The sequence below is a fragment of the Allobosea sp. CS1GBMeth4 genome, assembly GCF_900185715.1.
GTDB lineage: Bacteria > Pseudomonadota > Alphaproteobacteria > Rhizobiales > Beijerinckiaceae > Allobosea.
The window spans coordinates 1-54,153 of the sequence record NZ_FYAS01000004.1; the positions used below are offsets into that span (position 1 = coordinate 1).

The 54,153-nt window shown below is 68.2% G+C and carries 54 protein-coding genes (1 of these 54 only partly in view); 29 read left to right on the forward strand and 25 right to left on the reverse strand.

Annotated features, from left to right (window positions below):
* Nucleotides 1-14 precede the first annotated feature (14 nt).
* Complete coding sequence (locus CS1GBM4_RS24495) at nucleotides 15-149, forward strand: DNA translocase FtsK (protein WP_280177669.1); 135 nt, start codon at nucleotides 15-17, stop codon at nucleotides 147-149.
* Between the two features lie 165 nt (nucleotides 150-314).
* Here CS1GBM4_RS24495 and CS1GBM4_RS02155 read toward each other — a convergent pair whose 3' ends face one another.
* Both CS1GBM4_RS02155 and CS1GBM4_RS02160 read right to left on the reverse strand, forming a co-directional pair.
* On the reverse strand, nucleotides 315-941 hold the full coding sequence (locus tag CS1GBM4_RS02155) for a hypothetical protein (protein ID WP_186417043.1): 627 nt from the start codon (nucleotides 939-941) through the stop codon (nucleotides 315-317).
* A 46-nt stretch (nucleotides 942-987) separates the two neighbouring features.
* Complete coding sequence (locus CS1GBM4_RS02160; protein ID WP_186417044.1) at nucleotides 988-1,299, reverse strand: hypothetical protein; 312 nt, start codon at nucleotides 1,297-1,299, stop codon at nucleotides 988-990.
* Between the two features lie 123 nt (nucleotides 1,300-1,422).
* Here CS1GBM4_RS02160 and CS1GBM4_RS02165 point away from each other — a divergent pair, with 123 nt between their 5' ends.
* Nucleotides 1,423-1,686 (forward strand): hypothetical protein, encoded by a 264-nt coding sequence (locus tag CS1GBM4_RS02165; protein ID WP_186417045.1) that lies wholly within the window; start codon nucleotides 1,423-1,425, stop codon nucleotides 1,684-1,686.
* Between the two features lie 11 nt (nucleotides 1,687-1,697).
* Entirely contained in the window at nucleotides 1,698-1,988 is a 291-nt protein-coding gene (locus tag CS1GBM4_RS02170) for a hypothetical protein (RefSeq protein ID WP_186417046.1), read from the forward strand.
* A 94-nt stretch (nucleotides 1,989-2,082) separates the two neighbouring features.
* Here the strand turns inward: CS1GBM4_RS02170 and CS1GBM4_RS02175 are convergent, their stop codons facing one another.
* The 4 genes from CS1GBM4_RS02175 to CS1GBM4_RS02190 form a co-directional block, all read right to left on the reverse strand.
* Nucleotides 2,083-3,474, reverse strand: coding sequence for a M20 family metallopeptidase (locus CS1GBM4_RS02175; protein WP_186417047.1), 1,392 nt, complete (start codon nucleotides 3,472-3,474; stop codon nucleotides 2,083-2,085).
* Between the two features lie 21 nt (nucleotides 3,475-3,495).
* Nucleotides 3,496-4,392: an ABC transporter permease gene (locus tag CS1GBM4_RS02180; protein WP_186417048.1), complete on the reverse strand. Its 897-nt coding sequence runs from the start codon at nucleotides 4,390-4,392 to the stop codon at nucleotides 3,496-3,498.
* A 3-nt stretch (nucleotides 4,393-4,395) separates the two neighbouring features.
* A complete protein-coding gene (locus tag CS1GBM4_RS02185; protein WP_186417049.1) occupies nucleotides 4,396-5,313 on the reverse strand; it encodes an ABC transporter permease in 918 nt (305 codons plus the stop codon).
* A gap of 146 nt (nucleotides 5,314-5,459) precedes the next feature.
* Nucleotides 5,460-6,986 (reverse strand): ABC transporter substrate-binding protein, encoded by a 1,527-nt coding sequence (locus CS1GBM4_RS02190; RefSeq protein ID WP_186417050.1) that lies wholly within the window; start codon nucleotides 6,984-6,986, stop codon nucleotides 5,460-5,462.
* Between the two features lie 147 nt (nucleotides 6,987-7,133).
* Between CS1GBM4_RS02190 and CS1GBM4_RS02195 the strand changes: the two genes are divergently transcribed.
* From CS1GBM4_RS02195 to CS1GBM4_RS02205, 3 genes are all read left to right on the forward strand, one after another.
* Nucleotides 7,134-8,084, forward strand: coding sequence for a LysR family transcriptional regulator (locus CS1GBM4_RS02195; RefSeq protein WP_186417051.1), 951 nt, complete (start codon nucleotides 7,134-7,136; stop codon nucleotides 8,082-8,084).
* On the forward strand, nucleotides 8,081-9,526 hold the full coding sequence (locus tag CS1GBM4_RS02200; RefSeq protein WP_244607002.1) for an SNF2-related protein: 1,446 nt from the start codon (nucleotides 8,081-8,083) through the stop codon (nucleotides 9,524-9,526). The genes CS1GBM4_RS02195 and CS1GBM4_RS02200 overlap by 4 nt, the downstream gene beginning before the upstream one ends.
* A gap of 66 nt (nucleotides 9,527-9,592) precedes the next feature.
* Nucleotides 9,593-10,354 carry an SDR family oxidoreductase gene (locus tag CS1GBM4_RS02205; RefSeq protein ID WP_186417052.1) on the forward strand — a complete coding sequence of 254 codons (762 nt, stop codon included), beginning with the start codon at nucleotides 9,593-9,595 and terminating at the stop codon, nucleotides 10,352-10,354.
* Between the two features lie 120 nt (nucleotides 10,355-10,474).
* On the opposite strand, the gene puuE is transcribed toward CS1GBM4_RS02205, so the two are convergent.
* Together puuE and uraH are read right to left on the reverse strand one after the other, a co-directional pair.
* Entirely contained in the window at nucleotides 10,475-11,899 is a 1,425-nt protein-coding gene (gene puuE / locus CS1GBM4_RS02210; RefSeq protein WP_186417053.1) for an allantoinase PuuE, read from the reverse strand.
* A gap of 71 nt (nucleotides 11,900-11,970) precedes the next feature.
* The gene (gene uraH / locus CS1GBM4_RS02215) at nucleotides 11,971-12,324 is read right to left on the reverse strand and encodes a hydroxyisourate hydrolase (protein WP_186417054.1); all 354 of its coding nucleotides are present in this window, start codon (nucleotides 12,322-12,324) and stop codon (nucleotides 11,971-11,973) included.
* Between the two features lie 331 nt (nucleotides 12,325-12,655).
* On the opposite strand from uraH, the gene CS1GBM4_RS02220 reads away from it, so the two are divergent.
* Nucleotides 12,656-13,888, forward strand: a complete 1,233-nt coding sequence (locus CS1GBM4_RS02220; protein WP_244607005.1) for a urate hydroxylase PuuD — start codon at nucleotides 12,656-12,658, stop codon at nucleotides 13,886-13,888.
* A 257-nt stretch (nucleotides 13,889-14,145) separates the two neighbouring features.
* Nucleotides 14,146-16,617: a hypothetical protein gene (locus CS1GBM4_RS02225; RefSeq protein ID WP_186417056.1), complete on the forward strand. Its 2,472-nt coding sequence runs from the start codon at nucleotides 14,146-14,148 to the stop codon at nucleotides 16,615-16,617.
* Between the two features lie 288 nt (nucleotides 16,618-16,905).
* On the opposite strand, the gene CS1GBM4_RS02230 is transcribed toward CS1GBM4_RS02225, so the two are convergent.
* Together CS1GBM4_RS02230 and CS1GBM4_RS02235 are read right to left on the reverse strand one after the other, a co-directional pair.
* Complete coding sequence (locus CS1GBM4_RS02230) at nucleotides 16,906-17,976, reverse strand: NAD(P)/FAD-dependent oxidoreductase (protein WP_186417057.1); 1,071 nt, start codon at nucleotides 17,974-17,976, stop codon at nucleotides 16,906-16,908.
* 129 nt (nucleotides 17,977-18,105) lie between these two features.
* Nucleotides 18,106-18,540, reverse strand: coding sequence for a heme-binding protein (locus CS1GBM4_RS02235; protein WP_186417058.1), 435 nt, complete (start codon nucleotides 18,538-18,540; stop codon nucleotides 18,106-18,108).
* 248 nt (nucleotides 18,541-18,788) lie between these two features.
* Between CS1GBM4_RS02235 and lysM the strand changes: the two genes are divergently transcribed.
* The 9 genes from lysM (at nucleotide 18,789) to CS1GBM4_RS02280 (ending at nucleotide 28,070) form a co-directional block, all read left to right on the forward strand.
* On the forward strand, nucleotides 18,789-19,232 hold the full coding sequence (gene lysM, locus CS1GBM4_RS02240; protein WP_186417059.1) for a peptidoglycan-binding protein LysM: 444 nt from the start codon (nucleotides 18,789-18,791) through the stop codon (nucleotides 19,230-19,232).
* 214 nt (nucleotides 19,233-19,446) lie between these two features.
* Entirely contained in the window at nucleotides 19,447-20,499 is a 1,053-nt protein-coding gene (locus CS1GBM4_RS02245) for a TRAP transporter substrate-binding protein (protein ID WP_186417060.1), read from the forward strand.
* A 4-nt stretch (nucleotides 20,500-20,503) separates the two neighbouring features.
* Nucleotides 20,504-21,007: a TRAP transporter small permease gene (locus CS1GBM4_RS02250; protein WP_186417061.1), complete on the forward strand. Its 504-nt coding sequence runs from the start codon at nucleotides 20,504-20,506 to the stop codon at nucleotides 21,005-21,007.
* Nucleotides 21,004-22,323 carry a TRAP transporter large permease gene (locus CS1GBM4_RS02255; RefSeq protein WP_186417062.1) on the forward strand — a complete coding sequence of 440 codons (1,320 nt, stop codon included), beginning with the start codon at nucleotides 21,004-21,006 and terminating at the stop codon, nucleotides 22,321-22,323. The genes CS1GBM4_RS02250 and CS1GBM4_RS02255 overlap by 4 nt, the downstream gene beginning before the upstream one ends.
* A 20-nt stretch (nucleotides 22,324-22,343) precedes the next feature.
* Nucleotides 22,344-22,658 (forward strand): rhodanese-like domain-containing protein, encoded by a 315-nt coding sequence (locus CS1GBM4_RS02260; protein ID WP_186417063.1) that lies wholly within the window; start codon nucleotides 22,344-22,346, stop codon nucleotides 22,656-22,658.
* A 177-nt stretch (nucleotides 22,659-22,835) separates the two neighbouring features.
* Nucleotides 22,836-23,789: a DUF3829 domain-containing protein gene (locus CS1GBM4_RS02265; RefSeq protein ID WP_186417064.1), complete on the forward strand. Its 954-nt coding sequence runs from the start codon at nucleotides 22,836-22,838 to the stop codon at nucleotides 23,787-23,789.
* 334 nt (nucleotides 23,790-24,123) lie between these two features.
* Entirely contained in the window at nucleotides 24,124-26,433 is a 2,310-nt protein-coding gene (locus CS1GBM4_RS02270) for a xanthine dehydrogenase family protein molybdopterin-binding subunit (protein WP_186417065.1), read from the forward strand.
* A 133-nt stretch (nucleotides 26,434-26,566) separates the two neighbouring features.
* A complete protein-coding gene (locus tag CS1GBM4_RS02275; protein WP_186417066.1) occupies nucleotides 26,567-26,998 on the forward strand; it encodes a cytochrome c in 432 nt (143 codons plus the stop codon).
* Nucleotides 26,999-27,134: 136 nt separating this feature from the next.
* On the forward strand, nucleotides 27,135-28,070 hold the full coding sequence (locus CS1GBM4_RS02280) for a cytochrome c (RefSeq protein ID WP_186417067.1): 936 nt from the start codon (nucleotides 27,135-27,137) through the stop codon (nucleotides 28,068-28,070).
* 4 nt (nucleotides 28,071-28,074) lie between these two features.
* Here CS1GBM4_RS02280 and CS1GBM4_RS02285 read toward each other — a convergent pair whose 3' ends face one another.
* From CS1GBM4_RS02285 to CS1GBM4_RS02310, 6 genes are all read right to left on the reverse strand, one after another.
* Entirely contained in the window at nucleotides 28,075-28,731 is a 657-nt protein-coding gene (locus CS1GBM4_RS02285; protein ID WP_186417068.1) for a hypothetical protein, read from the reverse strand.
* Nucleotides 28,731-29,159 carry a RusA family crossover junction endodeoxyribonuclease gene (locus CS1GBM4_RS02290; RefSeq protein WP_186417069.1) on the reverse strand — a complete coding sequence of 143 codons (429 nt, stop codon included), beginning with the start codon at nucleotides 29,157-29,159 and terminating at the stop codon, nucleotides 28,731-28,733. Before CS1GBM4_RS02290 ends, CS1GBM4_RS02285 begins: the two co-directional genes overlap by 1 nt.
* 34 nt (nucleotides 29,160-29,193) lie before the next feature.
* Nucleotides 29,194-29,814, reverse strand: coding sequence for an XRE family transcriptional regulator (locus CS1GBM4_RS02295; protein WP_186417070.1), 621 nt, complete (start codon nucleotides 29,812-29,814; stop codon nucleotides 29,194-29,196).
* Nucleotides 29,815-29,917: 103 nt separating this feature from the next.
* Entirely contained in the window at nucleotides 29,918-30,847 is a 930-nt protein-coding gene (locus CS1GBM4_RS02300) for a DMT family transporter (protein WP_186417071.1), read from the reverse strand.
* Nucleotides 30,848-30,981: 134 nt separating this feature from the next.
* Nucleotides 30,982-31,461 carry a GNAT family N-acetyltransferase gene (locus CS1GBM4_RS02305; protein WP_210201515.1) on the reverse strand — a complete coding sequence of 160 codons (480 nt, stop codon included), beginning with the start codon at nucleotides 31,459-31,461 and terminating at the stop codon, nucleotides 30,982-30,984.
* A gap of 155 nt (nucleotides 31,462-31,616) precedes the next feature.
* Nucleotides 31,617-32,396, reverse strand: coding sequence for an SDR family oxidoreductase (locus tag CS1GBM4_RS02310; RefSeq protein ID WP_186417072.1), 780 nt, complete (start codon nucleotides 32,394-32,396; stop codon nucleotides 31,617-31,619).
* Nucleotides 32,397-32,630: 234 nt separating this feature from the next.
* Between CS1GBM4_RS02310 and CS1GBM4_RS02315 the strand changes: the two genes are divergently transcribed.
* Entirely contained in the window at nucleotides 32,631-33,578 is a 948-nt protein-coding gene (locus tag CS1GBM4_RS02315; RefSeq protein WP_186417073.1) for a UDP-2,3-diacylglucosamine diphosphatase, read from the forward strand.
* Nucleotides 33,578-34,666, forward strand: coding sequence for a glycosyltransferase family 1 protein (locus CS1GBM4_RS02320; protein WP_186417074.1), 1,089 nt, complete (start codon nucleotides 33,578-33,580; stop codon nucleotides 34,664-34,666). Before CS1GBM4_RS02315 ends, CS1GBM4_RS02320 begins: the two co-directional genes overlap by 1 nt.
* A 21-nt stretch (nucleotides 34,667-34,687) precedes the next feature.
* On the opposite strand, the gene CS1GBM4_RS02325 is transcribed toward CS1GBM4_RS02320, so the two are convergent.
* Complete coding sequence (locus tag CS1GBM4_RS02325) at nucleotides 34,688-36,475, reverse strand: cation:proton antiporter (protein WP_186417075.1); 1,788 nt, start codon at nucleotides 36,473-36,475, stop codon at nucleotides 34,688-34,690.
* Between the two features lie 189 nt (nucleotides 36,476-36,664).
* On the opposite strand from CS1GBM4_RS02325, the gene CS1GBM4_RS02330 reads away from it, so the two are divergent.
* Nucleotides 36,665-37,510: a MoxR family ATPase gene (locus tag CS1GBM4_RS02330; RefSeq protein WP_186417076.1), complete on the forward strand. Its 846-nt coding sequence runs from the start codon at nucleotides 36,665-36,667 to the stop codon at nucleotides 37,508-37,510.
* Here the strand turns inward: CS1GBM4_RS02330 and CS1GBM4_RS02335 are convergent.
* Entirely contained in the window at nucleotides 37,485-38,117 is a 633-nt protein-coding gene (locus tag CS1GBM4_RS02335) for a hypothetical protein (protein WP_186417077.1), read from the reverse strand. The genes CS1GBM4_RS02330 and CS1GBM4_RS02335 overlap by 26 nt on opposite strands.
* Nucleotides 38,118-38,195: 78 nt before the next feature.
* Between CS1GBM4_RS02335 and CS1GBM4_RS02340 the strand changes: the two genes are divergently transcribed.
* Together CS1GBM4_RS02340 and CS1GBM4_RS02345 are read left to right on the forward strand one after the other, a co-directional pair.
* Entirely contained in the window at nucleotides 38,196-38,762 is a 567-nt protein-coding gene (locus CS1GBM4_RS02340; protein WP_186417078.1) for a DUF2975 domain-containing protein, read from the forward strand.
* 9 nt (nucleotides 38,763-38,771) lie between these two features.
* Nucleotides 38,772-39,017 carry a helix-turn-helix transcriptional regulator gene (locus CS1GBM4_RS02345; protein ID WP_186417079.1) on the forward strand — a complete coding sequence of 82 codons (246 nt, stop codon included), beginning with the start codon at nucleotides 38,772-38,774 and terminating at the stop codon, nucleotides 39,015-39,017.
* A 6-nt stretch (nucleotides 39,018-39,023) separates the two neighbouring features.
* On the opposite strand, the gene CS1GBM4_RS02350 is transcribed toward CS1GBM4_RS02345, so the two are convergent.
* Complete coding sequence (locus CS1GBM4_RS02350) at nucleotides 39,024-40,286, reverse strand: ABA4-like family protein (RefSeq protein WP_186417080.1); 1,263 nt, start codon at nucleotides 40,284-40,286, stop codon at nucleotides 39,024-39,026.
* 102 nt (nucleotides 40,287-40,388) lie between these two features.
* Between CS1GBM4_RS02350 and CS1GBM4_RS02355 the strand changes: the two genes are divergently transcribed.
* From CS1GBM4_RS02355 to CS1GBM4_RS02385, 7 genes are all read left to right on the forward strand, one after another.
* Nucleotides 40,389-41,099 (forward strand): TetR/AcrR family transcriptional regulator, encoded by a 711-nt coding sequence (locus tag CS1GBM4_RS02355; protein WP_244607006.1) that lies wholly within the window; start codon nucleotides 40,389-40,391, stop codon nucleotides 41,097-41,099.
* Between the two features lie 9 nt (nucleotides 41,100-41,108).
* Nucleotides 41,109-41,636 (forward strand): histidine phosphatase family protein, encoded by a 528-nt coding sequence (locus CS1GBM4_RS02360; RefSeq protein ID WP_186417082.1) that lies wholly within the window; start codon nucleotides 41,109-41,111, stop codon nucleotides 41,634-41,636.
* A 13-nt stretch (nucleotides 41,637-41,649) separates the two neighbouring features.
* Nucleotides 41,650-43,098 (forward strand): YcjX family protein, encoded by a 1,449-nt coding sequence (locus tag CS1GBM4_RS02365; protein WP_186417083.1) that lies wholly within the window; start codon nucleotides 41,650-41,652, stop codon nucleotides 43,096-43,098.
* 13 nt (nucleotides 43,099-43,111) lie between these two features.
* The gene (locus CS1GBM4_RS02370; RefSeq protein ID WP_186417084.1) at nucleotides 43,112-44,113 is read left to right on the forward strand and encodes a TIGR01620 family protein; all 1,002 of its coding nucleotides are present in this window, start codon (nucleotides 43,112-43,114) and stop codon (nucleotides 44,111-44,113) included.
* 349 nt (nucleotides 44,114-44,462) lie between these two features.
* Nucleotides 44,463-45,863 (forward strand): flagellar hook-basal body complex protein, encoded by a 1,401-nt coding sequence (locus tag CS1GBM4_RS02375; RefSeq protein ID WP_186417085.1) that lies wholly within the window; start codon nucleotides 44,463-44,465, stop codon nucleotides 45,861-45,863.
* A gap of 77 nt (nucleotides 45,864-45,940) precedes the next feature.
* Nucleotides 45,941-47,806, forward strand: a complete 1,866-nt coding sequence (flgK, locus tag CS1GBM4_RS02380; RefSeq protein WP_186417086.1) for a flagellar hook-associated protein FlgK — start codon at nucleotides 45,941-45,943, stop codon at nucleotides 47,804-47,806.
* Nucleotides 47,807-47,817: 11 nt separating this feature from the next.
* The gene (locus CS1GBM4_RS02385) at nucleotides 47,818-49,332 is read left to right on the forward strand and encodes a hypothetical protein (RefSeq protein ID WP_186417087.1); all 1,515 of its coding nucleotides are present in this window, start codon (nucleotides 47,818-47,820) and stop codon (nucleotides 49,330-49,332) included.
* An 85-nt stretch (nucleotides 49,333-49,417) separates the two neighbouring features.
* Here the strand turns inward: CS1GBM4_RS02385 and flaF are convergent, their stop codons facing one another.
* From flaF to CS1GBM4_RS02415, 6 genes are all read right to left on the reverse strand, one after another.
* Entirely contained in the window at nucleotides 49,418-49,789 is a 372-nt protein-coding gene (flaF, locus tag CS1GBM4_RS02390) for a flagellar biosynthesis regulator FlaF (RefSeq protein ID WP_186417088.1), read from the reverse strand.
* A complete protein-coding gene (gene flbT / locus CS1GBM4_RS02395; RefSeq protein ID WP_186417089.1) occupies nucleotides 49,773-50,165 on the reverse strand; it encodes a flagellar biosynthesis repressor FlbT in 393 nt (130 codons plus the stop codon). Before flbT ends, flaF begins: the two co-directional genes overlap by 17 nt.
* A gap of 35 nt (nucleotides 50,166-50,200) precedes the next feature.
* Complete coding sequence (locus tag CS1GBM4_RS02400) at nucleotides 50,201-51,535, reverse strand: flagellin (RefSeq protein ID WP_186417090.1); 1,335 nt, start codon at nucleotides 51,533-51,535, stop codon at nucleotides 50,201-50,203.
* Between the two features lie 190 nt (nucleotides 51,536-51,725).
* The gene (locus CS1GBM4_RS02405) at nucleotides 51,726-53,048 is read right to left on the reverse strand and encodes a flagellin (RefSeq protein ID WP_186417091.1); all 1,323 of its coding nucleotides are present in this window, start codon (nucleotides 53,046-53,048) and stop codon (nucleotides 51,726-51,728) included.
* A gap of 285 nt (nucleotides 53,049-53,333) precedes the next feature.
* On the reverse strand, nucleotides 53,334-53,804 hold the full coding sequence (locus CS1GBM4_RS02410) for a hypothetical protein (protein WP_186417092.1): 471 nt from the start codon (nucleotides 53,802-53,804) through the stop codon (nucleotides 53,334-53,336).
* Nucleotides 53,805-54,044: 240 nt separating this feature from the next.
* Nucleotides 54,045-54,153: the 3' portion of a hypothetical protein gene (locus tag CS1GBM4_RS02415; protein WP_186417093.1), read on the reverse strand. The gene runs 380 nt beyond the window's last position; only the last 109 of its 489 coding nucleotides appear in the window; the start codon falls outside the window, past its right edge; the stop codon is at nucleotides 54,045-54,047.

Here is a 54,153-nt window from a genome sequence, read left to right on the forward strand (position 1 = left end):
ACATCCAGCGCCGGCTGCAGATCGGCTACAACCGCGCCGCCTCGATCATGGAGCGCATGGAGAACGAGGGCATCGTCGGACCGGCCAACCACGCCGGCAAGCGCGACATCCTCGTCGAAACCGGACGCGCAAGAGAAGACGAGGAGTGACACGCTTCTCGATGAAGCTCGCCGTCATTCCTGACAAGCTGCAATGCAGCGCAGCTCCGGACTCCCTCGAAGGGCGTCGAGCTCTACGATGGAGTCCGGCGCTGCGCTTCGCTACGGCCGGAATGACGGAGCATGTTGGATCAGGCTTCAGCCTGGGATGAAAGTTCAATCCGGCCAGGACAGCATGATCTCGTAGGCGGTCGGCTTGACGAGACGCATGTCCGGATCGGCGGAGGAGAATTCCCTGTCGCCGGAGAGCCGGTCGAGCGCCTTGGCGTCGGCGCCCTTGGGGTAACCGAAGCGGATCGTCAGCCTGCAGCCGCCGAAGGCCCCCGCGAGCTTGCCGCCGCGCCAGTCCGCGGCGGTGCCGGAATAGTCCCAGTCGAAGCCGAGGATGCCGAAAGGCCTGCCATTGGCGGCTTCGACCGCGGCGAGGGCGGTGCCGATGGCGAGGCGCTCTCCCGCCGGGCCCGCCACCGCCCAGGCCGAGCCTTCGCGGATATGGATCGTGCCGGGCTGCCGGCGCTTCTTGCCGTCGCGCCAGATCAGTTCGAGCCGGCGCTTGCGATCCCTCGGAAACAGGATGGCGCCGGCCACCTTCTCGCCTTCGCCGATCTCGATCCGCGCGCGCTGGACGTTTGCGGCGCCGAAGCTGCGGATCAGCGCCGCCTCGTCGGCGTCGGGGGCGAAGGGACCGCTGCAGGCGAGCAGATCCGCGGCTTCCGCCGCGGTCGTCCCGGCAAGGGCGAGAAACGCCGCCGCCAGTCGCGGCGCAAGAGCTGTTCCGATCATCCAGCGTCCCCTGCCGAAATGCGGCGGCCGGAGGGCGCCGCCCGCGTCAGAGCTTGGGAGGCTTTGAAGCACGATCGAAGACGGGTGTCGCCTCGGTCGGCCCGGCCGGGTCTGCGCCCGTCGGGATATCCTCGGCGGCCCGGCGCACGGCCTCCTCCTGCTCCGTCAGCCCGTCCATGGTGTCGTTGGCATCGCTGCCGGCGTCATGGACATTGGTCTCGTCGCTGGCCCGCCGGCGATCGCTGATCGGCGCCTCCGCCTCCGGACGAACGGAGGCGTCCTCGGGTCGGACAGGGTCGTTCTCGATGCGCTCGTCGAGCAGAGCGGGGTTCTCCCGCGGCTTTCCGTCCTCCGGCATGGCGCTGCTCCATTCCTGGTTTCCTGACCAACCAAGCGGCGAACTGCGGCATTGTTCCGCGTCGCCGCCGGCGAACCTTCGCAGGGCGCCGGCGTTGTCCGCAGAGGCATGAGGAGTGCGCCGATGACCATGATCCATCAGGCCGGTGGCCCGCCGGGTGGCGTGCCGACCAGCCCGACCCCGCCGCCCGAACTGCCGCCGATGACCCCTGGCGAGGTACCGCCGGCGCCGCCGGTCGAAACACCGCCCGACAGCGAGCCGATCGGCGTGCCGAACGACCCGCCGCCGGAGCTGCCGCCGAACGCCCCGCCCGAGACACCGCCGGCGACACCGGTCGATCTGCCGCCCTTGCGCGATCCGCGCCAGCCGCAGGAGCCGCGCCGATAGGAGGTTCCCTCATGGACGACGATCTCAGCGAGATGACGCCCGAGCAGTTGCGCGCCGAGGTCAGGCGGCTGCGCGCCGGCATCCGCGCCCATCGGGATTCGTCCGGGCACGATCTCTGCTGGCACCATCCGCAGCTCTGGGGGCTGCTGCCCGAGCAGGTCGACCCCGAGATCGCGGTGCCGCCCTGGCCGGCGTTCCTGCGCGGCTGCCTGCGCTATCGCGAGAGCCTGGAACGGCAGCGCCCGGACGCCGCCGTGTTCGATCGGGAGTACGGCGATCAGCCGCCGCAGCAGGCCGGGTGAGCCATTCGCGTCATGGTCGGGCTCGTCCCGACCATCCACGTCTCGGTTGATCAAGGACGGTGTTCAAGACGTGGATGCTCGGGCAGGCGCGCCCTCAGAGCGCCGGCCGGTCGCTCTCGCCGAGATCCCAGTAGAGCCCGGCCATCAGGCCGAGCGCCTCGCGCGGGATCGCGACCGGGACATGCTCGTTCGGCGCATGCTGCGAGCAGCCGGGATAGGAATGCGGCACCCAGATCGTGCGCATGCCGACGATGTCGGCGAAGATGTCGTTCGGCAGGCCGCCGCCGAGATTGGGCAGCAGCGCCGGCTTCTTGCCGGTGCTCTTCGCGAGCGAGGCCAGGGCCCAGTCGACCCAGGGATCCTCGGGGTCGAGGCGGGTCGCATTGAAGACCGCATCGCGCGCCTTGGTGACCTCGACCATGTCGAAGCCATGGCGCTTGAGGTGGCGCTGCAGCGCCGGGATGACGTCGTCGGGATCGATGCCGACGACGAAGCGCAGGGCGCAGCGGGCCCAGGCGCTCGGCGGCACGGCGTTGACCGGCGTTTCCGGCACGCCCGACTTCATCGCCAGCACGTCGAAGGAGCACCAGCCGAAGACCTGCTCGGCCGGCGACAGGCCGGGCTCGCCCCAGTTCGGATCAATCGTCGGCCCGTCGGGGCCGCCGTCGATCTCGCAATCGGCGAGGGCCTTGCGCACGGCCGCCGGCAGCTCCTTCGGCACCCATTCATGGATGCGGATCTGCCCGGTGGGCGAGGTGATCGAGGCGATGGCATGGGCGAGCTGGATCGCCGGATCGGAGAGGATGCCGCCCCAGTTGCCGGAATGGTGGCCGCCCTCGCGGGCGTTGATGGTGAGGTCGAAGGTGACGCCGCCGCGGGCGCCCAGGAAGATGGTCGGGCGCTCGGCGTTGAGGCGCGGCCCGTCGGAGGCGATCAGCACATCCGATCTGAACAGCTCCTTCTGCTCGGTGCAGAGCTCGCGCAGGCCGGGCGAGCCGCATTCCTCGCCCATCTCGATCAGGTACTTGACGTTGAAGCCGAGCGTGCCGCCGCGCGTCTCGAGCACGGATCTCAGCGCGCTGATGTTGATCAGGTGCTGGCCCTTGTTGTCGACGACGCCGCGGCCGTACCAGCGGTCGCCGCGCTCGGTGAGTTTCCAGGGCGAGAGGCCTTCCGCCCATTGCGCGTCGAGGCCGCGGATGACGTCGCCATGGCCGTAGCCGAAGATGGTCGGCAGGCCTTCGGCCTCGATCCGTTCCGCGAAGAGGAAGGGGCCCCTGGCCTTGGGATGGGTCAGCGTCCGGCAGGTGAAGCCGAGGCTCTCCAGCAGCGGGCGCATCTCCCTGTCGAGGTATTCGGCGAGGACCGGAGCCCTGTCGGGATTCTGGCTCTCGGTCGGCATCGCGACGAGCCGGGCGAGGTCGCTCTTGAAGCTGCCGGAGTCGAAATAGTCGAGCGCATGGGCGATGGCCTTGGCGCGGGTCATGATAGTCACTCCGTTGCAGGATCAGTTGCGCTTCTCGGGCGAGATCACGTCGCGCAGGCCGTCGCCCGCGAGGTTGATCGCGAAGATCAGCAGGGCGAGCGCCGAGCCGGGCAGGGCGATCAGCCAGAAGGAGAAGAACATGTAGGCCTTGGCCTCGGAGACCATCAGGCCCCAGGAGGGCAGCGGCGGCTGCACGCCGAGGCCGAGGAAGGAGAGCGCCGCCTCGAGCAGGATGGCGCTGGCGGCCTCCAGCGTCGCCACCACGATCAGGTGCGGGGCGATGTTGGGCAGGACCTCGCGCAGGATGATGCGGGCCGTGCTCGCGCCGGAGGCCTGCGCCGCCGTGATGTAGTCGAGCGAGCGGACCTGCTGCGTCGCGCTGCGCATGACCACGGCGAACCGATCCCATTTCAGCAGGCCGAGCACCAGGATGACGATCCAGAGCGAGGAGCCGATGATGGCGACGACGGCGAGCGCCACCAGGATCACCGGCATGGCGAGACGGGTCGTCACCATGAAGGTCACGGCCATGTCGATGCGGCCGCCGAAATAGCCGGCGAGCAGGCCCATGGTGGTGCCGATGAGCCCGGCGATCATCACGACGCTGATGCCGATCAGCAGCGAGATGCGGGCGCCGTAGAGCAGGCGGGAGAGATAGTCGCGCCCGAGCGGGTCGGTGCCGAGCGGGTGGAGCCAGTTGCCCTTCTCGTACCAGAAGGGCGGGATGTTCCGCGCCGTCAGGTTCTGCAGATAGGGATCGTGCGGCGCCAGCACCGGGGCCAGCAGCGCGATCACCACGAACAGCACGAGCAGGCCGAAGCCGAACAGGAAGGATTTCTGGGCCAGCGCCCGGCGCAGCAGCCGGCGGCCGCCGGTGACGTCGCTTGCGGCGAGGGGGAGGGAGGTCGCGTCGGTCATTCGTCAGCTCACCCTGATGCGCGGATCGAGCCAGGCATTGGCGATGTCGGCCAGCAGCGTCAGCAGGACGTAGACGACCGAGAGCAGCAGGACGATCACCTGCATCACCGGGAAATCCTTGTAGGTGATGCTCTGATAGGCGAGGTAGCCGAGGCCATCGAGCGCGAAGATCGTCTCGATCACCACCGAGCCCCCGAGCAGGAAGCCGAGCTGCACCGCCGTCAGCGCGACGACCGGAACGGCGGCGTTGCGCAAGGCGTGGGTGACGACAACGGCATAGGACGACAGGCCCTTGGCGCGGGCGGTGCGGATATAGTCGGCCGAGAGCACCTCGATCATGCCGGCGCGGATCAGGCGCATGAAGGCCGGCGCGATGTAGTAGCCGAGCGCGATCGTCGGCATGACATAGTGCAGCCAGCTGCCGGAGCCGGAGACCGGCAGCCAGCGCAGCGTGATCGAGAACAGCATCACCAGGATCAGCGCGAAGAAGAAGTTCGGCAATGCCTGGCCGACGACGGCGATGGCGAGCGCCAGCCGGTCGATCCAGCTATTGGCGTAGATCGCGGCGAGCACGCCGAGCGGGACCGAGATCAGGAGCGCGAAGGCCAGCGAGGACAGGCCGAGGATCAGCGTCACCGGCAGCTTGGCGAAGACGAGCGCGGCGACGTCGGCCTTGAAATAGATCGAGGTGCCGAAATCGCCGGAGAGCGTCTTCAGCAGCCAGTCGAGATACTGGACGACGAGCGGCCGGTCGAGGCCGTAGGTCTTGCGGATGACGTCGAGATCGGCCTGCTGGGCGCCCTCGCCGGCGATCGCGACCGCGATGTCGCCGGAGAGGCGCAGCAGGAAGAAGGCGATGGCCGAGACGGCGAGCGCGACGAGCAGCGCCAGGCCGAGCCGTTTGACGATGAAGCCGAGCACCGGGGCTTCCTTCAGTTTCTGAGGTCTAAGCAGTCATCCCGGCCGGAGCGAAGCGGAGAGCCGGGATCCATGCCTGAACCGTTCAGGATCGGCGCCGCTGCGCGGCTTGTCCGGGATGACCCGTTCGTTGGAAGGCCAGGGAACCCTTACTTCCAGCCCATCTCCCAGAAGCGGACGAGCTCGTCCGGATAGGCCTTGAAGGCGAGGTCCTTGCTGGCGACGTAATAGACCGGCAGCGAATAGAGCGGCACGGCATAGGCCTTGTCGGCGATCAGCTTGAGGCCGGCCTTGTAGGCTTCCTTGCGCACGGCCGGATCGACCGAGTTGTTGCCCTTCTCGAGGAAATCGCGGACCTGCGGGTCGCGGGTGATGTCCTCGCTGCGGAAGGCGAAGTAGTTCGGCGTCGCCGCCGAGACGTCGTTGACCGAGAAGGAGCCCCAGGTCTGATGCGTCAGCATCGCCTTGCCGGTGGCGATCTGCTCGCGCATCGCGGCGTATTGCAGGAAGCGCAGATTGGTCTTGATGCCGACGGCCTGGAGGTAGCCGATCAGCGCCTCGGTCTGGTTGCGCTCGCGATAGGCGACGATGTCCATGGTCAGGCTGGGATGGCCGGCCTCCGCCAGCAGCGCCTTGGCCTTGGCCGGGTCGTAAGGGTAGCGCGCCGCGCCCTCGTCGGTGCAGCCGAACTGCGAGGGGAAGCAGATGGTGTGGATGACGCGCGAGCCGGAGCCGACGATGTTCTTGACCATCGCCTCGCGGTCGATGGCGTGGATGATCGCCTTGCGCACGCGCTCGTCCTTGAGGGCGGGGGCGGGCGTGCCGTCGAGGATGTTCATCTGCATGAGGACGATGCGCATCGTCTCGCCGGAGACGACCTGCAGCGTCGGCACGGTCTGGAGCTGGTCGGCCTGATCCTTCGGCACGTGCATGATCAGATCGGCGCCGCCCGACAATATCTCGGCCATCTGGGTCTGCCGGTCGGGAATGAAGCGGATATCGACCTTGGCGACCTTCGGCTGCGGCTTGGGCGAGTCCTTGAAGTAGTCCTTGTTGAGCTCGAGCGTGATCGACTTGCCCGGCACGTAGTTCGTGACCTTGTAGGGCCCGGAGCCGACCGGCTTCTCGTTCTGCCCCTTCGGCCCGACCTTCTCGTAATACTCGTTCGGGTGGATCACCACCGGGCCGGCGAGATACTCGATCGCGGCCGGGAAGACCCCCTTGGTGGTCAGCCGGACCTTGTACTTGTCCAGTTTCTCCGCCTTGGCGATCCAGTTGACGTTGCCCTGGGTGACGACCTTGTTCTCGGGCTTGGAGATGAAGTTCAGCGTGTAGACCACGTCGTCGGCGTCGAATTCCTCGCCGTTGTGGAACTTCACGCCCTCGCGCAGCTCGAAGTCGATGGTCTTGTCGTCGACCTGCTTCCAGCTCTTGGCGAGCTGGCCCTTGTACTCGTTGGTGTTCGGATCGCGGTAGATCAGCGTGTCCCAGACATTGGCGCCGATGATCACGCCGATGCGGACATTGTTGAAGAACGGATCGACACTCTCCGGCGCCTGATCATAGGCGAAGCGGACGGTGTTGGCGGCCTTCTGGGCCAAGGCGGGCGTCGCAAGGGCGGTCGCCGCCAAAATGGTCGCGGCCAGGGCCGTGGAGGCCTTGTCGAAAAAGCGCATGTCTTCCCCTCGATGCGTCGTTCGGCAGGGCGGCCGGAGCCGCCGTCACGCCGGCGCCACAAACTCTGCACAGCTTCGTGCTTGCCGCCATAAGAATGAATCGAAAGGATCGTTGCCGAAGCGGCAAGGGGCGGGTACTGCAATCCGATGCAGACACCGGCCTTGCGCTATTTCCTGGCGGTGGTGCGGACCGGCTCGGTCAGCGCCGCGGCGCAGCGCCTGCGCGTCGCCGCCTCGGCGGTGAGCCGACAGATCACCAATCTCGAGAAGGAACTGGACGCCGCCCTGTTCGAGCGGCGCTCGCACGGCATGATCCTGACCCAGGCCGGCCAGACGCTCGCGGCCTATGCCCAGCGGCTCGAGCTGGAGAGCGAGCAGATCGTCAGCGAGATCCGCGAATTGCGCAGCGCCAGCAAGGGCCTGATCCGGATGGGGATCACCGAGGGCTTCGCGGTCAGCTTCATCCCGGAGACGATCTTCCTGTTCCGCCGGAAGCACCCGGACGTGGCCTTCGATGTCAAGGTGATGCCGTCGCCGGTGGTCACCGAGCATGTCCGCACCGGCCAGATCGATCTCGGGCTGACCTTCGTGCTGCAGCCCGAGCGCGGCGTCGCCATCGACTGGCAGTGCGCGACGCGGACCTATGCCTTCGTCGCGCCGCATCACCCGCTGGCCAAGCTCGATTCGGTCAGGATCGAGGACATCTTCGCCCATCCCGTCGCGGTGCTCGACAGCGAGGCGACGGTGCGCAAGATCGTCGACATCTATTTCTCGGCACGGGGGCTGACCGTCGATCCCGTGCTGACCTCGACCAATGTCGCGAGCCTGCGCCATTTCTGCAAACTGGGCGGCGCCGTGATGTTCGCAAGCTCGATCTCCTTCGCCGCCTCGATCCGCGACGGCTCGATCGTGGCGCTGCCGCTGAAGGATGGCGACCTGCCGCCGCGCAGCCTGCAGATCCACACCATGTCCGGCCGGAAGCTGCCGAGGATCGTGAGCAATTTCATCGCATTGCTGATCGAGGAGCTGCAGCGCGCCGACGTGCTGGCGGCGAGCGCGGCCCTGCCTGCCGCGGCGCCCGGGATCCGCCGCGCATGACGGTTCCGGCGAAGAACGATGCGCCCGAGATCATGGTGCCGCACCCGCACCAGCTGGTGGCGCGCGATGCGATCCTGGCGGCACGGGCGGCGGGCAGGCCGGGCTTCCTGCTCGGCGACCTGACCGGGCTCGGCAAGACGCTCTCGGCCTGGCTCGCGCTCGCGGCGATGCCGGAGCAGGAGGTGCTGGTGATCTGCCCGAAGGGCGCGATCCCGCAATGGCGGCGTACCATCGCCCATGCCGGGCTGCCGCCGAAGAAGCTGACCCTGATGAATTTCGAGCGGACCAAGTCACTGCTCGCCCCACCGCCGGCCAGCAACAAGCGTTCGACGCGGGCGAAGAACAACGAGCTCGCCAAGCATGGCACGCCGAAGCGGGTCTGGCCGCTGGTGGTGATCGACGAGGCCCATCGCATCCGCAATCCGAACTCTCAGCAGGGGCTGGTCTGCCGGCAGATGGCCGCGGCCGCCGAGTTCACGATCTATATGAGCGCGACGGCCGGGCAGGCGCCGCACGAACTCTCCTATCTCGCCAGGCTGCTCGCCGAGGCGACGGGTGCGCCCGGCGGCGAGCTCGACGGCTTCCGGGCGCTGATGAAGCGGCTCAGGATCGGCAAGGCCAAGGGGCGCTGGAAGAACTGGAGCTGGGAACCGAACGAGAGCGACCGCAGGGTGATGGCCGATCTGCTCTATCGCGGCGCCAACGCCATCGGCCTGCGTCGCCGGCCGGAGGAAATCGCCGGCTGGCCCGAGGTGCAGCGCGAGCTCGCTCCCGTCGCGCTCGATGCCGGCGAGCGCAAGCTCTACGATGCGACTTGGCGCGAGTTCCGGCGCGAGCTGGGCCTCGCCGGCGGTTCGACCCGCAAGCCCGCCGGCTGGGCCGCCGACCTGCGCTTCCGCCAGAAGGCGAGTCTCTTGCGCACCGCCGGCACGGCCGAGTTCTGCCAGGACCTGCTGGAGAATGACGAGCAGGTCGCGATCTCGGTCGCCTTCCTGGAGACCGGGGCGATGCTGGCCGAGAAGCTCACGGGCAAGGGCTGGCGCGTCGGCTCGATCACCGGCGAGCATTCGGGCGAGGCCAATGAGGCGACCCGGATCGCCTTTCAGACCGGCAAGCTCGACGCCGTGGTCTTCACCGTGAGCGAGTCGATCTCGCTGCACAGGGGCGAGATGCCGGGCGGCGAGCGCGAGCGGGCGCTCGTCGTCCATGACCTGCGCCACAGCGCGATCCAGCTGCAGCAGATCGAGGGCCGCTGCCATCGCGACGGCCAGCATGCGACGATCTTCTACGCCTATGCCGAGGACACGGTGGAGGAGAAGGTCGCGGCGACCGTGCTGGCGCGCATGGCGGCGATGGAAGGCCTTGCCGGCGACGAGACGGCGCTGCTCGACGCGATCGCCGGCGAGATCGAGCGGGCGGCGCAGGCACGCGAGGCGGCGTGAAGCCGCCGGGTTGACCGCTCCCCTGCGGCGGTGTCCCCTGCGGCGGGCAGGGAGGCGGCGGATCCGATGTTCGACGATCTCAACGGCAAGCGGATTCTGGTGACGGGCGCCTCGTCGGGGCTGGGCGCGCATTTTGCCCGGCTGCTGGCCGGCAAGGGCGCGCTGGTCGCCGCCGCGGCGCGCCGGACCGATCGCCTCGCCGAGCTGGCGCGCGCTTGCGAAGGGCTGCCTGGGCGGGTGGTGCCGCTCGCGCTCGATGTCGGTTCGGTCGCCGCGATCGAGCTCGGCGTCCCCGAGGCGGCCAGGCTGCTCGGCGGGCTCGACGTGCTCGTCAACAATGCCGGCGTCGGTGAGACCGAACAGGCGCTCGCGGTGAGCGAAGCGCAATGGGACGCGCAGCTCGACGTCAACCTGAAGGGCTGCTTCTTCGCGGCGCAGGCGGCGGCGAGGATCATGTCCGGGCGGGAGGGCGGCGGCGCGATCGTCAACATCGCCTCGATCCTCGGCGAGCGCGTCGCCGGCCGGGTCGCGCCCTATGCGATCTCCAAGGCCGGGCTGATCCAGATGACCAAGGCGCTGGCGCTGGAATGGGCGCGGCACGCAATCCGGGTCAATGCGCTGGCGCCGGGCTATATCGCCACCGACATCAACCGCGAGCTCTTCGCGAGCGAGGCGGGCGAGGCCCTGAAGAAGCGCATCCCGATGCGGCGCGCCGGCGAGCCCGCCGATCTCGACGGGCCGCTGCTGCTGCTCTGCTCCGATGCCGGCCGCTACATGACCGGTGCGGTGGTCGCGGTCGATGGCGGGCATCTGGTCAGCGGGTTGTAGGGCCGCTGCACGACCGTGTTCATTCCGGAGCGCTGCGGAGCAATCCAGGGGCGGCAGCGCTCCACGCCTTCCTGGATTGCTTCGTCGCTTCGCTCCTCGCAATGACGAGAATGTCCTCTTTCAAGCGCCCGGCAGCAGCTCCCGCAGCCTCATCAGCGTGATCTTCTCGACCTGGGCCAGCGCCGTGGCGAACTCCTGCTCCGGCGTGCCCTTCAGCCGCTCCTCGAAGGAGGCGAGGATGTCCGCCTTCGTCAGCCCCTTCACGGCGAGGATGAAGGGGATGCCGAAGCGCGCCTTGTAGGCCTCGTTCAGGGCGGTGAAGCGGGCGCGTTCGTCGCTGCTCAGGCGGTCGAGCCCGGCCGCGCCCTGCTCGCTCGCCGATTCCGGCGTCAGCTCGCCGGCGGCGGCGATCTTGCCGGCGAGGTCGGGATGGGCGTCGAGCAGCAGCTTCTGCCGGTCGCGCGGGGCCTGGCGCACCACCGCGACCATAGCCGCGTGCAGGCCCTCCGCGCTGTCCTCTGCGGAGGAGAGGCCGGCGGCATGGGTCTCCTGCGCGACCCAGGGCGAGTGCTCCCAGACCCGGCCGTAGACCTCGGTGAACAGCGCCCGCGGCAGGCGCGAGGGCACATAGCCACCCTCCGGCGGATGCGTCCTCACCCAATGGCGGGCGATGTCGAGCCGGGTCGCGACCCAGACCTTGTCGTGGCTCCGGACGTAGTCGAGGAAGCGGGCGAGCGCCGCGGCGCGGCCGGGCCGGCCGACGAGGCGGCAATGCAGGCCGACCGACATCATCTTCGGCGCGCTTTCGCCTTCGGCATAGAGCGTGTCGAAGGAATCCTTGAGGTAGGCGAAGAACTGGTCGCCGCTGTTGAAGCCCTGCGGTGTCGCAAAGCGCATGTCGTTGGCGTCGAGCGTATAGGGCACGGCGAGCTGCGGGCCGTGCGGGCCTGCGAGCCAATAGGGCAGTTCGTCGGCATAGACGTCGGCGGTGTAGAGGAAGCCGCCTTCCGCCATGGTGAGCGGAATGGTGTTGACAGAGGTGCGGCCCTGATAGCAGCCGAGCGGGCGCTCCCCGGCGAGCTCGGTCTGGATCCGGATCGCCTCGAGGATATGGGCGCGCTCGGTCTCGGCGGGCACGTCGCGGTAGTCGATCCATTTGAGGCCGTGGGTGGCGATCTCCCAGCCGGCCTCCCGCATCGACGCGACGATCTCGGGATAGCGCTGCAGGGCCGAGGCGACGGCGAAGACGGTCACCGGCAGCCTGCGCTCCGTGAACATCCGCCAGAGCCGCCAATAGCCGGCGCGCGCGCCGTATTCGTAGATCGACTCCATGTTCATGTGGCGCTGGCCGGGCCAGGGCGCCGCGCCGACGATCTCGGAGAGGAAGGCCTCCGAGGCGGCGTCGCCATGCAGGATGTTGTTCTCGCCGCCTTCCTCGTAATTGACCACGAACTGCACGGCGATGCGGGCCTCGCCCGGCCAGTGCGGATGCGGCGGGGTGCGGCCATAGCCGACGAGATCGCGCGGATAGGAGGAGGCGTTCATCGATCGATTCAAGTCCATGCGGCGGAGATTCAGGCGCGGCGTGCAAGCCGTTGAAAACAGGGGCGATCGTCTCAGCTGCCCCGATAGGTCGAATAGCTCCAGGGCGAGGCGAGGAGCGGCACGTGGTAATGCCCTTGCGGCTCGGCCACGGCGAAGCGGATCGGCACGAGATCGAGGAAGGCGGGGTCCGCCAGCGGCGTTCCGAGATGGCGGAAATAGTCGCCGATGGCGAAGGTCAGCTCGTAGCTGCCGACGGGTAGCCTGCCGCTGAGCAGAGGCTGATCGGTGCGGCCGTCGGCGTTGGTCACCGCGTCGGCGATGCGTTTGCGGCCGCCATCCGGCAGCAGCGCGTCGAGCGCGATCGCGACGCCCGCCGCCGGCTTGCCGTTGACCGTATCGAGCACATGCGTCGACAGACGCCCCATGCCGGATCCTTTCCCGTTCGCTGTGTTCGCCGAGCGGAATGCCGCTTGCCTTCCGGAAAAGGCCGAACCTAGTCTGGAAGCCGCATGCAAGTTCCATCCCGGATTCCGCCCTGTCAAATGGCGAAGCGGTTGTCGTCTGTGCCTCTCCCTCCCCCCGCTTGCGGTGGGGAGGGCTGGGGTGGGGGGCAGTGCCGCTCGGCGCTACGGTTCAGGACGGAGCTCGGGCTTTCCGGCCCCCCATCCCTAACCCTTTCCCACCGCAAGCGGAGGGAAGGGGATAGGTCTTGCGTCCGCGTTCATGCGGAGCCCGCCGGTGCTTGAGGCCTATCTGATGGAATGGGGCAGCCAGCTGCTGCGCTGGCTGCACGTGATCGCGGCGATCGCCTGGATCGGCTCGTCCTTCTTCTTCATTCATCTCGACGCCTCGCTCAGGGCCGCGCCGGACGCGCCGGTGAACGCGGTCGGCCAGCCGACGCAGTTCCTCGCCTGGCAGGTCCATGGCGGCGGCTTCTATGCGATGCGGAAATATCTGGTCGCGCCCGAGGTGCTGCCGAAGGAGCTGACCTGGCACAAATGGCAGGCCTACTGGACCTGGATCTCCGGCTTCTTCCTGCTGGTCTGGGTCTACTACGTCCAGTCCGAGCTCTATCTGATCGACCCGGCGGTGATGGCGCTCTCGCCGGCCGCGGCGGGGGCGATCGGCATCGCAGCCCTGGCGGGCGGGTGGCTGTTCTACGACCTCTTGTGCAAATCGCCGATCGGCAGGAACGACGCCGTGCTCGGCCTGCTCGGCTTCGGCTATGTCGTCGCGGCGAGCTGGGCCTTCGCCTCCGTCTTCTCGGGGCGCGGCGCGCTGATCCATACCGGCGCGCTGATGGCGACGATCATGTCGGCCAACGTCTTCTTCGTGATCATGCCGAACCAGCGCAAGACCATCGCCGCGATGGTCGCGGGTGAGGTGCCCGATCCGAAATACGGCAAGCAGGCGAAGCAGCGCTCGCTGCACAACAACTACATCACCCTGCCGGTGCTGTTCCTGATGCTGGCCAACCACTACCCGGTGACCTACGCCAATTCGGCGGCGATCCCGGCGCTGGTGGCGCTGATCATCGTCGCGGGGGCGCTGATCCGGCATTTCTACAATGTCCGCCATGCCGACCATGCGAGGTCGCCCTGGTGGACCTGGGCGGTGGCGGCGCTGGCGCTCTGGCTCGCCTTCTGGGTGGCGATGGCGTCCTCGCCCGGCGGGCGCGAGCGGCTCGGGCTGAAGCCGCTCGACCCGGGCAAGCCGGCGATGCTCGCGGGCCTGGTGCCGCCTTCGCCGGAGGTCGCCGACATCGTCACCGGCCGCTGCGCCATGTGCCATGCGCCCGAGCCGGCCTGGCCCGGCCTGCAGATCGCGCCGAAAGGCGTCCTGCTACACGAGCCCGAGCTGATCGCGCGCCAGCGCCGCGCCATCGGCGTGCAGGCCGTCCTGACCCACGCCATGCCGCCGAACAACCTCTCCGGCATGACCGCGGACGAGCGCCGCGTGCTCGCCGCCTGGGTGGCGCGGGCGCGCTGAGCTTTCGTCGGGCTGACCAGCCGCCGTCTCCAGGGAGCCGCGTGAGCGGCCGTCTTCAAGGCTGAGGGCTGAGGGACCGGACTTCGCCGGCAGCGTCATGTTGACGCCTCCGGGCGGGCGCCGAACGGCCGATCCGCACCGTTCAGTTTCATTCAGTTTCGGTTCACCTGCGAAACGCCATCGTCGCCGCGATCACATCGGCGTGATCGGCGCGCATTCGGCGTGGCCGGTCATGCCTCAGGGACCGGGGGGTCCAGTTGAAGGCCGTGTGGAGATCGGGCTCCAGCTACTGGCTGGCAGCCGCGCTGTTCTGTTGCGCCTGGATGGTGCTGTGCTGGCCCTGGCTGTCGGGGGCGGTGACGATTCCGTTCGACGCCAAGGCGCATTTCCAGGCGCAGATCCAGTTCCTGGCGCAAGCGCTGCACTCGGGCCAGTCGCCGTTCTGGACGCACAACGTCTTCGCCGGCTCGCCCCAGGTCGCAGACCCGCAATCGCTGATCTTCTCGCCGGCCATCCTGCTCGCGCTGTTCGACCCGTCGCCGAGCTTCCGCGCGGTCGACGCCTATGTGCTGGCGCATCTCCTCGTCGGCGGGCTCGCCATGCTGATGTTCTTCCGCGATCGCGGCTGGCATCCGGCCGGTGCGCTGCTGGCGGCGCTGGTCTTCGCCTTCGGCGCCTCGGCCGCCTGGCGCGTCCAGCATGTCGGGCAGATCGCGAGCTTCGCCTTCTTCGGGCTTTCCTTCTGGCTGACGGCGCGCATGCTGCAGCGCGCCTCGCTGCGCTACGGGCTGCTCGCCGGCTTCGCCGCCGGCATGATGGTGCTGGAGCCCGACCAGGTGGCGCTGCTGGGCGCCTACATCCTGATCGGCATGGTGGTCGCCTACTGGCTTTCGGAGGGCTGGGCCGGGCTTCGCTCCAGCCTGGCGCCGATCGCGGTCGCCTGCCTCGCCGGCCTCGTCACCATCGCGGTTCCGCTGCTCTGGACCTGGCTCTTCGCCGAGGCGACGACGCGGCCGGCGATCGACCTCGTCGAGGCGGGCCGGGGCTCGCTGCACCCGGCCTCGCTGCTGACCGCCTTCGTCGGCGACCTGTTCGGCGTGCGCGATCCGGCGACCGAGTTCTGGGGGCCCTACGCGCCCGACTGGAACGCCAAAGAGCTCTTCCTGTCGAAGAACATGGGGCAGGTCTATCTCGGGGCGCTGCCCTTCCTGCTGCTGATCGTCCCCGGCTTGACGCGCGGCTGGCTCTGGGACAGGGCGATCCGGCCCTACACCATCCTGTTCGTGCTAATGGTGCTGTTCGCGCTCGGCCGCTACACGCCGGTCTTCCACCTGGCCTATGACTATCTGCCGGGCGTCAAGGTCTTCCGGCGGCCGGCGGATGCGACCTTCCTGATCGGCGGCCTCGGGGCGGTGCTGGCGGGCTATCTGCTGCACCGCATCCTCAAGGAGGAGAAGCCGGCGGCGGTCTGGCGCGAACTCGGCATCGGCGCCGGTGCGATCGCGTTGCTCATCGGCCTCGCCCTGCTGGTGGCGCGCCAGGCCGGGCATCTCGGCGACGCCCTTCTGCCGAGCGTGACAGCCGCGGCCTGGTTCGCGACGGCGTTGCTGCTGCTCGGCGTCCTGACGCGCTGGCGCAATGCCGCGGCTCCGCTCGCCGCCAGCCTGATCGTGACCGGCGTCGTCGCGGCCGACCTCGCCGCGAACAACGGCCCGAACGAGGCGACCGCGCTGGCGCCGGAGGTCTACGACGTGCTGCGGCCGGAGACCAAGAACGAGACGGTCGCCGTGCTGAAGAAGCTGACCGTGCAGCCGTCCGATTCGGCCCGGCGCGACCGGGTCGAGCTGCTCGGCATGGGCTTCGAATGGCCGAATGCCGGCATGATCCACGGTTTCGACCACACGCTGGGCTACAATCCGCTGCGGCTCGCCGAATTCTCATCGGCGGTCGGCACGCGCGATTCGATCGCAGCGCCGGGCGAGCGCGTGTTCACGCCGCTGTTCCCGTCCTATCGCTGCCGCCTCGCCGACGTCCTCGGCCTGCGCTACATCGCGACCCGGGTGCCGATCGGCCAGGTCGACCGTTCGCTGCACGACGGCGACCTCAAGCTCGTCGCCTATACCAAGGACGGCTACATCTACGAGAATCCGCGGGCGCTGCCGCGCGCCATGTTCGTCGGCGGCTGGCAGCTCGCCGATTTCGAAGGGATGAAGGCGACCGGGAAATGGCCGGAGGCCGATCCGCAGCGCGTCGTCCTGCTCGAGCAGGAGCCGGAGCCCGGCGTTCCGGAAGGGCCGACCACGGCGAATGCCGAGGTCAGGCTGAAGCGTTACCGCAATACCGAGGTCGAGATCGAGGTGACGAGCGCGCAGCCCGGCTTCGTCGTGCTGAACGACATCTGGCATCCCTGGTGGAAGGCCGAGCTCGACGGGCAGGAGGCGATGATCCTCAAGGCCAATGTGCTGTTCCGCGCGGTGCAGATTCCGGCCGGGACGCACAAGATTCGCTTCAGCTTCCATCCGCTCGACGGCGCTATCGCCGAACTCCGCGACCGCGTCGACCCGCCGGAGGAGGAGGGCGTGGTGGCCGAGGCGCCCTCGCATAGCGGCCCGTCCGGCTCGCTGGCGACGCGGATCGGCCCGGTGCCGGCCGAGCCGGTGGCGCGCCCCGCTCAGGACATGGCCGCGCATGACAGGGCGGCGGAGACCGCGATGTCGGTGCTGCGGTAGGGGCTGCGCGATCCCTTCTCCCCTTGCGGGAGAAGGCGGCGCGAAGCGCCGGATGAGGGGTCGCACAGGTCTTGAAAAATGTCGGAGAAGGTTGCGCTGAACGAGAGCATGCTGCGAAAACGCGGCAGCGGCCTTTCGCATCGAGTATGCTCTATACTCCTGGAATCGATCACGTTATCTGCATTTGGACGATTCCGTCCATATGCAGCGTGATCTGGCGATGTCCGTCGCGCAACCCCTCACCCTAGCCCTCTCCCGCAAGGGGAGAGGGGACAGCACGCGCCCTGCTCAGGCCACGCCGAGCTTCTTCTGCAGCGCGCTCGAGGACGTGGTGTACTGGAAGGTCAGCCGCTTCTCGGGATAGACGTAGCGATGGACCTTCTGGGCTGCGAGCGCCGCCTCGTGGAAGCCGGAGAGGATCAGCTTCAGCTTGCCCGGATAGGTGTTGATGTCGCCGATGGCGAAGATGCCCGGCACGCTGGTCTCGAACTTCTCGGTGTCGACCGGGATCAGGTTCTCGTGCAGGTTCAGGCCCCAATCGGCGATCGGCCCGAGCTTCATGGTCAGGCCGAAGAAGGGCAGCATCGTTTCGCAGGGGATTTCGAAGTCGGCGCCGGCATTGTCGCGGCAGATCGCGGCCTTCAGCGCGTCGCCCTCGCCCTTCAGCCCCATTACCTGGCCGAGCTTCAGCTCCATCGCGCCGGAGGCGACGAGGGCGCGCATCCGCTCGACCGAATGCGGAGCGGCGCGGAAATCGTCGCGGCGGTGCATCAGCGTCACCCGCCTGGCGATCGGCTGGAGGTTCAGCGTCCAGTCGAGGGCCGAATCGCCACCGCCGACGATCAGGATGTCGCGGCCGCGGAAGGCCTCCATCTTGCGCACGGCATAGTGCACGCCGCCGCCGTCACTGCGGCCTTCATAGGCTTCGATGCCGGGGATCGGCGGCTTCTTGGGCAGGAACGAGCCGCCGCCGGCGGCGATCACGATCGTCTTGGCCTCGAACACCGTGCCGACATCGGTGCGCAGCCGGAAGCGCGGGGCCTGCGCCGTGCCGAGCACCTCGACCTGCTCGACCATCTGGCCGAGATGGAAGGTCGCGCCGAACGGCTTGATCTGCTCCATGAGGTTGTCGACCAGCCCCTGGCCGGTGACGAGCGGGAAGCCGGGAATGTCGTAGATCGGCTTCTCCGGATAGAGCTCCGCGCACTGGCCGCCGACCTTGGGCAGGATGTCGACGAGATGGGCCCTGATGTCGAGCAGGCCGAGCTCGAACACGGCGAACAGCCCGCAGGGGCCGGCGCCGATGATCAGCGCGTCGGTCTCAACGGTTTCGCCCTCGACGGTGGCGGCGATATTCATCGGTCACGGTCCCTCGAGGCGGCTTGCGGCGCCGCCGGTCACGCACCCGTTGCCGGAAATCCGCGGGCCTGGCAATGCGACATGGCGCAAGGCCGGTCGAACCGGGCGGGGTCGACGCTGCAGCCGGGCTCAGCCACCGGTGTCGGCGACGAGGCCGGCCGCGGCGATACCGGCGAGCGCCGCCGCCTCGTCATTGTCCGAGGTGTCGCCGGAGATGCCGACGACGCCGATCAGGTTGCCGTCGACGTCGCGAAGGAGGGCGCCACCCGGCACCGGCACCACGGGTCCGCCGACGGACAGCGCGACGCCCTGGATGAAATGCGGGCGCTCCTGGGCCATCTTGTTGAGGGTGCGCGGTCCGACGCCGAGCGCGATCGCGCCATTGGCCTTGCCGAGCGCGATCTCGCCGCGCTTCAGGCTGGTGCCGTCCTGGGCCAGGAAGAATTTCTGCGCGCCGCGACTGTCGAGGACTGCGATGGCGAGCGGCTTCAGCCCGTTGTCGCGCGCATATTTCAGCGCGCCGTCGACGATCATGCTGGCCTGTTCGAGGGTGAGAGCGGTCATGGCTGGCCTTTCAGGCGGCGGCATCCCCGGCTTCGTGCGGCCGGAGCGGGCGACGTGGAGCAAGGGGAGGCACCGGGTCCGGTCTTGCAGTCGTCCTCACGAAGAGTCTTGATGAGCGGCCGCTTCGATGCGTGTTCCGCCGAGTGGATGCCACTTTGGTGCCCCGAACCTGCTGCAAAGCTGGCATGTTAAGCGAAGCCCGATCGTTCGGCCAATCCTGGCGGAGCGACGCGCCTGGAGAGCATGCTATGGGTCTGTTCAGTTTCATCAAGGAAGCCGGGGCCAAAATCTTCGGGTCGAACTCGGCCAGCGCGGCGACCGCGGATCAGCTCCAGAAGGAACTCGCGGGCCATGGCCTGCCTTCGGACGTCAAGATCGATGTGTCGGGCGACAAGGTGAAGGTCTCCGGCAAGGCGATGACCACCGAGGAGGCCGAGAAGATCATCCTAGCGATCGGCAACACCGCCGGCGTCGGCCAGGTCGAATCGGAGCTGATCGTCACCAAGGAGGCGCCGGCCGCGGTCTTCTACACGGTGAAGAAGGGCGACACGCTCTGGAAGATCGCCGAGGAGCATTACGGCAAGGGCAAGGGCGCCAAATATACCGAGATCGTCAAGGCCAACACGCCGCCGGTGAAGAATCCCGACCTGATCCAGCCGGGCTGGGTCCTGCGCATTCCGCCGCTGGCCTGACGACGAAGAACGGCGAGCGGCGCCGCTGCCGCTTGCCAGATAGTTGCAGTGGCAACTATTATCGCCGGGAGGCTGTCGGCGACAGCCTCCCGGCTTGCGTTGCGGCCGGTTTCCACCTCAATAGTGCAAGACGCGAGACGGGCCGGGCGGCGAGCCGCCGAAGGCCCGCGGCGGGGGCGACCCGAACAACCGAGGCATCCCAGGGGAGGGATAGATGACTTTTGACCGCCGCAGATTCCTGGCGCTCGCCGGCTCGGCCGTTGCCGCGCCCGCCGTGCTGCGCGCCACGCGCGCCGACGCCCAGGAGGTGACGCTGCGCATGCACCACTTCCTGCCGCCGGTGGCGAACGGGCATGCGAAGTTCCTGAAGCCCTGGGCCGACAAGGTCGGCGCCGAATCGAACGGCCGGATCAAGATCGACATCTTCCCGTCGATGCAGCTCGGCGGCACTCCGCCGCAGCTCTACGACCAGGCGCGCGACGGCGTCGTCGACATCGTCTGGACCCTGCCGGGCAACACGCCCGGCCGCTTCACCGGCATCGAGGCGTTCGAGCTGCCCTTCGTGCCGAACAAGCGGGCGCTGGTGAACTCGCTGGCGCTGACCGACTATGCCGCCGAGCACCTCAGGGACGAATTCAAGGACATCCATCCGCTTTGCTTCTGGGCGCATGATCACGGGCTGATCCATGCCAACAAGCCGGTGAGGACGATGGAGGACCTGAAGGGGCTGAAGCTGCGCTTCCCGACCCGCCTCGCCGGCGAGGCGCTGCGCGCGCTCGGTGCCAACGCCATCGGCATGCCGATCCCGCAAGTGCCGGAATCGCTGGCGCAGCGCGTGATCGACGGCTGCGTCGTGCCCTGGGAGGTGGTGCCCTCGATCAAGGTGCAGGAGCTGGTGAAGAACCACACCGAGATTCCGGGCTCGCCGACCTTCTACGTCGCGACCTTCGTCCTCGCCATGAACAAGGCGAAATACGAGGGGCTCGCGCCCGACCTCAAGGCGGTGATCGACAGGAACTCCGGCGCCGCCGCGGCCGCCATGGCGGGCAAGGTCTGGGACGAGCAGGCGGTGGTCGTCTCGGAGATGGTCAAGAAGCGCGGCAACACCATCATCACCATCGAGGAGGCCGAGGCGGCGCGCTGGCGCAAGACCACGGAGCCGGTGATCGAGGGCTGGCTCAAGACCGCCAAGGACAAGGGACTCGACGGCGAGAAGCTGCTCGCCGCCGCCCGCGCCGCGCTGACCAAGCATCAGAACGCGGCCTGAGCGCATGACCGACAGGGTGGGGGAAGCGCCGCCATCGCGCATCGACGCGGTGGCGGAGGCGGTCGCGCTCATCGGCGGGGTGCTGCTGGTCGCGCTCGCGACCATGGTCGTGGTCAGCGTGACCTTGCGCAGCGACCTGGTCGGAGCCGCCGGCGTGCCCGGCGATTTCGAGCTTGTGCAGATGACCACCGCCGTCGCCGCCTTCTGCTTCCTGCCGCTGTGCCAGCTCAGGCGCGGCAACATCTTCGTCGACACCTTCACCCTGAAGCTGCCGCGCCGCTGGCGCGACGGCCTCGACGCGCTCTGGGACGTGATCTACGGGCTCGCAATGGCGCTGATCGCCTGGCGCCTCGGCGTCGGCGCGCGCTCGGCCTACGCCAGCGGCGAGAACACCATGGTGCTGCAGCTGCCGAGCTATCTGCCGATCGCGATCTGCGCGGTGCTCGCCGGTTTCGTCGCGCTCGCCGCCTTCGTCAGCGCCAGCCGTCTGGCGAGGCAGGCCCGATGAGCGGCTTTTCCCTGGCGATCACCGGTTTCGCCGCGATGCTGGCGCTGATGGCGCTGCGCCTGCCGATCGGGCTCGCCATGCTGGTCGTCGGCAGCGCCGGCTATATCCAGCTCAACGGGCTCGAGCCGTTCCTGAACTATATCCGCACGACCCCCTATCAAATCTTCGCCAACTACACGCTGTCGGTGATTCCGCTGTTCGTGCTGATGGGGGCCTTCGCCGAACGCTCGGGACTGGCGGGCGACCTGTTCAAGGCGGCCTCCGCCTTCGTCGGCCATCGCCGCGGCGGCCTCGGCATGGCGATGATCGGCGCCTGCACGGGCTTTGGCGCGATCTGCGGCTCGTCGGTGGCGACGACGGCGACCTTCGCCCGTGCGCCCCTGCCGCAATTGCGCTCCTATCGCTACGATCCCGGCTTCGCCTGCGGCGTCACCGCCGTCGGCGGCACGCTCGGCATCCTGATCCCGCCATCGGTGATCCTCGTGGTCTATGCGATCTCGACCGAGCAGAACATCGCCAGGCTGTTCCAGGCGGCGCTGGTTCCCGGGTTGATGGCGACGGCGTTCTACTGCCTCACCATCTGGATCATGACGCGCCTCGACGGCAGGCTCGGCCCGGCCCATGAGCGCACGCCCTGGCGCGAGCGCGGGCCGCTTCTGGTCGGCGTCGTTCCGGCGCTGACGGTGGCGGTGATCGTCGTCGGCGGCATCTATGGCGGCGTCTTCACGCCGACCGAGGGCGCCTCGGTCGGCGCCTTCATCATGCTGGCGATCGGCCTGATCCGGCGCAGCCTCGGCCTCGACGGCATCAGGCAGGCGATCCTGCAGACCGCCGAGACCTCGGCGATGATTTTCGCCATCCTGCTCGGCGCCGAGGTGTTCAACGCCTTCCTGGCGCTGACGCAGGTCCCGACCGCGGCGGCGGAGATGATCGCCGCCTCCGGCTGGCAGCCCTATACGGTGCTCGTCGGCCTGCTCGTCTTCTACATCGTGCTCGGCGGCGTCATGGACGAGCTCGCCATGATCCTGCTCACCCTGCCGGTGTTCTTCCCGATCGTGACGGCGCTCGATTTCGGCATGCCGAGCGACGACATCGCGATCTGGTTCGGCATCCTCGTGCTGATCGTGGTCGGCATCGGCATGACCTGCCCGCCGATCGGACTCAACGTCTTCGTCGTCGCCTCGCTGGCGCGCGACGTGCCGGTGACGCGGATCTATCGCGGCGTCCTGCCCTTCGTCGCCGCCGACATCATCCGGCTCGCCATCTGCGTGGCATTCCCGGCGCTCAGCCTCTATCTGGTGAGGCTCCTGAACTGAGCGAGCCCGAGAGCAGCAGCATGATCGTTCACGACCTCGACATCGACGCCGTCAAGACAGGGCTGGCCGACGGCTCGATCCTGATCGTCGACGTGCGCGAGCCGCACGAATACGCGGCCGGGCGCATTCCGGGCTCGGTGTCGCTGCCGCTCTCGCGGTTCGATCCCGCCGACCTGCCGAACGAGCCGGGCAAGCGCGTGGTGCTGTCCTGCGCCGCCGGCGTGCGCTCGCTGCGGGCGCTGGAGTTCGCGCAGGCCGCCGGGCTCGACATCGACAGCCACTATATCGGCGGCTTCAAGGACTGGGCCACGCGCGGCGAGCCGGTCGAGCGCTGAGTATCGCTGCGAATCCCCTGGCTGTCATCCTTCGGGACTCAGCCTGCTGCTGCTCCTCGGAACGAGGGCTGTATTTGTCAGGCTGGCCCCACGGCCTTCCGGTTGCGGTTCAAGACGCCAGCACCGATAAGATGGCGCGGCCCGTAGATCGGCCGCGGTCTACCAAAAGGTGCCCTGATGAAGGCTTCCTCCCTGCTGAGTCTCGCCCTCGCAGCCCTGCTCTGCACCGCATCGGCGGCGCCGTCGGCCTTCGCGCAGGCTGCCCCGCAGGCCGCGCCGAAGCGGCCGGCGCAGGATCCGGAGCTGCAGGCGGCGATCGCGAAGTCGAACGCCTATACCGCGCTAGCCAACCGGACGCTGAGGGCGATCGAATCCTGGGACCGCTACAAGAGCTGGGTCGACATGAAGAAGGGCCCGACCGGCAAGGAGCGCTACATCTCCTACGGGCTCTACAGCCTGTATGACGTGACGAGCGAGATCGCCAAGGCCGAGGCGGCGACCGGCCAGGCGCCGGGGCAGCCGGAGCTCGACGGCGCGGTGAAGCGCTACATCGCCGCCTATCAGGAGCTCGCGCCGCTGATCACGCGGGCCGAGCGCTATTACGAGCGCAAGGATTATCGCGCCGACAACGCCGCCGAGGGCCGTGAGCTGCACGCCCGGATGGTGCCGACGGCCGAGGCCTTCCTGCGCGAGCGGGCAGCGTTCGACGGGCAGCTCGGCGCCTACAAGAGAGGCATCGACGCGCGCGAGCTCGCGGCGATCGAGGCGAGCGAGGGCCGCCAGGCGCGCTGGCAGCTGCGCAACATCATGATCAATGCGCGCGCCGTGATGGACCGGATGCCGAGCAACGAGAAGCCGATCGTCGATCTCGCCGCCTTCGATGCGGCGCTCGCCGGCTACGCTGCGGCGATCAGGGAGATGGACGCCTTCAAGGATAAGAACCAGTCCGGCGTGCCGATCATCGATTCGCAGGCCAGCTCCTGGCTCGGCGCGCTGCGCGATTTCCGCGAGAAGCTCGGCAAGTCGAAGGGCGATGTCCGCAAGGGCGCGGCGAACGATGCCAACCGGATCGTCTCCAGCTATAATATGATGGTGTCGCTGTCCGACAGCGCCGCCCGCATGATCCGCTGAAGATGAGGCGGCATTCCGGGACGCCGCAGAGCGGCGGGCCCGGAACCCATATCCGCTCCGCTACGGACGATACCGGAGGCTTTCGCCCACGGGATCGTCCTCGTGTCCATGGTTGCGGGGCTCCTCGCTGCGCGGGGCCCGGACTGGCGGTGTGTGTGAAATTGGCCGGCATGTATCGACAAGGCCCCGGCCTGCCCTAGAATACCCTCCATAGCGCCCGCTGGCCGGAAGCCTGCGCTCCATGCATTCCGGCCCCAGCATGCGGACCGGGGTGACGGCGCGGCGATCCTGCGCCAGTCTTTCTCATTCGAGTGATCCGAAGGAATTCTTGCCGATGCGTCCGATGAAGTTCGGGATGGGCCAGCCGATGCGGCGGGTCGAGGATCAGCGCCTGACCACCGGCACTGGCCGCTACACCGACGACACCGCGGTCGAGGGCGCGCTGCACGCCTATGTCCTGCGCTCGCCGCATGCGCATGCCAGGTTCAAGATCATCGACAAGGAGACGGCGCGCAAGCGCAAGGGCGTCAAGCTGATCCTGACAGGCGAGGATGTCGCCGATCTCGGCGACATTCCCTGCAAGGGGCTGATCAAGGAGGTCTCCGGCGAGCCCGTGAAGCCGACGCATGTGCCGGTTCTGCCGGTCGACACCGTGCGCCATGTCGGCGAGGCGATCGCCTTCATCGTCGCCGAGACGCTCGACCAGGCGCGCGATGCCGCCGAGGCGATCGAGATCGAGTTCGAGACGCTGCCCTCGGTCACGGGCATCGCCGAGGCGCTCGACGCCAAGGCGCCGCAGGTCTGGCCCGACCGGGCCGGCAACGTCGCCTTCGAGGCGGAGCAGGGCAATCGCGACAGGACGGAGAAGGCCTTCGCCAAGGCCGACCGCACGGTCTCGATCACCATCGTCAACAATCGCCTCGCCTCCAACTACATGGAGACGCGTGCCTGCATCGCCGAATACGACAAGGCGGGCAAACGCTGGACGCTGACGCTCGGCAGCCAGGGCAGCCACGGCATGCGCGACATCCTCGCCAAGAACGTCCTCAAGGTCGATCCGGCCCGGATCCGGGTGATCACCCCCGATGTCGGCGGCGGCTTCGGGACCAAGATCTTCATGTACCGCGAATACCCGCTGACCATGGTCGCGGCGGAGAGGCTGAAGCGGCCGGTACGCTGGGTCGCCGACCGGACCGAGCATTTCCTCGCCGACACCCATGGCCGCGCCAACCTCACCACCGCGACGATGGCCCTCGACAAGCGTGGCAGGTTCATCGGCCTGAAAGTCGACCTCGCCGCCGATATGGGCGCCTATCTCTCGCAGTATGGGCCCTTCATTCCCTGGGTCGGCACGACGATGACGCCGGGCTGCTACAACATCCCGGCCGTGCATGTCCGCTTCCGCGGCGTCTTCACCAATACGACGCCGGTCGACGCCTATCGCGGCGCCGGGCGGCCCGAGGCGGCCTATCTGATCGAGCGCCTGGTCGACGCGATCGCGCGCGAGACCGGCAGGACGCCGGACGCGGTGCGCGCGCAGAATTTCGTCAAGCCGAGCGAGATGCCGCACAAGACGCAGACCGGCCCGGTCTACGATTCCGGCGAGTTCGAGGGCCATATGCGCCGCGCCATGGAGGTCGCGGACTGGAAGGGCTTCAAGAGCCGTCTCAGGGCCTCGCAGAAGGCCGGCAAGATCCGCGGCATCGGCCTCGCCTGCTATATCGAGGCCTGCGGCGGCGGCGGGCCGGAGAGCTCGACCGTGATCCTCGAGAAGGACGGCACCGTCACCGTGCTGATCGGCACCCAGTCGAACGGGCAGGGGCACGAGACCGCCTATTCGCAGCTGGTCGCGCAGCATCTCGACATCCCGCTCGACCGCATCAGGGTGATCCAGGGCGATACCGACCGGATCGCCACCGGCTCCGGCACCGGCGGTTCGCGCTCGATCCCCGTCGGCGGCGCGGCGCTCAACGCGGCGACCGGCATCCTCGCCGACAATCTGAAGAGCCTCGCCTCGGACGCGCTCGAAGCCAGCCCCGGCGACCTCGAGATCGTCGACGGGGCCGTGCGCATCGTCGGCACCGACAAGAAGCTCGATCTCAAGGCGATCGCCAACCTGCCCGGCGCGAAGGCGGAGCAGCTCAGCGTCCATCAGAGCTGGACGCCGCCGGAGGCGACCTATCCGAACGGCACCCATGTGGTCGAGCTGGAGATCGATCCGGCGACGGGCGGCACCGAGATCCAGAACTATGTGGTGGTCGACGATTTCGGCGTGACGCTGAACCCGATCATGCTGCAGGGCCAGGTCCATGGCGGCGCGGCGCAGGGCATCGGCCAGGCGCTGATGGAGGAGATCCGCTTCGACTCGTCCGGCCAGATGCTGACCGCGACCTTCATGGACTATGCCCTGCCGCGCGCGATCGACATCCCGAGCTTCCATTTCGAGACGCGCAACGTGCCCTGCGTCACCAACGCCATCGGCGTGAAGGGCGCGGGCGAGGCCGGCGCGATCGGCGCCTGCCCGGCCGTCATGAACGCTATGGTTGACGCGCTCGACCGCGCCGCCGGCATCAAGGCGATCGACATGCCCGCGACGCCGGCCAAGGTGTTCGCGACCTTGCGGGAAGCGGGATATCGGCCCTGATGCAAGGAGGCATTTGCCTGTTTGCAAGGCCTTTCACGAGAATGCGACTTGGCGCTGTCCCGGTCGCCGGTTGATCTGGAAGAGTTCCAAACGGCGTCGGTCCCGGCGCCAGCCTTCCGGAGGATAACCACGCATGCTTCGCTCTGCTTTCGTCGCCCTCGGCCTCGCCGTCGGCGTCTCCGCCGTTCTGGCCCAGGCCAATCCGATCGCCGAGCGGCGCGACACGATGAAGGCCGTCGGCGCGGCGACACGCGAAGGCGCGGCGATGGCCAAGGGCGAAGCGCCGTTCGACGCCGCCAAGGCGCAGGCGGTGTTCAAGGCCTATGGCGACGCCGCCAAGAAGATGCCGGCGCTCTATCCGGACAGCGCCAAGACCGGCGGCGAGACCACGGCGGCGCCGAAGATCTGGGAGGACCAGGCCGGCTTCAAGGCCGCCTTCGCCAAGTTCGAGGCGGATGCCGCCAAGGGCGCGGCCGTGACCGATCTCGCCGGCTTCCGCACCGCCTTCGGCGACGCGACCAAGAATTGCGGCGGCTGCCACGAGGTCTATCGCATCAAGAAGTGACGGCGGATAAACGCCATCGGATTTGACCTGATCGACGGAGCGGGCTTCCTTTCGAAGGCCCGCTCCTTCGTATCGAGGTCGGTCGAGTCGCGCCGTGGCAGGCGCGCTGCTGCCGTGACAACAGGATGAGGAACCGATGCGCCGCCTGCTGATCACGCTTCTGGTCTTCATCGCGCTCGGCGCCGCCGGCTTTTTCGTCCTCACCGATCCCCGGCTGGTCTCGCCCGGCCCGGAGATCGGCACGCTGCCGGCGCCGGACATCGAGAACGGCAAGCTGCTGTTCGCGGCGGGCGGCTGCGCCTCCTGCCATGCGACGCCGGGGCAGGACGACAAGACGCGGCTGGGCGGCGGGCTGGTGCTGGATTCGCCCTTCGGCAAGTTCCATGCGCCGAACATCTCGCCGCATACGCGCGACGGCATCGGCAACTGGGGCACGGCCGATTTCATCCAGGCGATGACCGCCGGCGTCTCGCCCTCGGGCCAGCACTACTATCCGGCGTTTCCCTACACCTCCTACCGGCTGATGCCGGCGAAGGCCGTCGCGGATCTCCTGGCCTATATCCGCACGCTGCCATCGGTGGAGGGCAAGGCGCCGGCCCATGAACTCGCCTTCCCGTTCAACGTCCGGCGCCTCGTCGGCGGCTGGAAGCTGCTGTTCTTCGAGGGCGCGCCGTTCAAGCCCGATGCCGGCAGGAGCGAGGAATGGAATCGCGGTGCCTATCTGGTCAACGGACCGGGCCATTGCGCCGAGTGCCATTCCAGCCGCAACCGGTTCGGCGCGATCGTCCAGGCGACGCGCTTCGCCGGCGGGCCGGATCCCGAGGGCAAGGGCTGGGTGCCGAACATCACCCAGGCCGAGGACGGGCTCGGCAAATGGTCGAAGGCCGAGATCGCCGAACTGCTGAAGACCGGCTTCACGCCGAGCTTCGACAGCGTCGGCGGCTCGATGGCGGCCGTGGTGCGCAACATCGCGCAATTGCCGGAGGCAGACCGCCTGGCAATGGCCGAGTACCTGAAATCGCTGCCCGCCGTGCAGGGGCCGCCGCGGCCACAGAAGGCGGCGGGCGGGTAGAGAGCTAGGCTGCGTTGGCTTCCAGTGTTTCCGAGATCGCGGACAGGACCAGTTGGACATCAGCCGGCGCAGGCTCGACATCAACATCCCCGTGCACGATCCTGTTGCGCAGATCGATTAGCGACCGCACACGCCGTTCGAGTTGCGGTTCGATGTAGCCGTTCATTGCAAGCGTTTGCAGGACTGTGCCCGGTGTAAGTGGCTTGTTGGCTGTTTCTGGTGCCTTGGAATGCAGAGCAGCCTCCAAAAGTGACCATGCCATCACGAACGCCGCCCGGTGCTGTCCCTGGCTCGTCATTTTGTTCACTTCATCAATCCGCGCGCGGAGCTTTGATGGCGATCCCGGTCGGATCGCTATGCGTTGCACTTGGCTCGCGCCCATGAAAACAACGTCGAAACGCCAATCAGGGTGGCCGTCGAAAAGTTTGCGAATCCGCTGAAGAGACTCTTGTATCGTGGTCGAGTTTTGGCTCTTCACCTCGATAGCGACGTTCACCCCTGGCTTTTGAGCAATTGCATCTGGCCTATATGAACCCAAGAAGGCCGGAAGATCATTCGATGCTGGATGGATTTTGAAACTGAAACCCTGCTGCTCGTACCGCGAGCGCAAGCTTTCGAGAAACTCCGATTCTTGTAACGAAGCTTGAGCATGCGCCGCCATCAGAGCTTCCTCCAGGTCAAATCGTCGTCCACCCGAATGTAGACAACGGGGGCTGCCTTATCCAAGGCCGCTGCCAGTTGATCGGTTGGACTTGCAAAGGCTCGATCGATTTCCGGCTCGAATTTTTGAGAGACGACACGTTCGACCACGCTGTCGTCGAGATAGGCGACGCCTATGAGTGCATCCATTATCGGCTTTATGATGTTATCGATGTCGCCTTCCATCGGGGCATTCGCAAAGTAGTAAATCGTAAGCGCGAGTGCTCGCTCATCCAGAAATCCGACCTCATCGGTTTCTTGCCGTCGTCGACGGGCCGCTTCGGAAACTATAGTTCTCCAACGAGCTTTCGATCCGGCGCTGGCTCCAAGCGAGATCGGGGTGCCTTCGACGAAGAACTCGAGTGGGAAGAGCACAACTTGCTCCGGCATTCGCGTTATTCCGAGAGGCGCTCGAAGGCTCCCTTTAATCCATCACCGCCGCCTTGAGGATGCAGACCATCAGCGCCGTTCCCGGCTGGTCGCCGACGCAGCGGACGACGTGCTGCCGGTCGCAGCGATAGCGCAGGGTCTCGCCGGCCCTGGCGCGCTGGGTGATGCCGCCGACCTCGACCTCGAACTCGCCCGAACTGACCGAGAGCGATTCGATCGAGCCGCGCTGGTGGCCCTCCGAATCGAGCTCGCCGCCGGGCTCGGCGCTGACCTCGTACCATTGCAGCCATTCGACGGTCTTGATCCAGCCGATGATGGCGAGCCGCAGCTTGCCGTCCTCGGAGACCAGGATCGGCGTGTCGGACCGGGCGATCTTCTCGATGAAGGCCTCTTCCTCATTGGTCGAGAGCACGCGCTCGATCGAGACGTCGAGCGCCTGGGACAGCCGCCAGATCGTCGCCAGTGTCGGGTTGGTCTCGTTGCGCTCGATCTGGCTGATGATCGACTTGGCGACGCCGGACTGCTCCGCGAGCTCGGAAAGCGACAGGTTGTAGGCCTTGCGCAGCCGCTGGATCGTCTTGCCGAGCTGGCCCGAAATCACCTGCGCGCCGGATTCCAGCTCGCGGCCGCCACGTTCCCTGGTTTCGATGCCCATTGCGCTCTGCCTGTCGTCGCCCGCCATCCGTTTGGGAAAGAGAACGATTGTTTGTCCTAGCGGACAATGCCTCGGATCGTTTCAAGCGGCAAGTCGAGGGGCCTCAGACCGAGCGGGACGGGCCGGCTTCGCGCGTCTCCTTCTTGAGCAGGCCGAGCTGCTGCTCGCGCAGGATCACATAGATGCCGGAGGCGATCACGATCAGCGAGCCGAGGATCACGGCCAGGACCGGCCATTCGCCGAAGACGAACCAGCCGAGCGCCGTCGCCCAGATCATCGTCGAGTATTCGAAAGGGGCGATCAGCGAGGCGTCGCCATAGCGATAGGCCTGGACCAGCAGGATCTGGCCGAGGCCGCCGAGGATGCCGATCACGACGAGCAGCGCGAAATCCGTCCAGTCCGGGGTGGTCCAGCCGAGCGCGAGCGTGAGCAGGCCGAGCAGCGAGGTCAGCGACATGAAGTAGAAGACGATGGCGCCGGTCTTCTCGGTCTGCGTCAGCAGCCGGACCTCGATCGAGGCGAAGGCGGAGCAGAAGGCGCCGCCGAGCGCCAGCAGCGCCCCGATGGCCGGGCCGCCCGAGAGCCCGTGCCCGAAGCTCTGAGCGCCCATATGCGGGGAGAGCATCAGCAGCACGCCGAGGAAGCCGACGGCGACGGCGGTCCAGCGATAGATGCGCACGCGTTCCTTCAGGATGAGCGCCGCCAGCACCACGACGATCAGCGGCGCGGCGTAGCCGATCGCCACCGCGTCGGAGAGCGGCAGCAGATGCAGCGCGGCGAAGCCGAGGAACATGCCGGTCGAGCCGATGACGCCGCGCTTGAGATGGCCACGCAGATTGCTGGTCTTGAGCGCGGCCGGGAACTCGCGGCGCCAGGCCAGCCAGGCGATCAGCGGGATCAGCGCGAAGAAGGAGCGGAAGAAGACGAGCTCGCCGGTCGGGTAGCGCGAGGCCAGCGTCTTGATGCCGGCCGACATCAGCGTGAACGACAGGGCCGAAAGCAGCTTGAGGCTGATGCCGAGGAGCGGTGACAAGGGGAAAAGGTCGGGCACGAGGAGTGGAAGTCTTGTGCAAGACTTGTGTCCCTTAGACCACGGGCATGGAGCCGTTCCAAGCGTCGATCTTGCAGGACGGACAGGCAGCCGGCGGGACGCGATGGCGGTGCCGATCAAGCGAGGTGGAATTCGAGGATCTCGTCGCCATGATCGTCGAAGCTGCCGGTCGGGCGCCAGCCCAGGTGCCGGTAGAAGCCGTGGGACCGCATGGTGGGGTCTGGCGAGCAGCCGAGGAACAATCTGGCGAAGCCGAGCTCCCTGAACTCGTCAGCGACCAGGCCGAGCAACGTCTTGCCGACGCCCTGGTCCTCATGGTCCGGCAGGAGCGCGAGCACGGCGATCTCGCCGGTACGCCGCTCGCCGAAGCAATAGCCGACGATCTCGCCACCGACGGTGGCGACATGACCCGGCAGGCTGCCATCGGCGATGGCCGAGCGCCAGCTTTCCAGCGTGATGCCGCGCGCAGCCAGTCGCTCGACCGAGACGGCGTTCTCTCGTGTCCTGCCGCGCAGCAGGAGGCAGGCCGGCGTGTCGTCGGGAACGGCGCGCCGGTAGGCGATGCTCATGGTCGGCGGCGTCTTCTCGGCGCTCATGTCGAGGGCGCTTTCCTGCAAGCAAGGCCCGGGACCCATTCCGGAACCTTTCCGATAGAGGTTTCAGGAATGGATCCCGGATCTCCGCTTCGCTTCGTCCGCGATGACAGACAGGCGCGACCTTCCAGCGGGGGAGGAGCTGATCCTCCGCTGTCTCAGAAATTCGCCCGGAACGAGCCGCCGTCGATCAGGAAGTTCTGGCCGGTGATGTAGCCGGCATGGGCGCTGGCGATGAAGGCGCAGAGCTTGCCGAACTCGTCGGGCGTGCCGAGACGGCCGGCCGGGACGGCAGCGAGCCGCCGCTTCGTCGCTTCCTCGATGCTGATGCCCTGCATCTCGGCGACCTTGTTGGTCGCAGTCTTGATCCTGTCCGTGTCGAACACGCCCGGCAGGATGTTGTTGATGGTGACGTTGGCATGGGCGATCTCGCGCGCCACGCCGGCGAGGAAGGCGGTGAGGCCGGCGCGGGCGGCCGAGGAGACGTCGAGCCCGGTCAGCGGCGTGAGCACGCTCGCCGAGGTGATGTTGACGATGCGGCCGAAGCGCCGCTCGATCATGCCGTCGACGACGCGCTGCACCAGCTCGAGCGGGGTCGCCATGTTCTGCGCGACGCCTTCGAGCAGGGCCTCGCGCGTCACCTCGCGGAAGGGCTTGGGCGGGGGGCCGCCATTGTTGTTGACGAGGATGTCCGGATTCGGCGCGGCCGCGAGCAGCGCGTCCTGGCCGGCCCTGGTCGAGACGTCGGCGACGACCGCGACGACGTTCGCGCCGGTGCTGGCGCGGATCGCGCTCGCGGTCTCCTCGAGCGTCTTGGCGTCGCGGCCGTTGACGACGACCGCGCAGCCGGCCTCGGCCAGCGCCTGCGCGCAGCCGCGGCCCAGCCCCTTGCTCGAGGCGCAAACGATGGCCGTGCGGCCGGCGATACCCAGATCCATTGTCGTCTCCCGGAAAGGTCAGTTCCTGTGCGCGCAGGCAAAGCACGGTTTTCCCGCCGCGTCATCAAAGCGTAGTGCAAATCAGACACACGCCGGTGAGCCCGCTCCGGTCAGCTTGTCCGCAAGCAGACCGGAAAAGCGGTCTCAAACATGGGATGAGAGACGGATTCACCGCCGGATTGGTCCAATCCGAGCGGATCCGGCTCTCGCATCACACTGGATGGACCAGCGAGCATGAGCGACGACAGCGACGCCAGGCAGGTTCGCAGCATCTTCATCTCCGACCTGCATCTCGGCACGCGCGGGGCGCAGGCGGACCTCGTGCTGGAGTTCCTGCGCGCCTATGACGCTCCGACCATCTACCTGGTCGGCGACATCATCGACGGCTGGCGGCTGAAGAGCGGCTGGTACTTCCCGCAGACGCATAACGACGTGGTGCAGAAGCTGCTGCGCAAGGTCCGCAAGGGCTCGAAGCTGATCTACGTCACCGGCAACCACGACGATTTCCTGCGCGACTATACCGGCCTGCAGTTCGGCGGCATCACCGTGGTCGACGACGTCATCCACGAGACGGCCGACGGCAAGCGCATGCTGGTGATCCATGGCGACCTGTTCGACCTCGTGGTGCGCAACGCCAAATGGCTCGCCCTGCTCGGCGACTGGGCCTACACGATCGCGCTCGTGCTTAACCACGGCATCAACCGGGTCCGCCGCATCCTGCGCCTGCCACACTGGTCGCTCTCGGCCTGGGCCAAGCACAAGGTCAAGAACGCGGTGAACTATATCGGCGAGTTCGAGCAGTGCCTCGTCGACGAGGCGCGCCGGCACAGGGCCGACGGCGTGATCTGCGGGCATATCCACCATGCGGCGCAGCGCGAGATCGCCGGGCTGGGCTACATCAACACCGGCGACTGGGTCGAAAGCTGCACCGCGGTGGTCGAGCATGATGACGGCCGCTTCGAGATCGTGCGCTGGCCGCAGCACCGGCTGAAGGGCGGCAGGCCGGCCCTGCCGGCGCCAGCCGCGACACGTCCGGCGCCTGCACCGGGCCTGGTCGAGGCCGCCCGGGTCATGCTCTCCAAAAGTGGAAGCCATTCCTGGGGTGAGAGCGTGCCCCGGCATCTCGATCCGGCGCGAATTCTCGGCGTTCAGCCGGAGCCGGCCGAACGGAAGGCGCGCTGATGCGCGTCCTGATCGCCACGGATGCCTGGCGGCCGCAGATCAACGGCGTCGTGCGGTCGCTGGAGCGGATGGTCGAGGCGGCGCCGGAATTCGGCGTCACGCCGCACATGCTGACGCCCGAGGGATTCCGGCAGATCGGCCTGCCGTCCTATCCCGATATCCGCATCGCGCTGGCGAGCCGCCGGCACATCGCCGGGCGCATCGCCGAATTCGGCCCCGACCATGTCCATATCGCCACCGAGGGGCCGATCGGCTGGCTGACGCGGGCGGTCTGCCTTGCCCAGAAGCGCACCTTCACCACGAGCTATCACACCCGCTTCCCGCAATATGTCGCCGCGCGCTGGCCGATCCCCGAGAGCTGGAGCTATCGCTTCCTGCGCCGTTTCCACGATCCCGCGGCGGGCGTGATGGTCTCGACCGCCACGGTCGAGGCGGAGCTGCGCGCCCATGGCTTCGAGCGCATCCTGCGCTGGGGGCGCGGCGTCGACCTCTCCCTGTTCCATCCGCGCCCCGGCAGCGTGCTCGACCTGCCGCGGCCGATCTTCCTCAGTGTCGGGCGCGTCGCTGTCGAGAAGAATCTGGCGGCCTTCCTGTCGCTGCGCCTGCCCGGCAGCAAGGTCGTCGTCGGTGACGGCCCGGCCCGTGCCGACCTGCAGCGCGCCTTCCCGGAGGTGCATTTCCTCGGTGCGCGCGAGGGCGAGGAGCTGGCGGCGATCTACGCCTCCTCCGACGTCTTCGTGTTCCCGAGCCTGACCGACACCTTCGGCATCGTCCTGCTGGAGGCGGCCGCGAGCGGTCTTCCGGTCGCGGCGTTCCCGGTGCAGGGACCGAGCGACGTCTTCGCCGGCAGCCAGGCGGCGGTTCTGCACGAGGACCTGCGCCAGGCCGCGCTCTCGGCGCTGCGCCTGCCGCGCGAGGCAGGGCTCGCGCTCGCCGCCGGCCATAGCTGGCGCAGCAGCGCCGAGCAGTTCTACGGCCATATGCGGCGCGCGATGCACGCGGCGGCCGGGAAGCCGGCCCGCATCGAGCCGGCGCCGGCGGGGCTGTCCGTACGGCTGGAGGCGGCGGAGCGGAAGGAATTCGCCTGAGCCTTCGTCAGGCGCGCAGGGTCACAGCCTGCGCGAGCGGACATGGCGCGGCAGCACGCGGTCGGGCCCGCTCGCCGGCTTGAGCTCGCTGCGGAAATCGTCGCGGCGCTGGTGCACCGAGGCGATGACGAGGCCCATCGGGACGCCGAGCCCGACCAGCGCGGCTTCCGACAATTGCAGGCTGGCCTCGATCGTTTCCGGCACGGCGTCGTTGACGCCGATCTCGTAGAGGTGCCTCGCATGCTTCGCGTCGCGGGCGCGCGCGACGATGACGAGATCCGGCCGCATGCCGCGGGCCGCCGCAACGATGTCGTCGACGGCGCGGGGATTGTCGATGGTCACGATCAGGGCGGTGGCCTCCGCGACCCCGCAGAGGCGCAGGAAATCCGGCTTGGTGGCGTTGCCGTAGAAGGCGGGGCGGCCGGCGCGGCGCTGCGTCGCGATCAGGGCCGGGTCGGCGTCGACGGTGATGTAGGGGACCTTGTGCTGCTCGAGCATCTCGCCGACGAGGCGGCCGACGCGGCCGAGCCCGACGACGATGGCCCGCGGCGCATGATCGTGCGGCGGCAGGATGGCGGCCTCCGCCGGAAGGTTCACCGCCGGAGCGAGGCGGGCAGAGAGCGCCCGCGCCAGGCGCGCGGCGAGCGGCAGGCCGATCATGGTCAGCGAGACGCCGGCGAGCACCAGCGCGGCGGCGTTCTGGTCGACCAGCCTGGCGGCGACGGAAGCGGTCAGCAGCACGAAGGCGAACTCGCCGCCGGGGCCGATCATGATCGCGGTTTCGAGCGCAGTCGGCAGCGACAGCCTGAAATAGCGCGCGAGCAGGAAGGTGATCGCGACCTTGGTCAGGAAGAGCCCGGCGGCGATGCCGAGAATCGCGACCGGCTGGGCCGCGAGCGCCGCCGGATTCACGCTCATGCCGACCGTCAGGAAGAAGACGCCGATCAGCAGCGACTTGAACGGTTCGATCGTCACCTCGATGGCGCGGCGATATTCGGTCTCGGCCAGCAGCAGCCCGGCGATGAAGGCGCCGAGCCCCATGGAAAGTCCGGCCGCGGCGGCGATCAGCCCGGTGCCGAGCGCGACCAGCAGGGTCGCCGCCATGAAGCTCTCCGAGGAATCGGTCGAGGCGACGAGGCGGAAGAGCGGGCGCATGGCGAGGCGCCCGATGACCACGATGGCCGCGATCGCCGCGGCCGCCTGCAGCGCCGCCTGGGTCAGGCCGACCAGCAGCGAGGCGCCGCCCTGCGTGCCGAGCACGCTGACGAGGAAGAGCAGCGGGATCACCGCCAGATCCTGGCAGAGCAGAATGGCGAAGCTGGAGCGCCCGGCCGAGGAGGTGATGCGGCGATGGGCCGAGAGCAGCTCGACGACCATCGCGGTCGAGGACAGTGCGAGCGCCGTGCCGATCAGCAGCGCCGCGGGCGCTGGCTGGCCGAAACCATAGGCGACGGCCCCGATCGCCGCGGCCGAGAGCGCGACCTGGCCGAGGCCGAGCCCGAAGACGAGCCGGCGCATGGTCGTCAGGCGCTCGAAGGACAGCTCCAGCCCGATGACGAGCAGCAGGAAGGCGACGCCGAGTTCGGCGGGGCCGGCCAGCGCTTCGGCGTTGGAGACGGTGATGGCGCTGAGGAGCGGCACCTTGGCGACGAGGCCGCCGAGGCCGTAGGGGCCGAGCACGGCGCCGCAGGCCATGAAGGCGACGACCGAATTGACGCGGAAGCGCTTGGCGAAAGGCACGATCACGCCGGCCGTGGCGAGCACGACCACGGCGTCGCGATAGGCGGAAGGATCGATCGTCCCGGCCACGTCACCCTCTGGGAATCAGGCAAAGCTGCCGATGGGCAAGCTTTGCTTCGCAGTGCCTTGCAACACAAACCAAATCGCGCGACGGGCTGGCGAAAACTTGCCCCGTCGCCGGCCGGCCTCTAAGCACTGTGCCGTTCGCAGCGGCAGGACCTGGCTCTGTCCGCGGGTCAGCCACGCAGAGGACCTCGCATGCGCTTTACCGGCACCGCCTCCTACGTCGCCACCGAGGACCTGACGGTCGCGGTCAACGCCGCGATCCGGCTGGAGCGGCCGCTGCTGGTCAAGGGCGAGCCGGGTACCGGCAAGACCGTGCTGGCCGAGGAGGTCGCCGCCGCGCTCGGCGCGCCGCTGCTGACCTGGCACGTCAAGTCGACCACCAAGGCCCAGCAGGGACTCTACGAATACGATGCGGTCAGCCGGCTGCGCGACAGCCAACTCGGTGACGCCCGCGTCTCCGACATCGCCAACTACATCAAGCGCGGCAAGCTCTGGGAGGCCTTCGTCTCGCCGGTGCGCCCGGTGCTGCTGATCGACGAGATCGACAAGGCCGACATCGAGTTTCCCAACGACCTGCTGCTCGAGCTCGACCGCATGGAGTTCCATGTCTACGAGACCGGCGAGACGATCAGGGCGGCGCAGCGGCCGGTGATGATCATCACCTCGAACAACGAGAAGGAGCTGCCGGACGCCTTCCTGCGGCGCTGCTTCTTCCACTATATCCGCTTCCCGGACGCGGAGACGATGCAGCGCATCGTCGAGGTCCATTTTCCCGGCATCAAGAAGCGGCTGATGGAGGAGGCGCTGCGGCTGTTCTTCGAGGTGCGCGAGGTGCCGGGCCTCAAGAAGAAGCCCTCGACCTCCGAGCTGCTGGACTGGCTGAAGCTCCTCGTCGCCGACGATATCGGCCCCGAGGTGCTGCGCGAGCGCGATCCGCGCAAGCTGATCCCGCCGCTGCACGGCGCGTTGCTGAAGAACGAGCAGGACGTCTCGCTGTTCGAGAAGCTGGCCTTCATGGCGCGGCGGGAGAGCCGCTGAGGCGGACGCCCGTCGCGGTCTCGCAGGGCGGGATCGCGGTGGCGAGATCGACCTTGGGATCGATGGCGCGGACGGCTTCGACGAGGTCGAAATCGCGCATCAGCAGGACATAATCCTGTGTCTCCGACGTCCTGAGATAGCCGGTCATCGTGATCGGCTTGCCGGAGAGCTCGCCGAGCCGGCAAGCCTTGTCGGCACCGAGAGCGAAAGAGCCGCGATTGCCGCTGTTCTGCGGCCCGGCGAACATCTCCTCGCGGAAGGCGCCGAGGCGCGCGGCGTCGGCGGCACCGAGCCTGAACAGGGTGAAGCGACGCCCCGGCGAGACCAGTGCCGGCAGTTTCGCCAGCTCGACCGCGTCCCGCACCTCCTCCAGCACGACCTTGCGCTCATGCCGCCCGCCGTCCCGGGGCATGGCGACGATCGTCATGGTGACGCCGCCCGGCAGCGGGCGGATATCGGCGGGCAGGCTGATGCCGGCGCGCAGCTGCGTCAGGTCGGTCGTCCTGACGTCGATCTTCGACAGTTTCGGCAGCGAGCTCAGCGGGACATGGCCGCAGCCGGCGAGCAGGCAGCACAGCAGGAAATGGGCGGGCAGGGCAGGGCGCATCACAATTCTCTTGAAAGGGCTTTGACATTGATAAATTCGTCTATTACTTTAATTTTGTCAATCACGGAGTGTAAAAATATGGCACCGCTCGAAACGCCGACCCATGCTGGACCCGCCATGGCGAGGCTGCGTCGCGTCAGCATGGTCGCGCGCTTCCTGTGCTTCGCGGCGGCGACGCTGATGGCCCTCGGCGCGGTCTGGCTCTGGCGCGATCCCGAACTGCTCGCCGCCTATGTCCGGGGCACGATCGGGCTCAGCGTGCCGGTCGGTCCGCCGTCCGAGCGCGGCTACTGGATCGCGCTCGCGATCGGCCTCGTGCCCGCCGGCCTGTTCGTCGCGGCGATGCTGCGCCTCGCCGGCCTGTTCGGCCGCTTCGGCCGCGGCCAGGTGCTGGAAGAGGAGAATGCGCAGCGGCTGACGCGGATCGGCTGGCTGCTCACGGCGATGGGCGTGGCGACGCCGCTCTCGCGCATGCTGCAGAGCGTGGCGCTCACCTTCGACAACCCGCCCGGCCAGAGGCATCTCGCCGTCACCCTCGATCCCGGCATGTTCGGCGCGCTCGCGGCCGGGGCTGCGCTGGTCGCCTTCGGCCTCGTGCTGAAGGAGGCCGTCAGGCTCGCGGACGAGAATCAGAGTTTCGTGTAGGACGGGGCGATGCCGATCATCGTCGAACTCGATGTCATGCTGGCGCGCCGCAAGATGCGCTCCAAGGAACTGGCGCAGCGCATCGGGCTGACCGAGCAGCAGGTCTCCCAGCTCAAATCCGGCAAGGTGCGCGGCATGCGCTTCGACACGCTGACCCGGATCTGCGCCGTGCTCGACTGCCAGCCCGCAGACCTGCTGCGCTATGAGCCGGGCGCCGACGATCTCGCGCCGGGCTCGGGGCCGGACGAGGGGTAGCGCTCCTCAGCCGAAGCCGAGCAGCGGGCGGCCCTGCAGCGCCGCGACGAGAGCCGTCGCGGTGACCGCGGCATAGGCGGCGGAAACCGTGGCCAGGGCGAGGAGCCCGAGCCGGCTCCGCCGCGTCGCCAGCCGGAGCGCGAGGCCGACGGCCGGGATGATCTGCAAGGCGTGCAGGCCGAGGAAGTGGGCGACGCGCAGGTCGCCGACCGTCAGCGACCAGCCGAGGAACGGGATCGTCGGGTGGGCCTGCGGCACCGCGCCGACATAGTGCCCGCTCGGGCTGGAGCTGAGGATCGCACCGCTGGCGAGCCCGAAGACGCAGGTCAGGGCGAGGCCGACGACCAGCGACCAGCGCACGATCTCCGGCATCGGCGCGGCGTCGCGGCGGGCGAGGCCGTAGGCCAGCAGCCCGGGCGCGACCGTGAAGATCACCGCGCCGATCCCCATCACGGCGTAGAGGGCGATGCCGAGCCAGTCGTCGCGGTTGTAGTGCGAGGCTTCCAGCCGCGATGCGCGCCAGGCGATGTAGAGCACCTCGAGGATGATCGGCACGATCACCGGCCAGACGATGTAGCGTCCGGCCCAGGAGGCGCGGAAACGCTCGCCGGCGAGCGGCAGGACGACGGCCAGCGTCAACAGATAGACGGCGACCGAGATCTCGAACTTCAGTGGCTTGATCCAGGTGTCGACCCCGTGGAACTGCCGGACGTCGATCAGCCAGGCGAGAGCGGTCGGCACGGCCAGGGCGGCCATCGCGCAGGCCGCGGCGGTGAGGCGCGGCTCGAATTCGAGATCGCGCAGCCAGCCGGGAAGGCGGGCCTGGAAACGGGCGATCCGGTCCTCCCGGGCGAGGCGAAAGCAGGCCTCGATCAGGAGATAGGCGAGATAGCCGAACGGGCCGAACAGGAAGGTCGCCAGCAGCACGGGCAGCATCAGCCAGTGCGGGATCGCCTCGGCCTGCGAGCGCCGCAGCATCCAGTTGCCGAGGAAGAGGTCGAAGGCGAGGTAATGGACCCAGCCGGCGAGCAGCAGCGGCTTCGAGGCAAAGAGCGCCGCGACCGAATCGAGGGAGGAGAAGCCGCCCTTCGCATCATGCCAGTGCACGGCGATCAGCACGGCGTAGCCGAGCGAAAGCAGGGCCGGGATGAGCCAGCCGGCCAGGGCCGCCGAAAGGCCGCGCCAGCGCGGCAGCAGGATCAGCGCGAGCCAGCCGAGCACGGCGAGCTGGTTCGCACGGGCGAAGGCATCGTCGAGGGAGAAGGGCATGCGCGCTCCGAACTTGACGGTGTTCAGTTGCGGCGTTGTCCTATTCCGCTATCTTAACGGCGTCAAGTTTGAACTTGGCGCTCTCCGGACGAAGGCGTGGCGATGATGGCGGGCGGGGCGACGAAGCGAAGCGGCTATCATCATGGCGACCTGCGCCAGGCGATGATCGAGGCGGCCGAAGCGGTGCTGGCCGAGAAGGGCGTCGGCGGCTTCACCCTGCGCGAATGCGCCCGGCGGGCCGGCGTCTCGCCCGCGGCGCCGGCACATCATTTCGGCAATCTCGCCGGCCTGCTGACCGCGATCGCGACGCTCGGCTTCGATGATCTGTCCGAGACCATGGAGGCGGCCGTCGCGCGGGCGGTGGCGTCCGGCGGCGACCGGCTGGCGGCGATCTGCGAGGCCTATCTCGCCGTCGCGCTGAACCGACCCGGGCGTTTCCGCGTCGTGTTCGGGCGGCTCGGCCTGAAGAGCGGGGACGAGGAGCTGCGCCGGGCCGCCGTCCGCGCCTTCGGCATCCTGGTCCGGGAGACCAAGCTGGCGCTGGGGCGCGGCGTCGATGGCGGCGAACTGCTGACGCGCCTGCCGTCGAGCTATGGCGGCGATGCCGATCTCGCCGAGATCCTGTTCGTCTGGTCGGTCACCCACGGCTTCTCGACCATGCTGATCGACGGCCAGCTCGCGCCCTTCGACCAGCAGCCCGGCGGGCGCGAGCTCCTGCTCGGGCTCTATTCCGGCCGGCTCATGGAGATGCTGCGCGCCGCCATGCGAGGTTCCGCCGCCATGCCACTCGCAAATCCCGCCAGCCATGGTTAGATGGCGGCCATGCGCCGCCTGATGCTCCTGCGCCACGCCAAATCGGCCTGGCCCGCCAACACCGCCGATCGCGACCGGCCGCTCGCGACGCGCGGGCGCGAGGCTGCTCCGGTCATGGGCCGCTATCTCGCCGAAGAGCTGCTTTTGCCGGACCTGGTCCTGATCTCGCCGGCCAGGCGTACGGTCGAGACCTGGGAGCTGGTCAGGCCGATGCTGCCGGAGAGGCCGGCGACACATTTCGAGCCGCGCATCTACGAAGCCAAGGCCGAGCGCCTGCTCAAGGTCGCGCAGGAGACCGAGCCGGAGGTCCGCACGCTGCTGATGATCGGCCATAATCCCGGTTTCGAGGAGCTCGCGGCCAGACTCACCGGGCATGGCGACCGCTATGCGGCGGCGCGGATGGCGCAGAAATATCCGACCTGCGGGCTCGCGGTGCTCGATTTCGCCATCGAGGACTGGCGCGATCTCGCCGCGCAAGGCGGCAGGCTCGACCGTTTCGTCACGCCCGAATCGCTGGGCGAAGGGCCGGACGAGTGATGCGGACCGCCTGATGGCGTCTGGCTCCTATCTCGACGAGGCGCGCAATGCCGCGCTCGCCTTCGGCGACAGCCTGCTCGGGCTGGCGCGGCCGCGCCTGCGCATCGGCGTCACCGGCCTGTCGCGCTCGGGGAAGACGGTCTTCACCACCGCGCTGATCCAGAACCTGCTCGAAGGCGCGAAGCTGCCGGTGCTGAAGGCCTCGGCGGAGGGGCGGATCGCGCGGGTCAGGCTGGTGCCGCAGCCCGATCCCGAGATTCCGCGCTTTCCCTATGAGGCGCATCGCGCGGCGCTCTCGGGGCCGGACCGGCGCTGGCCGGAGTCGACGCGTCGCATCTCGGAGCTGCGGCTCGAGATCGACTACGAGCGTGCCGAAGGCTGGTTCAGGGGGCCGGCGACGCTGACCCTCGACATCGTCGACTATCCCGGCGAATGGCTGCTCGATCTCGCCCTGATCGGGCAGGACTATGCCGGCTGGTCGGCGCAGGCGGTCGCCGATGCGCGAAAGCCGCACAGGCTCGGCGTCTCGGGGGCGTGGCTCGCCGGTCTGGCGCTGCACGACCCGGCCGGCCCGGTGGACGAGCTGGCGGCCGAGGCTGCGAGCGATGTCTTCAAGGCCTATCTCGCCGCGCTGCGCGCCGATCCCGAGGCGGTGGCGGTGACGCCGCCCGGGCGTTTCCTGATGCCGGGCGATCTCGAGGGTTCGCCGGCCCTGACCTTCGCGCCGCTCGACCTGGCGCCGGGCGCCGAACCGCGGGCCGGCACGCTCGCCGGGCTGATGGCGGAGCGGTTCGAGGCCTATAAGCGCGTCGTGGTCGGCCCGTTCTTCCGCGAGCATTTCGCCAGGCTCGACCGGCAGATCGTGCTGGTCGACGCGCTGGCGGCGCTCGATGCCGGCCCGGCCGCGCTGGCCGATCTCGAAACCGCGCTGGGCCAGGCGCTCTCGGCCTTCGCGGTCGGCCGCAACAGCCTGCTCTCGAGCCTGTTCGCGCCGCGGATCGAGAAGGTGCTGTTCGCCGCGACCAAGGCCGACCATCTCCATCATACGAGCCATGACCGGCTCGCCGGCGTGATGTCGCATCTGGTCGCGCGCGCCGCGGCGCGGGCGCAAGGGGCGGGGGCCAAGGTCGAGGCGATGGCCTTCGCCGCGATCCGCGCCACGCGCGAGGTCCGCATTCGCGAGGGCCGCGAGGAGCTGCCGGCGATCGCCGGCGTCCCCGAAGCGGGGGAGGTGGTCGACGGAGAGGTCTTCGACGGGCAGGCCGAGGCCGCGATCTTCCCCGGCGATCTGCCGGCCCGGCCCGAGACGATCTTCGATCCGGAGGCGCCGCGCTGGCATGTGCGGGCGCCGCGTTTCCGGCCGCCGCTGGTCAAGCCGGATGCCGGCGGGCGCCTGGCGCCGCCGCCGCAGATCCGCCTCGACCGCGCGCTCGAATTCCTGATCGGCGACAGGCTGGCGTGAGGGAGGGCTCGCTATGAGCAAGGCGCCGCGCGCCGTCCGCCTCGATCCGCAGGACGGCTCCTCCGACGACACCGTCTTCGGCGGCCGCGGCGATGTCGCGATCGTGCCGGAGATGGAGCCGATCGAGCCCGAAGCGCCGGTTCCCGAAGCCGCGCGACGCCGGCGCTTCAGCTGGGGCAGCCTGTTCGTCGCGGCGCTGTCGGCCCTGCTGGCGCTCTCGATCGCCGTCTGGGCCGAGCAGACGATCACCTGGCTGCTCGCGCTCAACCCCGCCGTCGGCATCGCGGCCCTCGTCTGCGCCAGCGTGGCGGCGCTGGCGCTGCTGGTCATGCTGTTGCGCGTCCTGCGCGACATCCTGCGCGAGCGGCGGGTCGAGGCGCTGCGCGAACGCGCCGCGGCCGCCCTCGCTGCCGGCGATCTCGCGGCTGCGCGTGGCGTCGCCACCGATCTCGACAGGCTCTATGCCGGCCGGCCGGAAACGGCGAAGGGCAGGGCGGAGCTGTCGGCCCATACGCCGCAACTGCTGGCGGCGCGCGACCTGCTCACCGTCGCCGAGCGCAGCCTGCTCGCGCCGCTCGACGCGCTCGCCCAGGCGCAGGTGGCGCAGGCGGCGCGGCGGGTCTCGCTGGTGACGGCGGTGAGTCCGCGCGCGCTCGTCGACGTCGTCTTCGTGCTCGTCGCCTGCGCGCGGTTGCTGCGGGCGATCGCGACGATCTATGCCGGCCGGCCGGGAGCGCTCGGCCTGATCAGGCTGGCGCGGCAGGTGCTCGGCCATCTCGTCGTCACCGGCGGCATGGCAGCGGGCGACGCCGTCATCCAGCAGGTGCTCGGCCAGGGGCTGGCGGCGCGGCTTTCGGCCAAGCTCGGCGAGGGCGTGCTCAACGGGCTGCTCACCGCGAGGATCGGGCTCGCCGCCATCGCGGTCTGCCGGCCGCTGCCCTTCGTCGAGGAAAGGCCGCCGGGCCTGTCCGACGTAGCCGGAGACCTCTCCGGCTGGGGCGGCAAGGGCGAGTGAACCTCCGCCGTCATTCCGGGGCGACGCGCAGCGTCGAGCCCGGAATCCAGATCTGCCGGCGTTGCCGGAATGGACGCTGCCGTCCGAGCCTCTTTCGAAGAGCGCCGTGGTCATGGGCACCGGGCTCAGCCCTATCGGGCTGCCCCGGAATGATGGCGGCGCCCGGCAGAATTTGCCGGCAGGGGACGAATCTGCCCGGTCGGAAGCGTCGGGAAACGCTTCGAAAACCATCCAAGTCATTGAAATGGTTCAGGCATGGCCATGGCACAGGCCGTGCAAACTCACCCTCGGTTCGACATGCCGCCCATGGGGGGCGCAGGTCCAGGCCCGATGGCCAGGTGAGGTTGCGATGGGTGTTTTCAGTGCGCTGACGACGGCGGTGACGGGCATGCAGGCCCAGTCCTATGCCCTCGAAAATATCTCCGGCAACATCGCGAATTCGCGCACCGCCGGCTTCAAGCGGGTCGATACCAGCTTCTCCGACCTCGTGCCGGATTCGGCGCTGAACCGGCAGGTCGCCGGCTCGGTCGCCTCCTACAGTCGCGCCACCAACACGATCCAGGGCGACCTGAACGCGACCCGCATCGATACCAATGCGGCGATCAACGGCGACGGCTTCTTCGTGGTCGACCAGCGCCAGAGCGGCGTCGGCGCCTCGACCCTGTTCGCCAATTCGAATCTCTACACCCGCCGCGGCGATTTCGACTTCGACGCCGACGGCTACCTCGTCAACGGCGCCGGCTACTATCTCAAGGGGCAGAAGATCGATCCCGTCACCGGCCAGGTGATCGGCAGCCAGCCCGACGTGCTGCGCATCACCAAGGACCAGTTCCCGGCCAAGGCGACGACCGAGATCGAGTATCGCGCCAATATCCCGGCCTATCCCAAGACCAACGTCGCCAATACCAGCACGCCGGGCTCCGAGCTGCTGAACGCCGGCACCGGCTTCGGCACCAATCCGGGCACGACGGCCTCCGGCGGCACCGGCACCGTGGTCGGCAGCGACCTGACCACCTTCCTCAACCGCTCGATCCCCGGCGGCTCGGTCACCGTCTACGATTCGCTCGGCAAGGCGACGAGCGTCGAGCTGCGCTGGGCCAAGGTCTCCAACGCCGCCGCCGGCCCGCCGGCCGTCAGCGATACCTGGAACCTGTTCATCGCCGAGAACACCAGCGCCACCGGCGCGACCGTCGCCTATCGCAACGTCGACGTCGACATCACCTTCGATTCGACCGGGCAGATGACGTCGCCGGCCGGCGGCAACATCGCGATCCCGACCATGACGATCGGCGGCACGACGATCAGCGGCATCACCATCACCACCGGCGGCAACGGGCTGACCCAGAACGGCGACACCAGCGGGCAGATCGACGCCCGCAGCATCCGCCAGAACGGCTACACCGCCGGCACGCTCGACCGTGTCGCGATCTCGAACGAAGGCCAGGTGATCGGCACCTTCAGCAACGGCCAGGTCGTGGCGCTGGCGCAGATCGCGATCGCCCGCTTCAACGCCTCGAACGCGCTGAAGCGGCTCGACGGCGGTGCCTTCGAGGAGACGATCGAATCCGGCGCGCCGATCGTCGGGCTCGGCACCTCGCAGCTCATCGGCGGCAATGTCGAGCAGTCCAACACCGACATCGCCGACGAGTTCTCGAAGATGATCGTCACCCAGCAGGCCTATTCGGCCAACACCAAGGTGATCACCACGGCGCAGGAGATGCTGCGCGACGTCTTCAACATCATTCGCTGAGCGGCTGAACGCAGCCTGGCCCGACGGCCCAGGAGGGCCGGGCCGACGGAACGAGCCAAAGACGACAGGAGTTGACGATGGGTCTCAGCACCGCGCTCGGCACCGCCATTTCCGGGCTGAACAGCTCGCAGGTCGGTATCGGCGTCGTTTCGCAGAACGTCGCCAATGCCGGCACCGCCGGCTATGTGCGCCGCACTGTCTCGAACGTCGATTCGATCAGCGGCCGCACCGTCGGGATCAACAACCCGAACGTCCAGCGGCTGCTCGACCGCATCGTCCAGCACCAGCTCCTGCAGGAAAGCTCGGGCGCGGCCTATACCGCGACCCGCGCCCAGGTCTTCGCCAATCTCGACCAGCTCTACGGCGCGCCCGGCAGCGCGACCGCGCTGGACTCGATGTACAGCAAGTTCACCAGCTCGCTGCAGGCGCTGCAGAACGACCCGTCCTCCTATACCAACCGCACCGCCGTCATCGACGCCGCGAGCCAGCTCGCCAATCGGCTGCGCGGCCTGTCCGACGGGGTGCAGCAGCAGCGCGCCCAGGCCGAGGCCGGAATCGGCGCGGCGGTGACGCGCACCAACGAACTGCTCGACCAGCTCACCGACGTCAATGCGCGCATCGTCAACGCGCCGCAGACCTCGGCGACGGCGGATCTGCGCGACCAGCGCGACCGGATCATCTCCGAACTGTCGCAATATGTCGAAATCCGCACCGATGAGCGGCCGAACGGCTCGGTCAGCATCACCACGGCCTCCGGCACGCAGCTCTTCGATGGCCGCCCGACGATCCGGTTCGAATTCGATCAGCGCGGCAATATCGGCCCGCAGTCGCAATGGAGCAGCGACCCGGCCCAGCGCGGCGTCGGCACCATCGTCGCCCGCGACCTCTCCGGAAACAGCTTCGACGCGATCGCCAACAACACCTTCCGCTCCGGCGAGATCGGGGCCCTGATCGAGCTGCGCGACAAGACGCTGGTGCAGGCGCAAAGGCAGCTCGACGAAATCGCCGCCCAGCTCGCCAGCGCGCTCTCGGACCGCGAGATCGCCGGCACGGCCGTGACCGCTGGCGCCGCGACCGGATTCGACGTCGACCTCGCCGGGCTGCAATCCGGCAATTCGGTGACGCTCGACTACAAGGTCACCCCGGGCGGCCAGACCCAGCGCTTCACCTTCGTGCGCGTCGAGTCGGCGGCATCGCTGCCATTGCCGGCCTCGGCGCAGGGCGACGCCAACAACCGCGTCATCGGCATCGACTTCTCGGGCGGACCGGCCTCGGTCGCCGCGCAGATCCAGGCAGCGGTCGGCCCGGGCTTCGCCGTCTCCAACACCGGCTCGGTGCTGCGCATCGTCGACGACGGGGCGGCGGGAACGCGCGACGTCGTCGGTCTCACGGCCCGGCCGACGCAGACCTCGCTGACCGGCGGCACGGGCGAGCTGCCCTTCTTCGTCGATGGCCGCGACAACGGCGCCTATACCGGCTCCTATGAGGGCGGGGCGCAGTCCATCGGCTTCGCCTCGCGCATCGCCGTCAACCCGGACCTGGTCGCCGACCGCTCGCGGCTGGTGGTCTACGACACCAGCCCGATGACGCCCCAGGGCGACGCGACCCGGCCGGCCTTCCTCTACGACCGGTTGACCTCGAGCCAGCGCAGCTTCACCAATGCCACCGGCTTCGACGGCTCGACCGCGACCTCGAGCGGCACGGTCTCGAGCTTCGTCCAGCGCGTCGTGGCGGGGCAGGGCCAGGCGAGCGAGCAGGCCAAGCGCCTCGACGAGGGCCAGCAGGTCGCCTTCGCTTCGGTGCAGAGCCGCTTCCTCGAAGACACCAAGGTCAATGTCGACGAGGAAATGTCGACATTGATCGAACTGCAGAGCGCCTACGCCGCCAATGCACGGGTCATCTCCACGGTGAAGGAGTTGCTCGACGTGCTGATGAGATTGTGAGGAGATAGCCGATGACCATCACCGCCACCGGCGTCGGCGCCTATCGTCTCGCCAGGCCCAACCAGTTCGTCTCGATGCGCGGCCAGCTCGACGACCTGCAGCGCCAGCTGGCGACGCAGAAGAAGTCGGAGACCTATGCCGGCCTCGGCATGGACCGCGGCGTCAGCCTCGATCTGAACAATCGCCTCTCGATGCTCGACGGTTATCTGACCGGGATCGAGCGCGCCGACGTCAATCTCAAGCTGATGACGAAGGCGGTCGAGAATTTCTCCAAGCTCGCGGCCGAAACGCGCTCCGACGCGCGCCCGGACAGCTATGTCGAGACCTCGACCGGGCGCACCTCGCCGCAGGTCCTCGCCGAGGAGAAGTTCAAGCAGACGCTCGACCTGCTGAACAGCCAGGTCAACGGGCGCTATCTGTTCTCCGGCCGCACCTCCGATGTCGAGCCGGTGGTGAGCTATTCGCTGATCATGGACGGCGACGCCAGCCATGCCGGGCTGAAGCAGCTGATCTCCGAGCGCAAGCAGGCCGATCTCGGCGCTGCGGGCCTCGGCCGGCTGGTCACCGGCGGCGCCGGCACCAATGCGACGATCGCCGAGGAGGCGGCGGGGCTGCCCTACGGCTTCAAGCTGACCGGCGCCTCGAGCAGCAGCGCGGCGCTGACCACGGCCTACAATGCCGGGCCGCCGGCCGACATCGCCGTCAACGTCGCCGCGCAGCCGCAGCCGGGCGACACGCTGAAGATCACCCTGGCGCTGCCGGACGGCACGACGGAGGAGATCATCCTGACGGCGCGGGCGGAGGGCACCACCGGGGCCGCCGCCGACGGCTTCGTCATCGGGCCGGACGTCAACACCACGGCCGCGAACCTGCGCGCCTCGATCGGCGCGGCCCTGTCGCGCGAGGCGAATACGTCGTTGTCGGCCGCTTCGTCCCAGGTCGCGGCCAAGGACTTCTTCGCCGGCAGCCCGAGCAATCCGCCGCTCCGGGTGCCTGGACCTCCTTTCGACACCGCGACGGCCGCACCCGCGCCCGGGACCGCCGCCAATACGGTGATCTGGTATCAGGGCGACGACGCCGCCGGCCCGGCCAGGGCCACGGCGAGCGTCCAGGTCGACCAGGGCCAGCAGGTGGCGGCCGGCGCCCGTGCCAACGAGGAAGCCTTCCGCACCGGGCTGGCGCAATTCGCGATCATGGCGGCCGAGACCTTCCCGGCGAGCGATGCCAACTCGAAGCTGCGCTACGAGGCGATGACCGAGCGGGTGCGCAACACGATCGGCTTCCCGACGGGGACGCAGAACCCCGCGGAGATCATCGTCGAGCTCGGCTCGGCCCAGACCGCGATGGCTCAGGCCAAGGAACGTCACACCGCGACCAAGGACTATCTGAGCACGACGCTGTCGGGCGTCGAGGATATCAGCAAGGAAGAGGTCGCGATGCAGATCCTGGCGCTGCAGACGACCTTGCAGGCGAGCTATCAGACGACCTCGATGCTTTCCCAGCTGCGCCTGACGAACTATCTCTGACGCTGCCGCCTCGGCGGCAAAGGAAAACGGCCCGGAGCGAATCCGGGCCGTTTTTCTTTTGTCCGAGATGTCGTCGGCGCCGCGTTCAGCGGCCGCGCAGGCCGGCGGCGATCTCGCGGTTGATATTGACGAGGGCGGCGAGCGCCTGCGGCTCCGGCGCGGCGGCGACCTGGAAGGTGCGGTTGAAGATGAAGTTCGCCAGCCCGAGGATGTTGCGCTTGATCTCGACCGGCAGCGGATTGTCCTCGGCGATGACCGCCGAGACGAGCAGGGTCCAGAGCTTGCGGTTGTAGGTCAGGGCCTCGTCGAGCTCGCCGGAGCGGGCGCCCCAGTCGTCGACGATCATCTGGAGGCGGGCTGCGGCCTTGAGCAGCAGGCCGGCTTCGAGTTCGCGGGGAGACTGGACATTCTGGGCCGCCTTCGAGGCCGCGGCGTAGGCGCTAAATCCGCTTTGCATGCTCGAGCAGTTCCGCCTCGTAGGAGATCAGCTTCTTGGCAGCCTTGAGCGCCTTGTAGAGCTCGCCGCTTAAGATGCAGTTATTGATTTCGGAAACATGCGGCAGAGCGCTCGGCGCCGCCTGGAGGAAGTCGCGCACGAGCTGGAAGTAGATCTCGTGCTGCGTCGTCGGGTCGCCGGCCAGATACATGAGCTGGATGGCGAGATAGATCTTCTTCGCCGGCGTGTCGGCGGTCGCGGCGGTGAGGATGTCCTTCTCGCGCAGGATCGGCGCCTCGCCCTCGATGAAGAAGCGCGTGCGCTGCTCGTCGTTGCGGATGACGACCGAGCCGATGATGATGCGCTCGTTCGGCTTGAGCTCGACCTTGAGGGCCATGGCAGTCCCGCCTTCTGGCTGATGGGAAGGGAAGGTCAGCCGAACAGGCGCAGCACGCCCTGATCGGCCTGGTTGGCGAGCGAGAGGGCGGTCTGCGAGAGCTGCTGGCGCGTATTGAGCGCGAGCAGGCTGGCGCCTTCCTCGTTCGGATCGGCGAGGACGAGGTTGCCGGCGCCGGTGGTCAGCACGTTCGACAGTTCCTTGGTGAAGTCCTGGCGGGTCTGGGCGACCGAGAGGTTCGAGCCGAGGGTCGAGGCGAGCGACTTCAGCGAGGTCAGTGCGCCGGTCAGGGCAGCCGTCGCCTTCTCCAGGTCCATGTCGTTCTGGAAGTTGATGAAGCCGGCGAGCTGCGTGTTGATCGCGCGCGGGATGCCGAGGTTGTCGGCCGTCAGGTTCGAGCCCTGGATGTCGAGCTTGGTCTGGTTCCGCCCGGTCTTTTCGTTGAAGACGATGGTCAGGCGGTCGCCCGAGAGCAGGTTGATGCCGTTATAGCTCGAATCCTTGGCGAGATCGTCGATCTTGTCGCGCAGATCGTTGAACTGGTCGATCAGGTTCGAGCGCACGGCCGAGGTGACGTTCGACGAGGTGATGCTCGACGTGGCGACGGCGGCGTCGGCCGCCAGGAAGCCGATGACGGTGTTGCTGGAGCCACCCTGGGCGGCGGTGATGGCGGCCGGGCCGGCGTTGCCGACGCCGAAGCCGAAATCGACGGTTTCGGAACCCTTGCCCTTGACGTTGAGCTGGCCCTTCTCGTCGACGAAGGCGGTGACGAGCCCGGATTTGTTGATCTCGTTGACGATGTCGCGGACGGTCGTCGTCGACGTCAGCGCGAAGCTGACCTCATAGGTGTCGGAGCCGACGGTGATCGAGAAGGCGGCATTGGTGTTGGTCGTCGTGTCGATGCCGAGGTGACCGGGCGAGGAGGCGGTCGCAGCGACGGGTGCGGCGGCGGCAGGGGCGCCGATCAGCTTGTCGAGAGCGATGTCCTTCAGGCTCTTGCTGGTCACCGCGGTTTCCGCGGCCGTCGCCAGGGCCGTGCCGGCCTTGGTCGGCCTGTTCTGAGCCGCATCCGCCTGAGCCTGCTTGATGGTCGACTGCAGCGAGTTCACCAGCTTGGTGATGCCGTCAATGCCTTTGGAAGCGGCCTGAATGGTCTGGATGCCGTTCGAGATGCCGTCGAGCAGGCCGGTGAGCTGGCTCGAGCGATCGTTCAGCGAGGCGGCAGTGAAATAGTTGACCGGGTTGTCGATCGCCGAGTTGACCTTGCGACCGGTCGCAAGGCGGTTCTGGATCACGCCTTGCTGGGCCGTGGTCTGCTGGAGGGTCAGCAGGTTGTTGCGGACGCCGTTCGACAGGATCGTGTTGGCCATTTCAGGTCCCTCTGACAGCGCGCTTCGGCGCTCAACCAGCTTGCTCTGGGCCAACAATCCTTTGTTAAGGCTAAGAAACGGTTAATGGCGCGGCTCGGCTGACAACGAAAAAGCGGCGGAGCCGAGGCTCCGCCGCTCTTTTGACTTCGGCCCGCTTCTGCGGGGTGATCCGCGTTCTGCGGAGCGAAGATCAGAACAGGCGCAGGACGCCCTGATCGGCCTGGTTGGCGAGCGAGAGCGCCGTCTGGGCGAGCTGCTGACGGGTCTGCAGCGCGAGCAGGGAGGCGGCCTCGGCGTTGACGTCGGCGTTGGTCAGGTTGTCGGCGCCGGTGGTCAGGACGCTCGCCATGTCCTTGGTGAAGTCCTGGCGGGTCTGGGCGACCGAGAGGTTGGCGCCGAAGGTCGAGGCGAGCGACTTCAGCGAGGTCAGCGCGCCGGTCAGGGACTTGGTCGCGGCTTCCAGATCGGAGTCGTTCTGGAAGTTGGTGGTGCCGGCGAGCTGGGTGTTGCCAGCCTTGACGATGCCGAGGTTGTCCGAGGTCAGCGAGGTGCCCTGGACGTCGAGCTTGGTCTGGTTCTTGCCGGTCTTCTCGTTGAAGACGATCGACAGGCGGTCGCCGCCGAGCAGGTTGATGCCGTTGAAGCCCGAATCCTTGGCGAGATCGTCGATCTTGCCGCGCAGATCGTTGTACTGGTCGATCAGGTTCGAGCGAACCGCGGAGGTGATGCCCGAGGACGCAATGCCGGCGCCGGTACGATCCGCGGCGACGAAGCCGACAGCCGTGTTGGCGCCGCCGGTCTGCGCATCGGTGATCGCAGCCGCGCCGCTCGCCGCCGCCGAGCCGATACCAACCTGGAGGGCGTCGGAGCCGGTGCCCTTGACGTTCAGCTGGCCCTTCTCGTCGACGAAGGCGGTGGCGATGCCCGACTTGTTGATCTCGTTGACGAGATCGCGGACCGTCGCATTCGTGCCGTCGAACGAGGCTTCATAGGTCGTCGAACCGGCGACGATCGAGAGGCCGATGTTGACGTTGGCGGTCGCGAGACCGACGTTACCCGAGGTCGAGGCCGTCGCAGCGTTGTTGGCGGCGTTCGCATCGTCGTCGAGCAGCTTCTTGTCGAGGGCGATGTCCTTCAGGCTCTTGCTGGTGGCGACGACTTCCGCCTGGGTGGCGAGGGCCGTGCCGGCCTTGGTCGGCCTGTTCTGGGCCGCGTCGGCCTGGGCCTGCTTGAGTGTCGACTGCAGCGAGTTCACCAGCTTGGTGATGCCGTCGATGCCCTTGGAGGCGGCCTGGATGGTCTGGATGCCGTTCGAGATGCCGTCGAGCAGGCCAGTGAGCTGGCTCGAACGATCGTTCAGCGAGGCGGCGGTGAAGAAGTTGACCGGGTTGTCGATCGCGGAGTTGACGCGCTTGCCGGTCGCGAGGCGGTTCTGGATCGCCTGGGCCTGCGTCTGGGTCGACTGCAGCGACGACAGGTTGTTGCGGACGCCGGCGGAGAGAGAAACGGCCATTGTGAGATACCTTCCTGGTATGTTGCCTTCTGGCGTCGGACCGTTCTGGCCGCGACCCGTGGACCATCGGGTCCGATCTCGTAACAGCTGGTAAATTCGATCCGCCCAATTGCCTGCGATCCGGGCAAAGCCGGGGCGTGGTTAACGAGAGGTGACGGACCTCGCCTGAGCGGCCAGGCCCGACCGCCGCGGAACGAGACCAGGACAAGGAAAAGCCGCCGGCGGCGGTTCGTCGGCGGCGGCCGCAACGGGCGAGAGATGAAGACCGGCGCCGCAGCGCCCGGATCAGGCGATGCGCTCGATCTCGTGCGTCGGCGCCGCAGCGGCTTCGCGATCGCGTTCGATCAGCTCGCGCGAGAGGGCGCGCAGCTTGAGCAGGGTCTCGTCGGGATATTGCTCGACCACCTCGCCGCTCTCGCGGTTGGTCTTGCGCAGCACGATGCTGCGCGTCTTCGGGTCGACCTCGAGCCGGCGGTCGATCACCTCGCGCAGGTCCTGCTGGCGGCGCCGTTCCTCGAAACGGCGCTGCTGCATCATCTCGTCCTGGGCGCTCTGCTGACGCTGCGCGTCAAAGCGGCGCTCCTCGGCGCGGGCGCGGATGTCGAGCTGGACCGGCTCGCCGGCCGCGATCGAGCGCACCGTCTTCTCGGGGGCGAGCTCGACGGGTGCTGCGCCGTTCTGGACGGAGATATCGGTGCGGATCGTCGCCGGGACGGCACCGGTGGCGAACGTCTTGGGTGTCGCGCCGAAATCCATTCTGGACTCCTCTCGCAAGGCGGACTTCTTCCAAGAGCGAGACGATGCGGCAGAGAGTTGAATCTGCCGTTAGGGAAATTGGTAAATTTCTATGAATTCAGCGCATATTCTCTGATGCGATAGAGTTAATGTGCGGTCGGCCGAGTCATGGTCCAGATTAACGCTGTCGTCGCTCGCTTCCGGCGTCTGTTCGACTGGCCCGTCGGCAATCTGAGGCCGCCGCTCCGGCCATCGTGACTCTTACAGGCTCTTCGAAATCACCAATGGCCCGGCGTTCGGCCGGGCGAAGACTCCGGCGCCGACCGAGGCCGTCGGTCCATAGCCCGGCGCCCTGTTCTGCCGGTTGGTG

What these genes read in the sequence shown, in the direction of transcription:
- CS1GBM4_RS02155 (WP_186417043.1), bottom strand. Translation starts at nt 941, where the DNA reads ATGATCGGAACAGCTCTTGCGCCGCGACTGGCGGCGGCGTTTCTCGCC.
- CS1GBM4_RS02160 (WP_186417044.1), bottom strand. Translation starts at nt 1,299, where the DNA reads ATGCCGGAGGACGGAAAGCCGCGGGAGAACCCCGCTCTGCTCGACGAG.
- CS1GBM4_RS02165 (WP_186417045.1), top strand. Translation starts at nt 1,423, where the DNA reads ATGACCATGATCCATCAGGCCGGTGGCCCGCCGGGTGGCGTGCCGACC.
- CS1GBM4_RS02170 (WP_186417046.1), top strand. Translation starts at nt 1,698, where the DNA reads ATGGACGACGATCTCAGCGAGATGACGCCCGAGCAGTTGCGCGCCGAG.
- CS1GBM4_RS02175 (WP_186417047.1), bottom strand. Translation starts at nt 3,474, where the DNA reads ATGACCCGCGCCAAGGCCATCGCCCATGCGCTCGACTATTTCGACTCC.
- CS1GBM4_RS02180 (WP_186417048.1), bottom strand. Translation starts at nt 4,392, where the DNA reads ATGACCGACGCGACCTCCCTCCCCCTCGCCGCAAGCGACGTCACCGGC.
- CS1GBM4_RS02190 (WP_186417050.1), bottom strand. Translation starts at nt 6,986, where the DNA reads ATGCGCTTTTTCGACAAGGCCTCCACGGCCCTGGCCGCGACCATTTTG.
- CS1GBM4_RS02195 (WP_186417051.1), top strand. Translation starts at nt 7,134, where the DNA reads ATGCAGACACCGGCCTTGCGCTATTTCCTGGCGGTGGTGCGGACCGGC.
- CS1GBM4_RS02200 (WP_244607002.1), top strand. Translation starts at nt 8,081, where the DNA reads ATGACGGTTCCGGCGAAGAACGATGCGCCCGAGATCATGGTGCCGCAC.
- CS1GBM4_RS02205 (WP_186417052.1), top strand. Translation starts at nt 9,593, where the DNA reads ATGTTCGACGATCTCAACGGCAAGCGGATTCTGGTGACGGGCGCCTCG.
- puuE (WP_186417053.1), bottom strand. Translation starts at nt 11,899, where the DNA reads ATGAACGCCTCCTCCTATCCGCGCGATCTCGTCGGCTATGGCCGCACC.
- uraH (WP_186417054.1), bottom strand. Translation starts at nt 12,324, where the DNA reads ATGGGGCGTCTGTCGACGCATGTGCTCGATACGGTCAACGGCAAGCCG.
- CS1GBM4_RS02220 (WP_244607005.1), top strand. Translation starts at nt 12,656, where the DNA reads ATGGAATGGGGCAGCCAGCTGCTGCGCTGGCTGCACGTGATCGCGGCG.
- CS1GBM4_RS02230 (WP_186417057.1), bottom strand. Translation starts at nt 17,976, where the DNA reads ATGAATATCGCCGCCACCGTCGAGGGCGAAACCGTTGAGACCGACGCG.
- CS1GBM4_RS02235 (WP_186417058.1), bottom strand. Translation starts at nt 18,540, where the DNA reads ATGACCGCTCTCACCCTCGAACAGGCCAGCATGATCGTCGACGGCGCG.
- lysM (WP_186417059.1), top strand. Translation starts at nt 18,789, where the DNA reads ATGGGTCTGTTCAGTTTCATCAAGGAAGCCGGGGCCAAAATCTTCGGG.
- CS1GBM4_RS02245 (WP_186417060.1), top strand. Translation starts at nt 19,447, where the DNA reads ATGACTTTTGACCGCCGCAGATTCCTGGCGCTCGCCGGCTCGGCCGTT.
- CS1GBM4_RS02250 (WP_186417061.1), top strand. Translation starts at nt 20,504, where the DNA reads ATGACCGACAGGGTGGGGGAAGCGCCGCCATCGCGCATCGACGCGGTG.
- CS1GBM4_RS02255 (WP_186417062.1), top strand. Translation starts at nt 21,004, where the DNA reads ATGAGCGGCTTTTCCCTGGCGATCACCGGTTTCGCCGCGATGCTGGCG.
- CS1GBM4_RS02260 (WP_186417063.1), top strand. Translation starts at nt 22,344, where the DNA reads ATGATCGTTCACGACCTCGACATCGACGCCGTCAAGACAGGGCTGGCC.
- CS1GBM4_RS02265 (WP_186417064.1), top strand. Translation starts at nt 22,836, where the DNA reads ATGAAGGCTTCCTCCCTGCTGAGTCTCGCCCTCGCAGCCCTGCTCTGC.
- CS1GBM4_RS02270 (WP_186417065.1), top strand. Translation starts at nt 24,124, where the DNA reads ATGCGTCCGATGAAGTTCGGGATGGGCCAGCCGATGCGGCGGGTCGAG.
- CS1GBM4_RS02275 (WP_186417066.1), top strand. Translation starts at nt 26,567, where the DNA reads ATGCTTCGCTCTGCTTTCGTCGCCCTCGGCCTCGCCGTCGGCGTCTCC.
- CS1GBM4_RS02280 (WP_186417067.1), top strand. Translation starts at nt 27,135, where the DNA reads ATGCGCCGCCTGCTGATCACGCTTCTGGTCTTCATCGCGCTCGGCGCC.
- CS1GBM4_RS02285 (WP_186417068.1), bottom strand. Translation starts at nt 28,731, where the DNA reads ATGGCGGCGCATGCTCAAGCTTCGTTACAAGAATCGGAGTTTCTCGAA.
- CS1GBM4_RS02290 (WP_186417069.1), bottom strand. Translation starts at nt 29,159, where the DNA reads ATGCCGGAGCAAGTTGTGCTCTTCCCACTCGAGTTCTTCGTCGAAGGC.
- CS1GBM4_RS02295 (WP_186417070.1), bottom strand. Translation starts at nt 29,814, where the DNA reads ATGGGCATCGAAACCAGGGAACGTGGCGGCCGCGAGCTGGAATCCGGC.
- CS1GBM4_RS02305 (WP_210201515.1), bottom strand. Translation starts at nt 31,461, where the DNA reads ATGAGCGCCGAGAAGACGCCGCCGACCATGAGCATCGCCTACCGGCGC.
- CS1GBM4_RS02310 (WP_186417072.1), bottom strand. Translation starts at nt 32,396, where the DNA reads ATGGATCTGGGTATCGCCGGCCGCACGGCCATCGTTTGCGCCTCGAGC.
- CS1GBM4_RS02315 (WP_186417073.1), top strand. Translation starts at nt 32,631, where the DNA reads ATGAGCGACGACAGCGACGCCAGGCAGGTTCGCAGCATCTTCATCTCC.
- CS1GBM4_RS02320 (WP_186417074.1), top strand. Translation starts at nt 33,578, where the DNA reads ATGCGCGTCCTGATCGCCACGGATGCCTGGCGGCCGCAGATCAACGGC.
- CS1GBM4_RS02330 (WP_186417076.1), top strand. Translation starts at nt 36,665, where the DNA reads ATGCGCTTTACCGGCACCGCCTCCTACGTCGCCACCGAGGACCTGACG.
- CS1GBM4_RS02335 (WP_186417077.1), bottom strand. Translation starts at nt 38,117, where the DNA reads ATGCGCCCTGCCCTGCCCGCCCATTTCCTGCTGTGCTGCCTGCTCGCC.
- CS1GBM4_RS02340 (WP_186417078.1), top strand. Translation starts at nt 38,196, where the DNA reads ATGGCACCGCTCGAAACGCCGACCCATGCTGGACCCGCCATGGCGAGG.
- CS1GBM4_RS02345 (WP_186417079.1), top strand. Translation starts at nt 38,772, where the DNA reads ATGCCGATCATCGTCGAACTCGATGTCATGCTGGCGCGCCGCAAGATG.
- CS1GBM4_RS02350 (WP_186417080.1), bottom strand. Translation starts at nt 40,286, where the DNA reads ATGCCCTTCTCCCTCGACGATGCCTTCGCCCGTGCGAACCAGCTCGCC.
- CS1GBM4_RS02355 (WP_244607006.1), top strand. Translation starts at nt 40,389, where the DNA reads ATGATGGCGGGCGGGGCGACGAAGCGAAGCGGCTATCATCATGGCGAC.
- CS1GBM4_RS02360 (WP_186417082.1), top strand. Translation starts at nt 41,109, where the DNA reads ATGCGCCGCCTGATGCTCCTGCGCCACGCCAAATCGGCCTGGCCCGCC.
- CS1GBM4_RS02365 (WP_186417083.1), top strand. Translation starts at nt 41,650, where the DNA reads ATGGCGTCTGGCTCCTATCTCGACGAGGCGCGCAATGCCGCGCTCGCC.
- CS1GBM4_RS02370 (WP_186417084.1), top strand. Translation starts at nt 43,112, where the DNA reads ATGAGCAAGGCGCCGCGCGCCGTCCGCCTCGATCCGCAGGACGGCTCC.
- CS1GBM4_RS02375 (WP_186417085.1), top strand. Translation starts at nt 44,463, where the DNA reads ATGGGTGTTTTCAGTGCGCTGACGACGGCGGTGACGGGCATGCAGGCC.
- flgK (WP_186417086.1), top strand. Translation starts at nt 45,941, where the DNA reads ATGGGTCTCAGCACCGCGCTCGGCACCGCCATTTCCGGGCTGAACAGC.
- CS1GBM4_RS02385 (WP_186417087.1), top strand. Translation starts at nt 47,818, where the DNA reads ATGACCATCACCGCCACCGGCGTCGGCGCCTATCGTCTCGCCAGGCCC.
- flaF (WP_186417088.1), bottom strand. Translation starts at nt 49,789, where the DNA reads ATGCAAAGCGGATTTAGCGCCTACGCCGCGGCCTCGAAGGCGGCCCAG.
- flbT (WP_186417089.1), bottom strand. Translation starts at nt 50,165, where the DNA reads ATGGCCCTCAAGGTCGAGCTCAAGCCGAACGAGCGCATCATCATCGGC.
- CS1GBM4_RS02400 (WP_186417090.1), bottom strand. Translation starts at nt 51,535, where the DNA reads ATGGCCAACACGATCCTGTCGAACGGCGTCCGCAACAACCTGCTGACC.
- CS1GBM4_RS02405 (WP_186417091.1), bottom strand. Translation starts at nt 53,048, where the DNA reads ATGGCCGTTTCTCTCTCCGCCGGCGTCCGCAACAACCTGTCGTCGCTG.
- CS1GBM4_RS02410 (WP_186417092.1), bottom strand. Translation starts at nt 53,804, where the DNA reads ATGGATTTCGGCGCGACACCCAAGACGTTCGCCACCGGTGCCGTCCCG.